The 53172-nt window shown below is 40.0% G+C and carries 49 protein-coding genes and 1 tRNA gene; 26 read left to right on the top strand and 24 right to left on the bottom strand.

Annotation, left to right across the window (positions count from 1 at the left end; translation table 11 throughout):
* Positions 1-51 precede the first annotated feature (51 nt).
* The 6 genes from M2132_RS08580 to M2132_RS08555 all read left to right on the top strand — a co-directional run bounded on the left by M2132_RS08580 (position 52) and on the right by M2132_RS08555 (position 8785).
* Entirely contained in the window at positions 52-918 is an 867-nt protein-coding gene (locus M2132_RS08580; protein ID WP_280672948.1) for an acyltransferase, read from the top strand.
* A 178-nt stretch (positions 919-1096) separates the two neighbouring features.
* Positions 1097-2479: a tyrosine phenol-lyase gene (locus M2132_RS08575; RefSeq protein WP_280672947.1), complete on the top strand. Its 1383-nt coding sequence runs from the start codon at positions 1097-1099 to the stop codon at positions 2477-2479.
* 426 nt (positions 2480-2905) lie between these two features.
* Positions 2906-4057 (top strand): GDP-mannose 4,6-dehydratase, encoded by a 1152-nt coding sequence (gene gmd / locus M2132_RS08570; protein ID WP_280672946.1) that lies wholly within the window; start codon positions 2906-2908, stop codon positions 4055-4057.
* 11 nt (positions 4058-4068) lie between these two features.
* The gene (locus M2132_RS08565; RefSeq protein WP_280672949.1) at positions 4069-5166 is read left to right on the top strand and encodes a GDP-L-fucose synthase; all 1098 of its coding nucleotides are present in this window, start codon (positions 4069-4071) and stop codon (positions 5164-5166) included.
* Between the two features lie 27 nt (positions 5167-5193).
* On the top strand, positions 5194-6363 hold the full coding sequence (locus tag M2132_RS08560; protein WP_280672945.1) for an OmpA family protein: 1170 nt from the start codon (positions 5194-5196) through the stop codon (positions 6361-6363).
* A gap of 190 nt (positions 6364-6553) precedes the next feature.
* Positions 6554-8785: a bifunctional (p)ppGpp synthetase/guanosine-3',5'-bis(diphosphate) 3'-pyrophosphohydrolase gene (locus tag M2132_RS08555; RefSeq protein WP_280672944.1), complete on the top strand. Its 2232-nt coding sequence runs from the start codon at positions 6554-6556 to the stop codon at positions 8783-8785.
* A 296-nt stretch (positions 8786-9081) separates the two neighbouring features.
* Here M2132_RS08555 and M2132_RS08550 read toward each other — a convergent pair whose 3' ends face one another.
* From M2132_RS08550 to prfA, 3 genes are all read right to left on the bottom strand, one after another.
* A complete protein-coding gene (locus M2132_RS08550; protein ID WP_280672943.1) occupies positions 9082-10998 on the bottom strand; it encodes an Omp28-related outer membrane protein in 1917 nt (638 codons plus the stop codon).
* Between the two features lie 182 nt (positions 10999-11180).
* Positions 11181-12002: an orotidine-5'-phosphate decarboxylase gene (gene pyrF / locus M2132_RS08545; protein ID WP_280672942.1), complete on the bottom strand. Its 822-nt coding sequence runs from the start codon at positions 12000-12002 to the stop codon at positions 11181-11183.
* A 19-nt stretch (positions 12003-12021) separates the two neighbouring features.
* A complete protein-coding gene (gene prfA, locus M2132_RS08540; protein ID WP_280672941.1) occupies positions 12022-13101 on the bottom strand; it encodes a peptide chain release factor 1 in 1080 nt (359 codons plus the stop codon).
* Positions 13102-13273: 172 nt separating this feature from the next.
* Here prfA and M2132_RS08535 point away from each other — a divergent pair, with 172 nt between their 5' ends.
* The gene (locus tag M2132_RS08535) at positions 13274-14299 is read left to right on the top strand and encodes an AI-2E family transporter (protein ID WP_280672940.1); all 1026 of its coding nucleotides are present in this window, start codon (positions 13274-13276) and stop codon (positions 14297-14299) included.
* Positions 14300-14335: 36 nt separating this feature from the next.
* Here M2132_RS08535 and M2132_RS08530 read toward each other — a convergent pair whose 3' ends face one another.
* A complete protein-coding gene (locus tag M2132_RS08530) occupies positions 14336-15952 on the bottom strand; it encodes an ABC-F family ATP-binding cassette domain-containing protein (protein WP_280672939.1) in 1617 nt (538 codons plus the stop codon).
* 165 nt (positions 15953-16117) lie between these two features.
* Positions 16118-16675, bottom strand: a complete 558-nt coding sequence (locus M2132_RS08525) for a cupin domain-containing protein (RefSeq protein WP_280672938.1) — start codon at positions 16673-16675, stop codon at positions 16118-16120.
* 275 nt (positions 16676-16950) lie between these two features.
* On the opposite strand from M2132_RS08525, the gene M2132_RS08520 reads away from it, so the two are divergent.
* The 5 genes from M2132_RS08520 (at position 16951) to M2132_RS08500 (ending at position 20906) form a co-directional block, all read left to right on the top strand.
* Positions 16951-17358 carry a VanZ family protein gene (locus tag M2132_RS08520; protein ID WP_280672937.1) on the top strand — a complete coding sequence of 136 codons (408 nt, stop codon included), beginning with the start codon at positions 16951-16953 and terminating at the stop codon, positions 17356-17358.
* Complete coding sequence (locus M2132_RS08515) at positions 17355-17876, top strand: TlpA disulfide reductase family protein (RefSeq protein WP_280672936.1); 522 nt, start codon at positions 17355-17357, stop codon at positions 17874-17876. The genes M2132_RS08520 and M2132_RS08515 overlap by 4 nt, the downstream gene beginning before the upstream one ends.
* Positions 17877-17956: 80 nt before the next feature.
* Complete coding sequence (locus M2132_RS08510) at positions 17957-18643, top strand: cell division ATP-binding protein FtsE (RefSeq protein ID WP_280672935.1); 687 nt, start codon at positions 17957-17959, stop codon at positions 18641-18643.
* A 21-nt stretch (positions 18644-18664) separates the two neighbouring features.
* Positions 18665-19198: a GNAT family N-acetyltransferase gene (locus M2132_RS08505; RefSeq protein ID WP_280672934.1), complete on the top strand. Its 534-nt coding sequence runs from the start codon at positions 18665-18667 to the stop codon at positions 19196-19198.
* 70 nt (positions 19199-19268) lie between these two features.
* A complete protein-coding gene (locus M2132_RS08500; protein WP_280672933.1) occupies positions 19269-20906 on the top strand; it encodes a fumarate hydratase in 1638 nt (545 codons plus the stop codon).
* A 276-nt stretch (positions 20907-21182) separates the two neighbouring features.
* On the opposite strand, the gene M2132_RS08495 is transcribed toward M2132_RS08500, so the two are convergent.
* Both M2132_RS08495 and M2132_RS08490 read right to left on the bottom strand, forming a co-directional pair.
* On the bottom strand, positions 21183-21887 hold the full coding sequence (locus M2132_RS08495) for a NigD-like protein (protein ID WP_280672932.1): 705 nt from the start codon (positions 21885-21887) through the stop codon (positions 21183-21185).
* 88 nt (positions 21888-21975) lie between these two features.
* Positions 21976-23856 (bottom strand): hypothetical protein, encoded by a 1881-nt coding sequence (locus tag M2132_RS08490; protein ID WP_280672931.1) that lies wholly within the window; start codon positions 23854-23856, stop codon positions 21976-21978.
* 233 nt (positions 23857-24089) lie between these two features.
* On the opposite strand from M2132_RS08490, the gene M2132_RS08485 reads away from it, so the two are divergent.
* From M2132_RS08485 to cydB, 6 genes are all read left to right on the top strand, one after another.
* Positions 24090-24506, top strand: coding sequence for a YbaN family protein (locus M2132_RS08485; RefSeq protein WP_280672930.1), 417 nt, complete (start codon positions 24090-24092; stop codon positions 24504-24506).
* Positions 24507-24972: 466 nt separating this feature from the next.
* Positions 24973-25278, top strand: a complete 306-nt coding sequence (locus tag M2132_RS08480) for a DUF3467 domain-containing protein (protein ID WP_280672929.1) — start codon at positions 24973-24975, stop codon at positions 25276-25278.
* 57 nt (positions 25279-25335) lie between these two features.
* A complete protein-coding gene (ald, locus tag M2132_RS08475; RefSeq protein WP_280672928.1) occupies positions 25336-26442 on the top strand; it encodes an alanine dehydrogenase in 1107 nt (368 codons plus the stop codon).
* 76 nt (positions 26443-26518) lie between these two features.
* Positions 26519-26764: a DUF4492 domain-containing protein gene (locus M2132_RS08470; RefSeq protein WP_280672927.1), complete on the top strand. Its 246-nt coding sequence runs from the start codon at positions 26519-26521 to the stop codon at positions 26762-26764.
* A gap of 24 nt (positions 26765-26788) precedes the next feature.
* On the top strand, positions 26789-28339 hold the full coding sequence (locus M2132_RS08465) for a cytochrome ubiquinol oxidase subunit I (protein WP_280672926.1): 1551 nt from the start codon (positions 26789-26791) through the stop codon (positions 28337-28339).
* 58 nt (positions 28340-28397) lie between these two features.
* Positions 28398-29543: a cytochrome d ubiquinol oxidase subunit II gene (cydB, locus tag M2132_RS08460; RefSeq protein ID WP_280672925.1), complete on the top strand. Its 1146-nt coding sequence runs from the start codon at positions 28398-28400 to the stop codon at positions 29541-29543.
* 110 nt (positions 29544-29653) lie between these two features.
* Here the strand turns inward: cydB and M2132_RS08455 are convergent, their stop codons facing one another.
* Positions 29654-31327: a S8 family peptidase gene (locus M2132_RS08455; RefSeq protein WP_280672924.1), complete on the bottom strand. Its 1674-nt coding sequence runs from the start codon at positions 31325-31327 to the stop codon at positions 29654-29656.
* Between the two features lie 247 nt (positions 31328-31574).
* On the bottom strand, positions 31575-31778 hold the full coding sequence (locus tag M2132_RS08450) for a hypothetical protein (RefSeq protein ID WP_280672923.1): 204 nt from the start codon (positions 31776-31778) through the stop codon (positions 31575-31577).
* A 361-nt stretch (positions 31779-32139) separates the two neighbouring features.
* Between M2132_RS08450 and M2132_RS08445 the strand changes: the two genes are divergently transcribed.
* Together M2132_RS08445 and M2132_RS08440 are read left to right on the top strand one after the other, a co-directional pair.
* A complete protein-coding gene (locus M2132_RS08445) occupies positions 32140-32802 on the top strand; it encodes a B3/4 domain-containing protein (RefSeq protein WP_280672922.1) in 663 nt (220 codons plus the stop codon).
* A gap of 27 nt (positions 32803-32829) precedes the next feature.
* Positions 32830-34320 (top strand): NAD(P)H-hydrate dehydratase, encoded by a 1491-nt coding sequence (locus M2132_RS08440; protein ID WP_280672921.1) that lies wholly within the window; start codon positions 32830-32832, stop codon positions 34318-34320.
* Between the two features lie 30 nt (positions 34321-34350).
* On the opposite strand, the gene M2132_RS08435 is transcribed toward M2132_RS08440, so the two are convergent.
* The 5 genes from M2132_RS08435 to metK form a co-directional block, all read right to left on the bottom strand.
* Positions 34351-35589: an MFS transporter gene (locus tag M2132_RS08435; protein ID WP_280672920.1), complete on the bottom strand. Its 1239-nt coding sequence runs from the start codon at positions 35587-35589 to the stop codon at positions 34351-34353.
* A gap of 48 nt (positions 35590-35637) precedes the next feature.
* Positions 35638-36345 carry a M48 family metallopeptidase gene (locus M2132_RS08430; protein WP_280672919.1) on the bottom strand — a complete coding sequence of 236 codons (708 nt, stop codon included), beginning with the start codon at positions 36343-36345 and terminating at the stop codon, positions 35638-35640.
* Between the two features lie 86 nt (positions 36346-36431).
* Positions 36432-37190, bottom strand: a complete 759-nt coding sequence (locus M2132_RS08425) for a uroporphyrinogen-III synthase (RefSeq protein WP_280672918.1) — start codon at positions 37188-37190, stop codon at positions 36432-36434.
* A complete protein-coding gene (locus tag M2132_RS08420; protein WP_280672917.1) occupies positions 37187-38125 on the bottom strand; it encodes a DUF4271 domain-containing protein in 939 nt (312 codons plus the stop codon). Before M2132_RS08420 ends, M2132_RS08425 begins: the two co-directional genes overlap by 4 nt.
* Positions 38126-38216: 91 nt before the next feature.
* Positions 38217-39485 carry a methionine adenosyltransferase gene (gene metK, locus M2132_RS08415; protein WP_280672916.1) on the bottom strand — a complete coding sequence of 423 codons (1269 nt, stop codon included), beginning with the start codon at positions 39483-39485 and terminating at the stop codon, positions 38217-38219.
* A gap of 324 nt (positions 39486-39809) precedes the next feature.
* Here metK and M2132_RS08410 point away from each other — a divergent pair, with 324 nt between their 5' ends.
* From M2132_RS08410 to M2132_RS08395, 4 genes are all read left to right on the top strand, one after another.
* Positions 39810-40316 carry an RNA polymerase sigma factor gene (locus tag M2132_RS08410; RefSeq protein WP_280672915.1) on the top strand — a complete coding sequence of 169 codons (507 nt, stop codon included), beginning with the start codon at positions 39810-39812 and terminating at the stop codon, positions 40314-40316.
* Positions 40317-40318: 2 nt separating this feature from the next.
* Positions 40319-40783 carry a hypothetical protein gene (locus M2132_RS08405; protein ID WP_280672914.1) on the top strand — a complete coding sequence of 155 codons (465 nt, stop codon included), beginning with the start codon at positions 40319-40321 and terminating at the stop codon, positions 40781-40783.
* 88 nt (positions 40784-40871) lie between these two features.
* Positions 40872-41285 carry a hypothetical protein gene (locus M2132_RS08400; protein ID WP_280698261.1) on the top strand — a complete coding sequence of 138 codons (414 nt, stop codon included), beginning with the start codon at positions 40872-40874 and terminating at the stop codon, positions 41283-41285.
* 25 nt (positions 41286-41310) lie between these two features.
* Complete coding sequence (locus tag M2132_RS08395; protein ID WP_280672912.1) at positions 41311-42105, top strand: outer membrane beta-barrel protein; 795 nt, start codon at positions 41311-41313, stop codon at positions 42103-42105.
* A 150-nt stretch (positions 42106-42255) separates the two neighbouring features.
* Here the strand turns inward: M2132_RS08395 and M2132_RS08390 are convergent.
* From M2132_RS08390 to M2132_RS08345, 10 genes are all read right to left on the bottom strand, one after another.
* A tRNA-Lys gene (locus M2132_RS08390) sits at positions 42256-42331 on the bottom strand.
* A 180-nt stretch (positions 42332-42511) separates the two neighbouring features.
* A complete protein-coding gene (locus tag M2132_RS08385; protein WP_280672911.1) occupies positions 42512-42973 on the bottom strand; it encodes an RpiB/LacA/LacB family sugar-phosphate isomerase in 462 nt (153 codons plus the stop codon).
* Between the two features lie 8 nt (positions 42974-42981).
* Positions 42982-45012, bottom strand: coding sequence for a transketolase (locus M2132_RS08380; protein ID WP_280672910.1), 2031 nt, complete (start codon positions 45010-45012; stop codon positions 42982-42984).
* Between the two features lie 130 nt (positions 45013-45142).
* Positions 45143-47470: an ATP-dependent helicase gene (locus M2132_RS08375; RefSeq protein WP_280672909.1), complete on the bottom strand. Its 2328-nt coding sequence runs from the start codon at positions 47468-47470 to the stop codon at positions 45143-45145.
* Positions 47471-47610: 140 nt separating this feature from the next.
* Positions 47611-48087, bottom strand: coding sequence for a single-stranded DNA-binding protein (locus tag M2132_RS08370; RefSeq protein ID WP_280672908.1), 477 nt, complete (start codon positions 48085-48087; stop codon positions 47611-47613).
* 86 nt (positions 48088-48173) lie between these two features.
* On the bottom strand, positions 48174-48596 hold the full coding sequence (locus M2132_RS08365; RefSeq protein ID WP_280672907.1) for a SufE family protein: 423 nt from the start codon (positions 48594-48596) through the stop codon (positions 48174-48176).
* A gap of 7 nt (positions 48597-48603) precedes the next feature.
* Positions 48604-49605 carry a M28 family peptidase gene (locus tag M2132_RS08360; RefSeq protein WP_280672906.1) on the bottom strand — a complete coding sequence of 334 codons (1002 nt, stop codon included), beginning with the start codon at positions 49603-49605 and terminating at the stop codon, positions 48604-48606.
* 50 nt (positions 49606-49655) lie between these two features.
* Entirely contained in the window at positions 49656-49868 is a 213-nt protein-coding gene (locus tag M2132_RS08355; protein ID WP_280672905.1) for a helix-turn-helix transcriptional regulator, read from the bottom strand.
* A 19-nt stretch (positions 49869-49887) separates the two neighbouring features.
* Positions 49888-50550: a DUF2975 domain-containing protein gene (locus M2132_RS08350; protein WP_280672904.1), complete on the bottom strand. Its 663-nt coding sequence runs from the start codon at positions 50548-50550 to the stop codon at positions 49888-49890.
* A 294-nt stretch (positions 50551-50844) separates the two neighbouring features.
* Positions 50845-51759 carry an LD-carboxypeptidase gene (locus M2132_RS08345; protein WP_280672903.1) on the bottom strand — a complete coding sequence of 305 codons (915 nt, stop codon included), beginning with the start codon at positions 51757-51759 and terminating at the stop codon, positions 50845-50847.
* 194 nt (positions 51760-51953) lie between these two features.
* Here M2132_RS08345 and M2132_RS08340 point away from each other — a divergent pair, with 194 nt between their 5' ends.
* Positions 51954-52118 carry a transposase gene (locus tag M2132_RS08340; protein ID WP_280672902.1) on the top strand — a complete coding sequence of 55 codons (165 nt, stop codon included), beginning with the start codon at positions 51954-51956 and terminating at the stop codon, positions 52116-52118.
* Positions 52119-52297: 179 nt separating this feature from the next.
* Entirely contained in the window at positions 52298-53053 is a 756-nt protein-coding gene (locus tag M2132_RS08335) for an IS5 family transposase (RefSeq protein ID WP_280672901.1), read from the top strand.
* Positions 53054-53172: the final 119 nt, after the last annotated feature.

The following is a 53172-nucleotide window of genomic DNA, read 5'->3' as shown; positions in this document are numbered from 1 at the left end:
AGGCGTGGGAGATATTAAGTTCTTTATGTACAGACTGGCGATGCTATATTCGTGATATGTGACAAGGTTTATCAACCGGGAAAATCCGCTGACCCGTTTTTCAGACATCGTAGCAAACAGCTGCTGATTCCTTATGTTTGTTTTTTCTTGGTGTTTTATGCTTTTTGGTTAGTTGCCGGACGAAAAATAGGGGATGGTCTTGATGTTAACATACCGTTTTATGAGCCGATACTGGAATATTTGTATGGACGTCCATACCATGTTTGTTGGCCTTTGTGGTTTGTTCCTTGTTTGTTTTTGATGCAATGCCTGTTTTATGCTTTAAATAAATGGGTGAAAAATAAATCTGGCTTAACTTTATTGTTGTTGGTTTTCCCTTTTGTACCTTATATTATAGATTTATCGGGTACTCCATTCATGTTCAACTTGGTTTGCTCATATATTCCTTTTTATGGTGTAGCGTTTCTTTATAGGGATTATTTACTCCGTTTTTTAGAAGGCAGAAAACGTTATATCCTTGCTTTAGGCTTCTTTATTTTATACCTCTTTTTGGTTTGGACGTATATTGAGGTTGACGACTCCTATCTGAAAATAGCGATTAAGACTTTGGCCTGCTTTTCGGTTATTGTACCTTTATTTGTCTTGCTGAAGGCTCTTTCGTCTGTATTTGGACGTGTGAAGATTGTAGAATATATAACAACGAACGCCATAGTGGTGCTGGCTTGCCATACATACCTTATTCGTATATTCCAGCTTTTGATTGTTCATTTTATAGGAAAAGAGTATTGGGCTGATAGCTATTGGTTGAAGTTTGGTATTGTTATAGCTATCCTGTTCTTAATGCTTATACCGATATGGGGCATAAACCGGTATTTGCCTTTTATGCTGGGGAAGGGACGTTTATTTGAAAAGAAATAAAACAATAAAACAGTTTTTTGTAAAAGAATAATGCAAAAATATAAGCTGTGAGCTATGTTAAATGCGTTTTTGTTTTACAATTTGCTATACAACATGTTTTTGTTAATTCCTAATCACTTTTTTTTTTGCAAATTTGTGAAAATTCAGTATTAACTTTTAATAAAAAAATAAACTAAGTATGGATTTCACTAAAAAACCTTGGGCTGAGCCTTACCGTATCAAAATGGTTGAACCATTGAAAGTAACTACTCGCGAATATCGTTTGCAAAAAATTAAAGAAGCAGGATGGAATACTTTTCTGTTGCATTCGGACGATGTGTATATCGACCTGCTTACCGATAGTGGTACAAACGCGATGAGCGATAATCAATGGGCAGGAATGATGATTGGTGACGAAGCTTATGCCGGAAGTAGAAGTTACTATAAATTGGACGAAGTTTGTAAAAAATATTATGGATACAAATTTGTTTTGCCTACCCACCAAGGTCGTGGAGCCGAAAACTTATTGAGTAAATGTACAATAAAACCCGGACAATATGTTGCCGGAAATATGTATTTTACTACAACACGCCAACACCAGGAAATTGCCGGAGGTACATTCGTTGACGTTATTATTGACGAAGCACACAAGAGCCAATCGGATCATCCTTTCAAAGGAAATATTGATGTGGCCAAATTCGAGAAACTAATTAAAGAAAAAGGTGCTGAGAATATTGCTTATATTACCGTAGGTGCCCCTGTTAATATGGCAGGTGGACAGCCGGTTAGTATGGCTAACATGAAAGAATTGTCAACTTTGGCGCACAAACATGGTATTAAAGTTGTTTTGGATGCTACACGTAACATCGAAAATGCTTATTTCATCCAACAACGTGAAAAAGGCTATGAAAACAAATCGGTAGCCGAAATTAACCGTGAATTCTGTTCGTATAGCGATGCTGCAACAGTCAGTGCCAAGAAAGACCTTATCGTGAACATCGGAGGTTTGGTGATGTGTAATGACGAAGATTTGTTTGACGAACTTCGTAGTTTGACAGTAGTTTACGAAGGTATGCCTACTTACGGAGGTCTTGCCGGACGCGATATGGAAGCTATGGCTCGCGGTCTTGAAGAAGCTATACAAGACGAAACCATTGCGGCTCGTATAAAACAAGTTGAATACTTTGGAAATCTCTTGCTCGAAGCCGGAGTTCCTATCGTGACTCCTATCGGTGGGCATGGTATCTTTATTGATGCTAAAAAATTCTATCCTCATATACCACAAGACCAATTCACTGCGCAAAAACTTGCGGGCGATATCTATGTTGAGTGTGGCTTGCGGGCGATGGAAAGAGGTATCGTATCGGCAGGACGTAACAAAGAGACAGGCGACCATTATTACCCAGAATTGGAGCTTGTACGCCTTACTATTCCTCGTCGTGTTTATACGCAATCGCACTTCGATTTGGTAGCTTATAACCTTGCCGAAATGTATAAAAACAGACATAATGCAAGAGGTTTGAAAATGGTTTATGAGCCTAAATTCTTGCGTTTCTTCCAAGCCAGATTTGAAGAGCTGTAATTTTGCGAGAAGCTTTAGTTTAAACAAAATGTTTTAAAATAGATAACCTCTCCGTCACCAGGCGGAGAGGTTTTTCGTTTTCATATCATAAATAAAGCCAGTTCTTTTATTCTTTCAAGAAGCATAGTTTGTTGGGGTTATAGGCTCTTTTATTGAAACAGCAGCTTATATATATAAAAATAAAGTGAAAGAAAGATAGTGGGAGAGTATTGTGTTTAATCATTGATTTTTAATTAAGTACAAATTTTCACAAAAAAAGGTTTAACGGGATGTAATATTGATGATGTCTTTTTTTACGACTTATTTTTGTCTCTTTCGGTTTTATTTATACATTTGCGTTTTGAAAAGTGTGTGTCCGATAACGGATATTGCATGTTTCATTGAATAAATTTTAAATAAAACGAACTTATATTGTTCGAACACAAAATGGGTAAAATTGCACTTATAACAGGTATTACAGGTCAGGACGGAGCTTATTTGGCTGAGTTCTTGATAAAAAAAGGATATACTGTTCACGGAATAAAAAGAAGATCGTCACTTTTTAACACGGATCGTATTGACCATTTGTATCAAGATCCGCATATAGAGCACCGGAATCTGATTCTCCATTATGGAGATATGACCGATAGTATGAATCTTACCCGGATAATTGGGGATGTACGGCCAGACGAAATTTATAATCTGGCGGCAATGAGCCATGTGAAAGTGAGTTTTGATACTCCTGAATATACAGCAAATGCAGATGGTATCGGGACATTACGCATCCTTGAAGCTGTTCGTTTGTTGAAAATGGTTGATAAAACTCGTATCTATCAGGCTTCTACATCCGAATTGTATGGATTGGTGCAGGAAATACCGCAAAAAGAAACAACACCGTTCTATCCACGTAGTCCGTATGCCGTAGCAAAGATGTATGCTTATTGGATTACGGTGAATTACAGGGAGGCTTATGGAATACATGCAAGTAATGGTATTTTGTTTAACCATGAGTCGCCATTGCGAGGCGAAACTTTTGTAACAAGAAAAGTAACAAGGGCTGTATCCAGAATAGTTTTGGGCTTGCAACAGGACGTTTATATGGGAAACCTGTCGAGCAAACGCGATTGGGGACATGCCAAAGATTATATAAAGGCAATGTATCTTATCCTGCAGCAGGATACGCCCGATGATTATGTGATATCGACGGGAGTAACAACCACTATACGGGATTTTATAAAGATGTCGTTCCTTGAAGTTGGTGTTACAGTTTCTTTTAAAGGCGAAGGCGCTGACGAAGAAGGATATATTGATTCGGTTAACGATGCGAAGTTTACAGAAACCGTTGGTGCCGAATATTTAGATGGTTTTAAAGCCAGAATAGGGCAAGCTGTTGTAAAAGTAGATCCGGCATATTTTAGACCTACCGAGGTTGACCTTCTTATAGGAGATAATACAAAGGCTCGGACAAAATTAGGTTGGGAGCCAACATACAACCTTGAAGCATTGTGCAACGATATGATGGTACATGATGTTGCATTAATGAAAAAAGAAGATTTTCTTAAAAACGGAGGCTACCGGATCAACAACTATTTTGAGTAAATAGAATAATGATTGACAAGAGTTCGAAAATATATATTGCCGGGCATAGAGGTTTAGTTGGTTCTGCAATATTAAAGAATTTGCAGGATAAAGGATATTCTAATTTTGTATTGAGGAGTCATTCAGAATTAGATCTTACTGACCAAAGAGCAGTTGCTGATTTCTTTAAAGAAGAAAAACCGGAATATGTTATCTTAGCAGCGGCTAAGGTTGGAGGAATTGTTGCCAATAATACATACAGAGCCGACTTTATATACGAAAATACGATGATTCAGAATAATGTGATTCATCAGTCGTACCTCAATGGAGTGAAAAAACTTGTGTTTTTGGGTAGTACATGTATATACCCTAAAGAAGCACCTCAGCCAATGGCTGAAGACACTTTGCTCACATCGCCTTTGGAGTACACAAACGAACCGTATGCCATAGCTAAAATAGCCGGAATAAAAATGTGCGAAAGCTATAACATCCAATACGGGACAAATTTTGTATCGGTGATGCCCACAAATTTGTATGGGCCAAATGATAACTTTAACTTAGAGACATCGCATGTATTGCCGGCAATGATAAGGAAAATACATTTGAGCAAGTGTCTTGAAAACAACGATTGGGATAGTATACGCGAAGATTTGAACATTCGCCCTATCGAAAACGTTAATGGTGAATGTGAACAATCTGTAATATTGTCTGTTTTTAATAAGTACGGTATAGACGTAAATAAAGACGGCAGAATTGAACTAAAACTATGGGGCACAGGAAAGCCTATGAGAGAGTTTCTCTGGAGCGAAGATATGGCTGATGCAACGGTGTTTGTGATGGAGACTGTGAACTTTTTAGATTTAGTAAATGTTATAAACAGTAAAGAAATAAGAAATACTCACATAAATATTGGAACAGGTAAAGAAATATCTATTTATGATGCGGCGTTTCTTATAAAAAGAATAATAGGGTTTTCGGGTGAAATTAGTTTTGATTCTTCAAAACCGGATGGAACAATGCGAAAACTTACCGATGTATCGAAACTCAATTCATTAGGGTGGAAATATAGTGTCGGTCTTGAAAGTGGAATAGAGAAATTATATAATTGGTATTTAAATAAAAACTATTAAATTGTTTAACTATAATTTGAATTGATTATGAAAAAAGTAGGTTTACTTTTAATTTTATGTTTAGCTACGCTAACTGCTTCTGCTCAAGAAAGTGGTATAAGTGCTGAAGCTGGAAGAAAAACTACATTCGTTAAGAATGGTTTTTGGGATAACTGGTTCTTAGGTGCTGGTGCGAGTGCTTCTATCTATGTTGGTCCTGGCGATCAGCATGCGGATATCCTTAACAGACTGACAGTGACTCCAACTTTATTTGTTGGTAAATGGTTCAATCCTTATTGGGGTGGACGTTTGACACTTCAATCGGGTTCTATCCATACATTCAGTGGAGGTGATGCTCAGGTTATGCACTCAATGAAAGAAATTGGTGCTCACGTAGACGTAATGTTTAATGTTACAAATTATCTTTGTAATTACAACAGCAAACGTTTCTACAACTTCATTCTTAATGGTGGTGTTGGGGTAACACAGGTAAGAAACGGTGGTTATGATGCTTCTATTTCTTCATACCCTGTTACATTCCACTTCGGTTTGCTTAACACATTCAGACTCTCTGACAGAGTTTCGGCTTTTGTTGAGTTAGGTGGTGACTTAGTTGAGAAAAAATTCGATACAAATCACGCAAACGAAGTGATTAAAGATCAACCTCATGGATGGAGACCAATCGGTCGTGCAACAGCAGGTCTTACTCTTAAATTGGGTGGAAAAGACTTCACTGAAGCAGTTCTTGCAGACCAAGCTCAAATTGATGGTTTGAACGCTGAAATCAACCGTCTAAGAGCTGAAAATGCAGAATTGAGCAAACGTCCAAAATCTTGCCCAGAGCAAAAACCATGTCCTCAAGTTAAAACTCCTGCTCCAGTTGAAACTAGCAGCACTTATGTTCCTAATGTAGTATTCTTCCGTATTGGTAGCGCAGCTATTGACAAAAATCAAGAAGTTAGCATATTCAATACTGCTGAATATTTGAAAGCTAACCCAAGTTCTAAAGTTAAAGTTGTAGGTTATGCTGACAAGAAAACAGGTACAGCTAAGTTCAATGACAAACTTTCTGAAAAACGTGCTAAAACAGTAGCTAAAACTCTTGTTGACAAATACGGAATCAGCAACGATCGCGTATCTGTTGAGTGGAAAGGTTCTGCTGAACAACCTTACAAAGTTAACGAATGGAACCGTGTAGCAATTTTCTTTGCTGACTAATCAAGAAGGTTTCTTAAACAATAATAAAAGGTCACGGGGTCAAGACTCCGTGACCTTTTTTGTTTATCACCACGTTCTTGGTAAATATATTCTGTTCGTATATTTTAGCTTTTGTTGGTAGTGTAATCTGGTTATAATGTTTTAATTTTATGGTGAGATTCGAGTTTAATTTATTAGTCAGATTAATATAATGGAAAGAAAGCAAAAAGCAGATAAAGGGGAAGTTTATCCTAAAATTCCTGTATCCGTTTATAAACATCTTCATGAGATATTAAACAACAATCTGCAGGAGGCTGAAATTCGTGATTTGAAGAATATACTATTCCGGACTTTGAGAAGCTCTGCTCCGAAAGACCGGTCAAGCATTTATGGAACAGACCTCATACTGGCAACAATAAATACAGTTTTCGTAATTGTGCAGGAATTGGGGTTGAAGCATACATCTATATTGGCGGCTCTGTTGTATCGCCCTGTTCAGCAAAAAGTTGTATCGCTATACGAAGTAGAAAAACTTTTTGGAAAGGATGTAGGCAATATTGTACAAGGTTTAATAAAGGTGAGTGAACTGGATACCAACCAGTCAACGCTTGGCTCTGACAATTTTTTGAAATTGCTGCTTTCGTTTGCCGAAGATATGAGGGTTATACTCATTATGATTGCAAATAGATTGTATCTGATGAGGTATGCCAGGTATATGGACGAAAAAGCACGCTTCAGGCTTACCATCGAAGTGTTTTCCCTATATATTCCCCTGTCTCATAAATTGGGTTTGTATAAGGTGAAGTCGGAGATGGAAGACCTCTACTTGAAATATACCGATAGGGAAGCATACGATTTTATCTCACATAAAATTAATGAAAGTAAAGCCTCGCGCGATAAATATATAGCCCGATTTATAGCTCCAATAAACGAAAAACTGAAGTCTACAGGTTTGCAGTACGATATAAAAGGGCGGACAAAATCTATTTATTCGATAAATAATAAGCTAAAAAAACAGCAGATAGACTTTGAATCTATTTACGACCTTTTTGCCATTCGCATAGTCTTGGATTCGGATTTGGAAAAAGAAAAATCGGAATGCTGGCAAACTTATTCCATCGTCACAGATTTATATGTGCCTAATCCGAAAAGGTTGAAAGACTGGCTCTCCATACCTAAAAGTAATGGCTATGAATCTTTGCATACAACGGTTATGGGACCAGAGTCGCGTTGGGTTGAAGTACAAATCAGAACTCGCCGGATGGATGAGATTGCCGAACGGGGACTTGCTGCCCATTGGAAGTACAAAGGGGTGAAAAGTCAATCGAATGTCGACGATTGGTTGACTAACCTGCGCGAAACACTTGAAAACCGAAGCCTTGACCTTCAGGAAAAGATGGAGGACTTCAAGCTTGATATTTATGACGACGAAGTATATGTGTTTACCCCTAAAGGTGACTTGCACAAGCTACCGCAAGGGGCTACTGTTCTGGATTTTGCTTTCTCGATACACTCAAAGTTAGGATGTTCTTGTGTATCGGGCAAGGTAAACGGACGGAATGTGCCTATTCGTTATAAACTAAAAAGTGGAGATCAGGTAGAGATAATTACCTCCGTAAACCAGACCCCGAAACAAGATTGGTTAAACTTTGTGACCACAACAAAGGCACGGAATAAAATACGGCAGAGCTTGAAGGAAGAATCGAGCAAACAGGTTGACGATGCAAAGGAGCTGCTCAGACGCAGGTTTAAAAACCGGAAAATAGAAGAAGACGATGCAACCTTGATGCGGCTCATAAAAAAACTGGGCTTTAAGAATGTTACCGATTTTTACGTGAAAATAGCTGAAAAATCGTTGGACGTTAACCATGTTATAGATCGGTATCTTGAGTTAGAAAACAAAGATTCGGAGTTAAGAGAAAAGCACGGACCTGTCAGCGCCGAGGAATATATTGTACATAGCGAAGAATCGCTGGAAGGGCATCACTATGGCAGCGACGAACTGATAATAGATAAGAATCTGACGGGGATCGAATATCAACTGGCTAAATGTTGCAACCCTATTTACGGGGACGAAATATTTGGGTTCATTTCATCGCATGGAATAAAGATACACCGCAAAAACTGCCCTAATGCTCGCGATATGTTCACACGGTTTGCTTACCGGGTTTTGGCGGCTCGCTGGTCGGGCAAGTTTGGAGCGGCATATACGGTTACCTTGCGGGTGATTGGGCATGACGATATTGGTATAATAACCAATCTGACGTCAATCATATCGAAAGAGGATGGAGTCGTTTTGCGCTCTATCAATATAGATTCGGACGATGGTATTTTTCAGGGAAACCTGTCTGTTACACTTAGCAACACGCAAGTTTTGGATGGACTCATCAAAAAACTGAAAACCGTAAAAGGCGTTAAGCAAATTTCAAGGCTCAACGGTTAAGTTGTATTTTGGTTGTTTCAATACCGAACACGCTTTGAATTTTCAAAGCGGAAAACTCCTCTTCGCTCTTTCTGAACCGATACTCTTTAAAACTTTATGACGACCTCCCGATTTGCTGATAATCTGGATGTTGACGCTATTGGGCTTGTTGCACCTTTGATGGATAAATATGCGCAATTTTATGAAAATAATTGACTGGAAATAAATGAGTAAAAAAATAAAGGTGTTGTTGAAAACAAGAGAGGCTATCCACTTTTAGGACAGCCTCTTTCTGTATAAAATGTAGATTTGATTGTTTATCGAACAATAACTTTTTCGGTAAATTGTTTGTTACCGTTTGTTACCTTAACGATGTATAGGCCACTGTTTGCGGAAACAGAATTTGTTGTATTGTTTATGCTCTTAATAAGTCTTCCCATAGCATCGTAAATCTGAGCTGATGTGAATTCACCGTCAATAACGATTGATGAGCCTTCTGCATGAACATAAGCTGTTTTTTCGTCAACTTGAGGATCTGAAATACTCATTTTTTCTTCGATATAAACAGATTCTGCATTATAAACTTTACAACCGTTAGGCTCAGAATCGTAGGCAGATAAGAAGGCGGCAATCGACATCTGATTAACATCCATATTTGCAGGAATATTGAAGCTATATGTTGCGCTATAAGTATCTCCATCGAAAGAAACAGCATCACCCCAAACGCCACTCAAAACGGCTCTTACAACGTGGTTGTGGTAATAAGCTCCAGAAACTCCACTTTGTGTTCCTTTTATGCTGTCTTCTACTAAGTAGACAGTTAGGTTAAGGTCTTTGTTTATTTCCGATACGAACCGAGATTCGCCAGATACAGTTACATTAAGCTTTCTGTTTGCCGGATTATAATTTTTGTCAATGTTTACAGACGCAAAAGCATAGTTATCACTAAGCGAGTCTGTAAATAGAGCTAATTGTTCCAGAGTACGAACAGCAAATACCGGACCTTCGGCTGGTTTATTACTGCTGTTTATGGCACCTAAAGAAGAAAGGTTGGTTCTGTCTAACATCGAAGCCGGAGCATAAACCGCAGGAGAGTTATAAAACCACAAGTAGCTATTATGCGCATCGATAGTCATTTCATCACTTTGATAACCAGAATGATGAGCAACCATGATGACATTTGGACGTGTTTCCAATACACTTTCCCATTTCAGGTGAGCAGGATAACAGTTTGGACATGGCGACGTTGTGAAATGCTCTAAAAGAACACGCTTGTTATAAAAATCGCCAAAGCGGATTTCGTTCGCTAATGTGTTATCAGTGATATCATCTTCTTTCACACCTCCATTTATGTTCGAGATAGTAACTTCGATAGGCAGTGTGCTTTCTTCGGCAACAGTTACATTATCTATCACGAAGTCTTTGGCAAAACGGTTGTATACATTGATGTTTTCAACAGGAACAGTGATAGGGTCGTTATCACCTACTTTATAAACCACATCAAAGCTATTGATGGTTGTCGCAGCTGTATTATATACTGTTCCTTTAATAGAAAATCCCGTATTGGTTTTTTGAAGTGAAGGAACACTCATAGAAGTGAAGTCAACATTACAAGTTGTGTAATCGTCTCTTTCAACAGAACCTAAAATAGCAGTATTACTATTGTGGCTTGAAAGATTTGCCCAACTATACATGCTGGTAGACCCCGCGTTTCTATAAGCTATCCAACAGTTATTTGTGCCTTCGCTCCCGGAAACAACACCAAACTGTGTACGTGCCACGGCAGTCCCTTTGTAGCAAATGGCAAGGTTGTCATCTTCAATTGTAAAAGGTTCATCCAAAACAATTTCATTCCACCCGCCACTCTTAAGAGTAATGTCTTGTGTGTATAACGGTGTTCCGCCTTTTGTTTTGGCAATGTAAAGTTGGGTGTTAGTTACCTCGTTATCAACACCAATGAATACTTTGGTTAATTTGCCACCAACAAAATCGCTTATTTGATCGGCTGGAATAACCATTGCTAATATAAAATCAGAATCGAAAGCCAAACCAACTCCGGTAAACCCTTTTGTTGTTGGATCAGCATACCCTAATGTTTTTGCCTGCGTGCTACTGGCCACAGCCGATGGGTAGATTTCAGGTTTTGTTGTTGATGCCGACCGTATGAGGCCTTGAGCACAAACCCCTCCTATCAAAAATTGAGTGAGGAGTAAAAACAGTAAACTTCTTTTCATTTTAATCTTTTTACTTTAGTTTGAATGAAACAATTAGAAAATTTTTAAGTGTTTGACATAGTAATTTAATATATCTATCGCAAAAGTAATTTATTTCTATATAGTTGAAAGAATTTTAAAAGCTAAAAACTCATAATATAGATTTCTGATATTTTATGCTTAAGAACATGATTCTTTTGGTTTTATAAACTCTGTAAGTGTTTAGCCATTTCTTCTTGTAGTTTCCGTGCTTCTTCTTTTGCGGCATGGGCAAATTTTGCGGTTTTGTCGGCATAAATAATGCTGCGTGAGGAGTTAACCAAAAGCCCGCATTGGCTATTCATTCCATATTTCACCACTTCGGCAAGGCTTCCGCCCTGTGCGCCCACACCGGGAACAAGCAGGAAGTGATCAGGAACATGTTTGCGTATCTGGGCAAACATTGAGCCTTGTGTTGCACCTACTACATACATCATTTGTTGGTCCGTACCCCATTTTTGCGATTTTTTCAGAACGGTTTCGAACAAACACTCTCCGTTTCTGTCTTCTATCAACTGAAAGTCGGAAGACCCTTTGTTTGATGTCAATGCCAACAGGATGACCCATTTGCCTTCATATGCGAGGAAAGGCGTCACACTATCTTCGCCCATGTAAGGGGCTACCGTAACGGCGTTTGCTTTTAGATGATTGAATGCCGATGCGGCGTACATGTCGGAGGTGTTGCCTATATCCCCACGTTTGGCATCGAGAATGATGAACTGGTCGGGATATTTTGTCCGGATATATTCTATTGTTTTTTCGAGTGCATAAATACCTTTTATACCAATGCTTTCGTAAAAAGCCGTGTTTGGCTTGTAGGCCACACAATAGGGAGCTGTTGCATCTATTATTGCTTTGTTAAAAGCATAGATAGGATCTTCTTCCTGAAGCAGGTGTTCGGGTATTTTTTTTATATCAGTATCTAAGCCAACACAAAGAAAAGACTGTTTTTTCTTTATGTTTTCAAAAAGTTCTTGCTTTGTCATTATTCTTTATTTTTGATTCTTATAATTCACTTTCTTTCATTCGCTCTGCGTTTTCGGCTATAATAAGCTGGTCTATTATCGACTGTATGTCGCCGTCCATTATTGCCGAAAGGTTGTAGAGAGTCAGGTTGATACGGTGGTCGGTAACACGCCCTTGCGGATAGTTGTATGTGCGGATTTTAGCCGAACGGTCGCCGGTCGATACCATCGTTTTGCGTTTTGATGCTATTTCGGACTGGTATTTGTTTAGTTCAATGTCGTACAGGCGGGTTCTGAGCATTTGTAAAGCCGTTTCGCGGTTAGCAAGCTGCGAACGGGCTTGCTGGCATTGTATCATTATGCCTGTCGGTTTGTGTGTTAGCTGCACCTTGGTTTCCACCTTATTTACATTCTGCCCGCCAGCACCGCTCGAACGGGCTGTTTGCCACTCCAAATCGGCGGGATTGATTTCTATGTCTACCTCTTCGGCTTCGGGCAATACGGCAACTGTTGCAGCCGATGTATGTACACGCCCTTGCGTTTCGGTGGCAGGGACACGTTGCACACGATGCACCCCCGATTCGTATTTCATAGTGCCATAAACGCCTTCGCCGGTAACGGTAAAGACAATCTCTTTAAATCCACCCGAAGTTCCCTCGGTAAGGCTTGTTATTTCGGTTCTCCATCCTTTGTTTTCGCAATACTTTGTGTACATGCGATAAAGGTCGCCGGCAAAGATTGCGGCTTCGTCTCCCCCTGTTCCACCTCTTATTTCCACGATGGCGTCTTTTGCGTCTTCGGGGTCGGAGGGGATGAGCAGTAGTTTTATTTCTTCTTCCAGAATGGGTAAACGCTGGGTGCAAGTGTCGAGTTCTTCTTTTGCTATTTCCCTGAGTTCGGCATCATTTTCCGAATCCAATATTTTTTTGGCTTCATCTATACTCGTAAGCACTTGCTCGTATTCATTACGGGCAGCAACAATTTTTTCGAGATCCCTGTATTCTTTATTAAGTTTTACATAACGCTTCATGTCTGCAATGACCGAAGGGTCTGTTATGAGTGTACTGATTTCCTGAAAGCGAACAACCAAAGTGTTCAGTTTTTCTAATAGTTGAGACATTTATCCGAAGGTTGTAATCTGTTTATAATTTTTGGAATACAAATATAACAGAAATTGCGGGAAGAATGAATTATTTGAATCGACTCGGATTTTTAAATTACAAAGCCCAAACGAAACAATAGTACATCAAATCTTGTTTATTAAAATATCGAACCGAGTAAACCAAACAAAAATGAATATGCAAGAAAAAAACTGGAAAATATCATTGATTGTTCTTATACTATGTTTGGGAATCATCATTTTCGCAAAACTGACACCATATATAAGCAGTTTTTTGGGAGCCTTTGCCATTTATGTGCTTGTACGTAATCAGGCTAATAACCTTGTCAATAAGAAAAAAATCAGGCGTAGTGTTGCTGCCATAATAATTCTTGTGGAGGTTGTGCTTTGTTTTATTATTCCGGTATCGGCCATCGTTTGGTTGTTTGTAGATAAACTGCAAATGGTAAACCTCGACCCGCAACAGCTCATAAATGAGATCCAGCTTTTGGTGACAACCATTCAAGACAAAACCGGTTATGACCTGCTAAGCTCAGACAACATAGCTGCCGTGACAGGCAAAGCAACCATGTATTTACAGAAAATAATAGATGGAATATCGTCTTTCTTTATTAATGCCGTTTTCATGATCTTTATACTTTATTTTCTGCTTATCGGGGGAACTCGTTTGGAAACTTATATAGCATCCTTACTTCCGTTCGAGAACAGTAATAAGAAAGAAATATTAAACGAAATTAAAACAATGACAAAGGCTAATGCCATTGGCATACCCTTATTGGCTATGATTCAGGGTGTAGTTGCATTTATCGGATACTTAGTGTCTGGGGCTCCGTTCCCTCTTGTGTTGGGTATTCTCACTTGTTTTTCTACTATTTTACCTTTGGTTGGTACTACTATCGTTTGGCTTCCGGCTGCCGTTTATTTGGCAATAACGGGCAATTGGCCTGCGGCCATAGGCTTGGCTATATACGGAGCTGTTATTATATCGGGAGTTGATAACTTGGCAAGGTTTTTATTGCAAAAGTCGATAGCCGATACCCATCCTTTGGTAACGATATTCGGTGTAATAATCGGGCTTTCTTTATTCGGGTTTTGGGGTGTGATTTTTGGCCCTTTGTTGCTGTCTATGTTTCTGCTTTGTATAGATATTTATAAAAGGGAGTATGTGGATATGGACAATAAAAAACCGGAGCGGTAAATTCTACTCCGGCTCTCGCTATTGTATTTCGTTTTTTTAAGAACTCAGTGTTTTCTTTTTTGCCAAGAATTCTTTTATACCACCTATATGTTCGCGTACTTTTTTGTTCGAAAATTCATATACTTTGGTTACTAATCCGTCAAGGAAATCACGGTCGTGCGAAACCAGTATAACCGTTCCGTCGTAGTCGAGGAGGGCATTTTTCAGCACTTCTTTTGTTTTTAGGTCCAGATGGTTGGTGGGTTCGTCCAGAATAAGTAGGTTGACAGGCTCGAGCAATAGTTTTATCATGGCAAGGCGGGTTCTTTCGCCTCCCGACAGAACTCGCACTTTCTTGTCCGAGTCGTCACGGTTGAACATGAAAGCTCCCAGTATATTGCGGATATGTGTGCGGATATCACCTTCGGCAACACGGTCTATCGTTTCAAAAACCGTGAGGTCTTCGTCCAGTAAATCGGCTTGATTTTGGGCAAAGTATCCTACTTTCACATTATGGCCAAGCATTATATTGCCTGTGTAGGGTGTTTCGCCCATCACACATTTCACGAAAGTAGATTTACCTTCACCGTTTTTTCCTGCGAGGGCAATTTTTTCGCCACGCGATATCATAAAGTTGGCATTCTCGAAAACCAAATAGTCGTCATATAGTTTCGTTACCATTTCTACCGTAAGCGGATAATTTCCGGAACGGACAGCTGGTTGAAACCTGATGCGGACAGACGATTTGTCTTCTTCGTCTATTTCAACACGCTCCATTTTTTCCAACTGACGTACACGGCTTTGTACCAAAACAGCCTTTGCCGCTTGCGCACGGAAACGCTCTATGAACTCTTCTATTTCCTGTATCTGTTTTTGTTGTGCTTCCCAAGCATGTATCTGCTGTTGGCGGCGTTCCTGACGCAGTTCCAAATACTTTGTGTAATTAACCTTGTAGTCGTATATTTTGCCCAAAGTTAGTTCTATGGTGCGGTTTGTTACGGCATCAATAAATGCGCGGTCGTGCGAAATCAGTACAACGGCATTCGCTTTTGTCTGTATAAATTCTTCCAGCCAACCGATAGACTCGATATCCAGATGGTTGGTAGGCTCGTCGAGCAACATTATGTCGGGGCTACTCAGTAGTAGTTTGGCAAGTTCTATACGCATCCGCCATCCACCGCTGAATTCGCTGGTAGGACGGTCCAGGTCGGAACGCTTAAAACCAAGCCCGAGCAAAGTTTTTTCTACTTCGCCTTCAAAATTTGTATCCTCTATGCGTGCTAAGCGTTCGTGAGCATGGGTAAAATCGTCAATCAACCGTGCGTAGCTATCCGATTCGTAGTCGGTACGGGTTTCCAGTTGCTTGTTCATTTCCTCTATCTGGTCTTGCAACTCAAAAATATGAGAGAATGCGAGCGAAGCCTCTTCTCTCACTGTGCGCTCGTCCGAAACCATCATTACCTGTGGCAGATATCCCACCGTTGTTCCGTCGGGCATCGATATAGTACCTTTATAATTCTTGTTTACTCCTGCCAGAATCTTGAGCATGGTACTTTTGCCAGCTCCATTTTTTCCGACAAGGGCAATGCGGTCTTTATCGTTTATGATAAAATTTATATTGTCAAAAAGAATCCGCCCCGATAGCTCTACTTTTAAGCTTTCTACAATTAACATCTGTGAAAATAATCTGTTTTTTTTATGAGCGGCAAAGGTACACAAATAGTTGTTGTAATACCAATCGGACGGGTAATAATACAACAACAAAGGTATTCCCGAATCGAGAATACCTTATATTTTAGCTATTGTAAAGTCAGATAAACGATCTGAAGATATTAAACTTTAATGATGGTGCTCGGCCTCCATGGCTTCCTGTTGGGTTTTATGCACCGTGCTGTGGGGATGTTCGGCCGGGGCATAGATAGAATAAAGCTTCAGTGGTTCGTCGCCAATATTGACAATGTTGTGCCACTTGCCTGCCGGAACAAGTATTGCAAAGTCTTCGCCCGCCAATTCTTCAAAACTTAGGGAGTCTTTGGTGTCGCCCATTAATACACGGGCTTTTCCGTCTTCTATTCTCAAAAACTGATCGAGGTTGCTGTGTTGTTCCAATCCTACTTCACCACCAACGGGTATCGACATCAATGTTACCTGAAGGTTTTTGCCTGTCCACAAGGAGGTTCTGAAATTGGTGTTTGCCGATGTATAGTCTTCTATATTCAGCACAAGGGGTTCTGCACCGTAATCTTTCAGTAATACATCGCGATGTTTAGTGCCGTTATCGGCAGTTTCTTTTTGAGTAGGGTTATCATCGTTTTTTTTATTGCAGGAGCTAAAAACCAGCCCTAAACCCATTAACGCGGAAAAAAGGAAAATTGATTTTGTTTTCAGAGTATTCATATACATAACTTTTTTGGTGATACTTAGTGTTGTTAAACTTAATTTAAAATTGCTACCGTATTTTTGTCATTCTTGACCATTCAGTAAACATCTCCTATAAACAGAAGAAATGGCATGCAACAGTTTTTAGATTATCTTAATCTAATAAATTAAACAATGAACAACATGTATTTGTTCTTTTCTTACTGTTTTATCGTTCTAACAATGTTATCTTTGCAGGGTTTAAGCCTCTTATAAAAGAGATACTATTTGGTGTTTTTATCTAATTCAAAACTATGTTTCTGAACTTATTGAAATATACATATGTTCCCTTACTGATAGCTGCGCTTATTTTTTACTTGTGTTGCCTCATCACGGTAAGTGATATTCCGGATGTGGAAATTGATTTTTTTATACCTTTCGATAAAGTGGCGCACTTCTTTATGTATTTTGGTTTTTCGGGGGCAACGGCATTGAATTATATTTATCTGAAAAAAGGAGATATTGATGTTTCGCGACTGCTTATCTGGGCGTTCCTTATGCCTATATTGTACGGCGCACTGATAGAAGTATTGCAAGATCGCTATTTCCCGCCAAGGGCAGCCGATTGGTACGACTTTTTGGCCGATGGGTTGGGGGCGTTAACGGCTTTGCCTATCGCAATTGTATTCAGAAACTATATATTAAAACAAACAACAAAATGAAACGTATATTATTGGTATTGATGTTTATATGTATGGCATCGGGTATGCCGGCACAGGAAAACGATAGGGGATATGTAATAAAGGTTGGCGACATGGCTCCCGATTTTGAAATGTATATGCCCGATGGCACGACGATGAAACTTTCGGAACTTCGTGGCAAGGTTGTGATGCTGCAATTCACCGCCAGTTGGTGCGGAGTTTGCCGTAAGGAGATGCCGTTTATAGAAAAAGATATCTGGCAAAAGCATAAAACAAACCCCGGTTTTGCCCTCTACGGAATAGATTTGGACGAGCCGGCCGAAAAGGTGATTGCGTTTGCTCAAAAAACAGGGGTGACCTATCCGTTGGGCTTGGATATAGGAGGTAGGATATTCGGCCTGTATGCCGAAAAAGGTGCGGGCGTTACACGCAATGTTATAATAGACAAAGACGGTAAGATTGTTATGCTTACCCGCCTTTATGACCCCGAAGAATTTGCCAAAATGGTGTCTCTCTTAGACCGGCTTTTGGCTCAATAAAGACATCGGTAGAAACAGGAGAACGAAATTGGAATTCATAATTTAAAACTGTACCTTCGCATAACGAAATTTGAATCTGTATGGAGAAAGAAAACATCGTTCTCGATTACGAGAATGTAACTTTGAGCAGAAAAGGAAATACCATTCTTCAGAACATAAATATAAAATTCGCGAAAGGCGATTTTGTATATCTGATAGGTAAGGTAGGTTCCGGAAAAAGCACTTTCCTGAAAAGCCTGTATAGCGAAATACCGATAGCGGGCGGCGAAGGCGAAGTGTTGGGCTTCCGACTCCAAAACATAAAAAGAAAACAAATACCTTATCTCAGGCGGAAGGTTGGAATAGTATTTCAGGATTTTCAGCTGTTGATAGACCGTACGGCCGAAAAGAACTTAGAGTTCGTTTTACGGGCAACGGGATGGAAGAATAAAGATTTGATAGATATACGCATAAAAGAAGTGCTAACACAGGTGGGTATGCAAAATAAAGGCTACAAAATGCCTCACGAGTTGTCGGGTGGGGAGCAGCAGCGAATAGTTATTGCACGCGCCTTATTAAACTCGCCCGAAATTATACTGGCCGATGAGCCTACGGGAAACCTCGACCCCGAAACCGGTAACCAGATTGTTGAACTCTTACACGATATATCGAAAAACGGAACAACGGTTATCATGTCGACACACAACTATGCTATTGTACAAAAGTACCCCGGGCATATAATAAAATGCGAAGATGGTGCTATATCGGAAATGAAAATATCGCGTTAAACACTAAAATCTTACTCTATTATGCATTTAAGGACAATAGAAATAAATAAAAAATCGGATCTGGATTTTGTAGAAAGGCTTTACATAGAGTCTTTTCCTAATAATGAGCGTAGGCCGGTAAAAGAGTTTCTTCGTTTGATGGAAAAAGAAAAAGATTTCGTAGTCTTGCTTGTTGTTAATAATGACGGAGAACACATAGGTTTTTTGACCTGTTGGAATTTTGAGACATTTGTTTTTGGCGAGCATTTTGCTGTCAGCGCAGAGTTTCGTGATGAAGGTTTTGGCGGGAAGGCTTTGAACGCTTTTATAAAAAAGGCCGGAAAACCAATCGTTATAGAAGTGGAACTCCCCGAAACCGATATAGCCAAACGCCGTATAGGCTTCTATATGAGGCATAATTTTAATTTGTGGGATGTGGAGTATGCACAGCCTCCGTACATGAAAGGCGGCGAACCTGTACCCATGCGCTTGATGACCTACGGGGATATCAATCTGAATAAAGATTTTGAATATATAAAGCAGGCAATCAATGAGAAAGTGTATTCTTTGTCGTAATTGATTTTTCGGCTTCCCCCCTTTCAAAAGATTATATTGTGAAATCAACTAAAATAATTTAATACAAATCATGGCAACACCTCCATTTAAGTATCAGGAAATGTTTCCTTTAGGAAAGGATACTACCGAGTATCATTTGTTATCGAAAGATTATGTTTCTACTTCGATGTTCGAAGGACAAGAAATGCTTAAAATTCAACCCGAAGCATTAACCCTGTTGGCTCAGCATGCTTTTCATGATGTTGAGTTTCTGTTACGCCCCGAGCATCAGGAGCAAGTAGCAAAGATATTAAGCGACCCGGAAGCGAGCGATAACGACAAGTTTGTGGCTCTAACATTTTTGCGCAACTCCGAAATATCGGCAAAAGGAGTTCTTCCTTTCTGTCAGGACACGGGTACGGCAATTATCATGGGTAAGAAAGGTCAAAATGTATGGACGGGCGGTAATGACGAAGAAGCTTTGTCGAAAGGTGTTTATAATACCTTCACCGAAGACAATCTCCGTTACTCGCAAAATGCGCCTCTCGATATGTATAAAGAGGTAAATACCGGCTGCAACCTGCCTGCTCAGATAGACCTATATGCCATAGAAGGTAACGAATATAAGTTCTTGTTTGTGGCCAAAGGTGGAGGCTCGGCCAATAAAACTTATCTGTATCAGGAAACAAAAGCATTGCTTACCCCCGGAAAGCTCGAATCGTTCTTGATCGAAAAAATGAAATCGTTGGGTACGGCAGCTTGCCCTCCTTATCACATTGCGTTTGTGATTGGCGGAACATCGGCCGAAACTAACTTGAAGACAGTGAAGTTAGCTTCAACAAAATACTACGACCAACTACCAACCTCAGGCAACGAAGGTGGACGCGCATTCCGCGACCTTGATATGGAAGCCCGTTTGCTGAAAGCTGCTCACGAGTTGGGATTGGGTGCTCAATTTGGCGGTAAATTCTTTGCGCATGATGTGCGTGTAATTCGTTTGCCTCGTCACGGAGCTTCTTGTCCTGTGGGTATGGGTGTATCTTGCTCGGCCGACCGTAACATCAAAGGTAAAATCAATAAGGATGGTATCTGGCTCGAAAAAATGGAGGATAACCCAACTCGCCTTATACCCGAAAACATGCGTCAGGTAGGCGAAGGCGGAGGAGTTAAGATTAACCTTAACCGTCCAATGAAAGAGATTCTTGCCGAACTCACAAAATATCCTGTATCAACACGTTTGTCTCTTACAGGTACTATTATTGTGGGGCGTGATATTGCTCATGCAAAATTGCAGGAACGTTTGGATAGGGGAGAAGACCTGCCTCAATACATAAAAGATCATCCTATCTATTATGCCGGACCTGCAAAAACACCACAAGGGTATGCCTGTGGGTCGATGGGGCCAACAACAGCAGGACGTATGGACTCGTATGTGGATGCCTTCCAGTCGCACGGTGGCAGCCTCATCATGATAGCCAAAGGAAACCGTAGCCAACAGGTAACGGATGCTTGCCACAAATATGGCGGCTTCTACTTAGGTAGTATTGGTGGCCCGGCAGCTATTCTTGCCCAAACCAATATTAAGAGTTTGGAATGTGTAGAATATCCGGAATTGGGAATGGAGGCTATCTGGAAAATAGAAGTTGAAGACTTCCCCGCATTTATATTGGTCGATGATAAAGGAAACGATTTCTTTAAACAACTAAAACCAATAAGCTGTGCCCATTAAGGAATTGCTTTAGTACAACAATATACAATAAGATAAGGCTGCATTCATCGGAGAGTGCAGCCTTGTTGTTTTTATAAGAACATCAGCTTTTTAATTGAATAGTGGGTATAAAAGCAAAACGGAGCCTTTTCACAAAGACCCCGTTTCCATAGGAAAATCAAAAAGTAATAATCAAAATGTAATTCTCAACATAATTAACCGTAGGTTTTGAAGTATAGAAGAAATAGTCATGTTTTAAACCAAACGGTTATGTTGGAAGTATTTTATCTTTTATAGTTAATCATTATCGTAAGTAGTTTCAAAAGTTTGTGTTTTACCATCGAAGCCAATTGCTGTAACAATAAACTTCACTGGTTTTATTTCGGTTTCGAGGTAAGGACGCAAATTGAATGCTGCCATAGTTTTTACTTTGTAGTTGGCAGGATCGTTTTTTGCATTGTGCCTTAGCTCTAAATGTATTTTTCCGTCGGTTGCTGAACGGGTATTTTTATTGTTCAACAAGCAAATGGAGTGGGTTTGCGTTTCGCCATACCCGAAAGTAAATCTTATATTCAGATAACTATCGCCAATCCACAAGGATGATATTTCGACCGGATCGTTGCCAAACTGGTTAAGGTCGGCATCAGATTCGGGCTCAACAACGTTAGCAGTCAGTATATCCTGTATCGAATATATCTTAATAGCTTTGTCGTATGCCCCTACGATTGGTACATCCAGATATTCAAAATTTATTAGAACTCTTTGCTGATTGGGTTTCACGGTGTACTCTCTATCGCTTTGCGCAGGAAAGAGTGTTGTTCCGTTGTCCATTACCAGATAATAACCACCATCATCTGTTTTTTGCACACTGGCCAGTTCACTGATGTAAGACGGCACTTTATAGTCGTCCGAACTACATGATGCAAATGCCAGAATTATTACAGATATGATAACAGAAAACACGCTTGTTTTCAGATTTGCTGTATTTTTTTTATGGTTCATAATCTTTCAGCTATTAAGAAGATGCAGTTTTGAATTTGATGTTGCATCATGTATTGTTAATAAAAGTTAAGCATTTGTTATGGGTGATTTATTCTAACAAAATTTCTTTGGGATATGTAGGCACGAGATTGGGCGAAACTGTTGGTACAGAAGATCCTATATCAAAAAAACGGTCAAAGCCATTTTGATCCATCCGTGGATAAAATCCGAGTTTAATATCAAGGGTATTAAATACAAGCATATCATTTTTTATACGAATACCTATCCCCGTACCCCAATAGAGGTTATCTTTTTTGAATAGGCTTTCGTTTCTGGGGCTTAGCCAGCACATATCGAAAAAGTGGTAAAAGAGAAAACGGAAGCCCGCAATTTCGTATCTGGAATATAAGTCGCTTTCGGTTTTGACCAGAAATTGCTCTGTTCCGTTTGCCATTTTTGTATATTCGTTTATACCCAGATTGGTTTTAGAGCCAAAGTAAATGCGGTCTCCAAAATATTTGTCGGGCGATAAAAGTTTTGTATAGTTTACCGTCAGGAATTGGCGCAATCGGCCAAAAGGAAGGCTTATGAGCGGCGAGTAGTAGTTCGACTCGAATTTAAGTACGCTTTCGTATGCTTCGCCTTTGTTGAAGAACGACGAAATGGCCGCCTCGCCGTATAGGTTACCGGGCACGATTTTGCTACTGCTGGCCGCTGCCTTGAAAGAGGTGTACATGCCACTCTTAAAATGCCGGAAAGTGCTGTAACCAAGTTGCAGGGATAGGTTGTAGCCCTGTGCAATGTTTTCGGTTGTCCCGAAATTATTAATCAGATACTCCCTTATGTAAGTGTTTTTATAGAGGCTGAATTGTGCGAGCCATATTTTGTTTTCAACATATTTGTATGGCAGCATAATGTCTTTTACATGTTCCTGATAAAGAGAGTTTTTGTATTTAGGCGATTTTTGTCTGAAACTTGTGCTTATAACGAAACGCTTCACGGCATCGTCCGAAGGCAAGGTGAATGCCCGCCCCAGCGAAATGCAAAACTGTTGGTGATAGTCGGGTGATAAGGAGTCCCATGCTGCAATATCGGTGCGAATTATCTGTCGGGAATAGCTCATTTCGCCAAAGTAATTGAGTTTGGGTTGTAAGTTGCGTTTGGCAGATGCTGAGAACTGGTAGTTTTTAATCTTATCCAGATATTCGCCCTGCAAATCAATGAGCGAACCGAAAAGATTTTTATATAAATAGTTGCCCCCGAATCCGAAATTACGTGAGTAATCGGACTCGTATATAAATCTCAGACCGGCACGGCTTCCGGAGCCTAATATATTTTTGTCGAATAGTTCTGTATCGAGCCCTGTTGTAGTCACTTTGTGCACATAAGCACCTATTGTCCATTTATCTCTGACTACGATGTCGACGTCGACCGAGTCATTAACTTCTACTATGGGAATAATGTTTATCCGTGCATCGGCAATATATCCGCTGGAGCGCAGAAAGGCTTCCGACTCGGAAATGGTTCCCGATTTTACCGGATCTCCCGATTGAAACTGAAGGTTGCGAAGGATTGCAGGCTTTTTTGTTGGCTGATGCAGGTTGTTGAATGTGTCGAATTTTTCTATCCTCTCGTCCGGGTTTTCTACACTTGTCCCGAAAGGGGGGAGTACGGTGATGTTTATATTACGGATAATTTTTCCATGATAGGGTTTGTACTCGTTTACTAACGATTTTTTTTCGTCTGCCCTGTTAGGTAGCTTTGGTTTGCGTATCAGAGTAGAGAATATTGTTTTAGTCCATCTGTTTTTGCCTGTTTTTTCTTTTAAGTCTTGGTACGATTCGTTTAGTTTGATTGCCGACAGCGAATCTTCGTGCTGTATGTTGGATTGTATGGAGTCCGATACATAGTCGTACCCCCTTGCATATCCGGAGTGAGAAGTGCAGAAAAAAAACAAACAAAAGATGGTTATGTACAGAAAACGAGTCAACAGAGAAATTTTTTGTAATCGTAAAGATACATAATATTAAAGAAACCGTTCCAATTCTTTAATAACATGATTCCTGAAAAAATAATAACAAGTTGTGGTGTCATTCTGTTCTGAGGGGTTTCTTGTTAACTTTCTTGAAACTATCGCCTGTTAAACGTTGTTATATGTAAAATATTTGCTTCCTTTGCTTCTGTAACGTATTGATGTTTATAGATATAGACTATCGCATATAGATGAAATATATTTTTATAATATTAGGTTCCATTTCTTTGATGTTAGGTTTACTGGGGATAATTACTCCGGGATTGCCCACAACGCCTTTTATTCTGCTGACGGGAATACTGTACACAAAAGGATCGCCAAGGTTGTACAAGATGTTGGAAGAAAACCGGTTGACAGGCTATTATCTGAAAAGGCTTGACAGTGGCTTTGGGTGGAAAGCCATATTCCTCTCGGTATTATTGATGTGGTGCATGGTTTGCTTTTCGGCATTTGTAGTGTTCCGCGGAAGCACTATGCAGTATGTGATGCTGGGTTTAGGAGCTGTAGGAACAATTTTCCAGATTTTAACCTTATGCAAAAAAAGAAAAGCCAAGTCCGGAATATTGACCGAAGTTTTGCCGAATAATGAAAACGAAACCAACTTATAGAATTTATATATAGTTTAACTCGTAGTTTATTTAGAAAATAAAAGCTAATTCTCTGAAAAATAGTATTATCCATTTTGTCATCCTTCGTTTCACTCAAGAGTCCCAAAAATCGATTGATAGTATCAAATTAATACTCTCTGTTGTCATGTTGAACGATAGTGAAACATCTCTTCCCTCAAAAGAGATTCTTCCCTACGGTCAGAATGATAAAAAGAAATCAAAAATTACTTTTAGGCCACTCTCTTTATCGTGATTTTTCAGAAAACGAGCTTTTATTTTCTAAATACACTACGGGTATAGTTTAATTTATTGTCGAACCAAAAAGAATCTTGTTTATGTTTAAAAATACAATAAAATGACATTATCTTTGTAATGCTTTTTTCTTCCTTTGTGCAAGAGAAAGTGTGTTAAAGCAAGTGTCTTACAGTAGTGTTTTTGAACATTATAACTACAACAAAAAAATTACATGGAAAAACAAGAACAACAAAACCAAATTCAGATTGAATTGAATGACGAAATTGCCCAAGGCACTTATTCTAATTTGGCAATAATAGCGCATTCCAGTTCGGAATTTATTATTGATTTTGTACGGGTAATGCCCGGTGTGCCCAAAGCTAAGGTTAAGTCGAGAATTATACTTACCCCCGAGCATGCCAAACGCTTATTGTTTGCCTTGAACGACAATATTGTGAAGTACGAAAATCAGAACGGAACGATAAAAGTAGATAACGGTTCGTCGTTTACCCCTCCCGTAGTGGGTGGGCAGGCTTAGAACCGCCGATACTAAAATAACTATATTATAAATTCAATAACAAAAACAAAAAAAATTATGAAAATTGGTGTTCCAAAGGAAATTAAACCCAGTGAAAACAGAGTTGCGGTAACTCCCGCAGGTGTAATGGAGTTCGTAAGAGCAGGTCATGAAGTTTATGTTCAGACAAGTGCTGGTGTTGGTAGCGGGTTTCAGGATTCTGACTATGTAGGAGCAGGAGCTAAAATCCTTAATACCATCGAAGAAACTTATGCAATCGCCGATATGATTGTAAAAGTAAAAGAACCTATCAAACCAGAATACGATTTGATTAAAGAAAACCAAATCTTGTTCACATATTTCCACTTTGCATCGAGCCTTGAACTTACAGAGGCTATGATCAGACGCAAAGCTGTTTGTCTTGCTTACGAAACTGTAACCCTTCCGGACAGAAGCCTTCCGCTATTGACTCCTATGAGTGAAGTTGCAGGCCGTATGGCAACTCAAGAAGGTGCGCGTTTCCTTGAACAACCACAAGGCGGTAAAGGCCTTCTTTTGGGTGGCGTTCCTGGAACAAGACCAGCTAACGTTCTTGTATTAGGTGGTGGTGTAGTAGGTACACAATCGGCAAGAATGGCTGCCGGATTAGGTGCGCGTGTTACTATCTTGGATAAAAATATTTCTCGTTTGCGTTATTTGGCAGATGTTATGCCAGCTAACGTTGTTACAAGATATTCTGACGAATATACTATTCGCGAGCTTATCAAAGATGCCGATCTTATTATCGGTTCGGTACTTGTGGCCGGAGCAAAAGCACCTCGCCTTATAACAAGAGATATGCTTAAAGATATGAAACCCGGAACAGTGCTTGTTGACGTTGCTATTGACCAAGGCGGATGTTTCGAAACATCTAAACCAACAACACACAGCGACCCTGTTTACACTATCGACGGTGTTCTTCACTATTCGGTTGCAAATATGCCGGGTGCTGTGCCAATGACATCGACAATGGCTCTTACAAACGCTACCCTTCCTTACGCTTGCCAGATAGCAAACCTTGGATGGGAAGAAGCTTGTAAACGTTTTGCCGATTTGCGTCAGGGCTTGAACATTATTAACGGTACAATTGTTCACAAAGGTGTAGCCGATGCTTTTGGTTTTGATTATGTAGAATACAAAGCATAATTAAAAATAAATACCTGTCTCAGCGTATACTTAGCTATGGGTATACGCTGAGATTTTTTTTTAATATAAAGGAACGATGGACAGTAAAACCGGAAAATTCAATTTCTTTGCCATGTTTTGGGACGGAATAAAAAACATGGGAACGCTGGGCAAAACCTTATGGATTTTGGTAATAATAAAACTGTGCATAATGTTCCTTATACTACGTCCCATATTCTTCCCTAATTTCTTGAGCTCTAAATCCGATTCGGCTGAAGGCAAGGCCGATTACGTACGACAGGAACTGATAGAAAGAGCTACCTCTAATGACAGTATAAAATAAGATCACTTTTTAAAACTTATTTATATGGAATTTGAAATATTAAACTCATCGTTGGTCGACTGGTCGAGGGCGCAATTTGCTTTGACGGCCATGTTTCACTGGGTCTTTGTTCCGCTAACGTTAGGTTTGGGTATAATCATGTCTATCATGGAAACCGCCTATGTAAGAACCGGAAAAGAGCAATGGAAAAGAACAGCTAAATTCTGGCAACTGATTTTTGGGATAAACTTTGCCATTGGTGTGGCAACGGGGCTTATCCTTGAGTTTCAGTTCGGTACAAACTGGTCGAACTACAGTTTGTTTGTAGGCGACATCTTCGGAGCACCATTAGCCATTGAGGCAATTGTAGCATTCTTTATGGAAGCAACCTTTATCTCTATCATGTTTTTCGGGTGGGATAGGGTAAGCAAAAAAGCACACTTGGCTGCAACATGGCTCACCATATTGGGCGCAACCATATCGGCGCTGTGGATTCTGGTTGCTAACGGATGGATGCAATATCCTGTGGGAATGGAATTTAATCCGGATACCGTTCGTAACGAGATGGTCGATTTCTGGGCGATAGTATTCTCCCCGATAGCCATAAACAAATTTTTCCACACGGTTATCTCTTCGTGGATATTAGGTGCTGTTTTTGTTGTGGGTGTTGCCGCTTGGTACATGGTTAAGGGACGCAACAAAGAGTTTGCGGTACAAAGCATGAAGGTAGCAACCGTTTTTGGGCTTGTAGCTTCTTTACTGACGGCTTATACAGGCGATGGGTCGGCCTATCAGGTGGCTCAGAAACAACCCATGAAGCTTGCTGCCATGGAAGGATTGTACGAAGGCGAAAACGGAGCCGGACTGATTGCCGTAGCCTTGCCCAATCCCGATAAAAAGACATACAATGATGGTGTAGAGCCATACATCTTTAAAATTGAAATTCCTAAAGCCCTTGCTCTATTGGGCTATCGAGATATGGATGCCTTTGTTCCCGGAATAAAGGATATCATTGAGGGCGGATATGATACACCTCAAGGTAAAGCTTTGTCGTTTGCCGAAAAACAAGCCAAAGGCAAACTTGCCATTGGAGCTTTGACCGACTATCAAATAGCGAAAAAGAAAGGCGACGAAATAGCCGCTGCCGACTATAAGGCAAAGCTAAAAGAGAATTATGCGTATTTTGGATATGGATATCTTAAAAGCGCAGACGATCTTGTTCCGAATATTCCTGTTGTATTTTGGTCTTTCCACATTATGGTATATCTGGGTGGTTATTTTGTTCTTCTGTTTGTTGTTCTGATGTTTTTTCAGTACCGCAAAAAACTTGAAGGTATGAAGTGGCTGCTTTGGATATGCGTATGGTCGATACCGTTGGGATACATTGCCAGTCAGGCCGGATGGATCACAGCCGAATTTGGTCGCCAACCTTGGGCTATACAAGATGTTATGCCTTTGCAGGCAGCAATATCGGCTCTGTCGGTCGATTCTGTCCAGATTACATTCTTCTTATTCTTGGTATTATTTACTGCACTATCTATTGCAGAAGTTCGTATAATGTTGAACCAAATTAAGAAAGGCCCGCAAGAAGATTAGTTGTTGTCAGCTATTCTTTCAGAAAGGTTTTATTCTTAATTTTAAAAATATAAAGATTATGGATTACGGATTCTTACAACATTATTGGTGGTTCCTGATAAGCCTCATAGCCGGAATTTTTGCATTTCTTCTCTTCGTTCAGGGTGGGCAGTCAATGCTGTTTTCGTTGGCTAAAACCGAGCAACAACGATATCTTCTTGTAAATGCTCTTGGCCGAAAGTGGGAGTACACGTTTACTACACTGGTTACTTTTGGAGGTGCGTTTTTTGCTTCTTTCCCTTTGTTTTATTCTACAAGCTTTGGAGGTGCATATTGGGTATGGATGGCTATTTTGTTTTGTTTCATTATACAGGCCGTGTCGTACGAATACCAGTCGAAGCCCGGCAATACATGGGGTAAAAACACATACCGTTGGTTCTTGTTTATCAACGGCTTGTTTGGTACTTTCCTCATAGGGGTTGCCATAGCTACATTTTTTACAGGTTCGGAATTTGGCGTAAATAAAGCGAATTTAACCAATCCGTTGGCTCCTGTCATCAGTCAGTGGCTCAACCCTTGGCACGGATTGGAAGCATTGCTCAATGTCCGCAATTTGTGTTTGGGCTTGGCTGTGTTTTTCCTTGCCCGCACGTTGGCTTGTTTATTCTTCATAAACCGTATGGCGGATGAAGAATTAGTGAAGCGGTCGCGTAAGTTTTTATTATATAACAGCTTGCCGTTTGTTGTGTTCTTCCTTGTATTTTTGATTTGGACACTCCTGTCGGTAGGGTATGCGGTAGACCCTGCAACCAAGGTTGTTACGCTCGAAGAATATAAATATTTCACTAACCTGATAGAAATGCCTGTGGTATTCGCTGTATTTGCTGTCGGGGTGTTGTTGGTTCTGTATGGAATAATCCGCTCTTTACTCTCCGATAAGTTTCAGGCGGGCATTTGGTTTAGTGGATTGGGTACTGTTTTGACGGTATGCTGTCTGTTACTTATAGCAGGGTGGAACAACACGGCTTATTATCCTTCGTCGGTCGATTTGCAATCGTCGCTTACCATCGAGAATTCAAGCTCCAGTCAGTTTACACTCACGGTGATGACTTATGTGTCGTTCCTTGTTCCGTTTGTACTCGGATACATTATTTATGCATGGAGAGCGCTCGAACGCAAAAAGTTTGATGGCAAAGACCTGAAAAATGATGGGCACATTTATTAGTAACTTCATTGCTTTTGAAGTTATTATACAACCGATATAATTATAAACAACAGAGGCTGAACCTATTTTTGTGGGTTCAGCCTCTCTATTTTGATTAAAGGACGAGCTGTTTATTTTTTCACTATTTTGGCTGTTGTGGAATTATATTTTCCTGATATTCTCACCAAATATACTCCTTTTGTTAAGGTAGAAGTGTCAACAATACCATCTTTGCATACAGGCGAACAAGAAAGTTTTCCGTCAGGGGTATATATATCAATCAGAATTACATCGTTTTCTGCTTGTCCGGAAACAATATTCAGATGATCGGTTACAAGGGTTGGATAGACAGCAAAAGATTCTTTCTTTTCGGCCTCTTCTATACTTGCTAAACGTTCCATTTGTATTATTGCTTGCTCTAAATTGGGGAAAGGCCCGATGTGCCCGTCCACATCTTCTTGCCTTTGCGGAAGGCCGGTTTCAATTAATAGTTCTCTCATCTGAGGCGATGTCATATAGTTTCCGGTTAAGCTATGGTAGTACGATTGCAAAATGGCAGCGCATCCACCTACAATAGGTGTGGCGGAACTTGTACCCGAAAACATTGTATATTTTTGGTTTATATCATCACCTGGCATCATGTAGTCTCCGTATCCGATAGATAATACATCCATACCCCAACCCTGAACATCAACACGAGAGCCATATGTGCTGAAGTACAGTTTGTTATGCCTTGTGCTGGGGTGACCTGCCCCTACAATAATAGCACCACTATTGCCCCGGGCGTTATATTCTTCAAATAAAGGATCGTCTAAGTTCATACCCCCGTTGCCTGCTGCTGCAATTACTACTACTCCGGCATCAGTTGCAGCTTTCGTTAAATCCCATACCACGTTGTTATATTCAGCTGGTACATAGTCTTCGGTTGTTTGCACATATATTTGCATTTCATACAAGATTATATCGCCTGGTTCTGCATCCATAATGGCCCGTGTAACAGCTTTTATACGGTTATAGCCGGAAGATGTATATTCCGGATAAAGTATAAATCGGTCAATATTATGCGCTATACCGGTAATGCCATAACCATTATTTCCTGCGCACATAATTCCGGCAACGGCTGTTCCGTGGTCTAAGCTCATAGAAGATTGTATATCCATATTTTGAGCTATCGAAACGTTTACTTCGTTCAAGTCTTCATGATCGGGGTTAAGGCCATATTCTATGTCGTGTACGCGCACACCTTCTCCGGTGAGTCCTCTTTCCCAAGCATAATATGCGTTCACTCCGGGGTTAGACCTTAAATATGTTTGCGAAGACTCCATATTAGGCGTTACAGGAGGTATATCGTAAGGTGGTTTTATGGGTACACAGGGAGTCAAGCAGGCATATTCAACCTCGTCCATGGCTTCCAGTTTAGTTGCTATTTTAAGCAAATCATCCTTGCTTAACTTGTCTGAAACAACCTTGTATATACGGTTTAACTTGTCTATGCTATTTGTATTTGCTCCCCTCAAGGATGCCGATTTACGTATCTTTTGTAGATTAATATCGGGGATATCTATTCCTTTCTCGAACTGGAAAGAGTATTCTTCTTTCAGGTTTTTTAATTTTTTATTCAGAACAGATGCCGTTTTCAGACACAACGTATCGTTGTTCATCACAATATTGTTTGGGTAGAAAGATACATAAAGTTCATATTGGCTTACAGAAGGATTTAAACGAAGCCCCCCCTTTCTGTTTTGTGCAACTATACAGGTTGTTGCAAGAAGAAAAGCGAAGATGAAAAATAAACGTGTTTTCATAGCAATTAGATTGTTTTGATTATTATATCTTATAAAGGAACGGAAAAATATAAAAAAACACAACCTGTCTTACAGCATATCTTATTTGGATTTTATCTTATAACCACGAACTATTTTTCTGTTTACAAGTTGGTTAAGGTTGTGATGTAGGGTGAATTTTTAAATACACAGAAGGTCTTTATTTTCTCAATTCCGAAAAAAGGGTTCAGTATGATTTATTGTAAAAAATAAAATTTATTGGCAACTCTTATTTATATCTCAATTGGTAGCCATCAACAATTTTTCTATTTACAAGTTCCTGCAATATATTGAATTCGTTGTATGTTTTAGCCTTTCTTCCATGAGCTAATGCATATACATGGTATGGATACACTTTAAATATTTTAGCAAGCTCTTTGTATGTGTTTTTATTTTGACTAAATAGATAGCCTATTAAGTGTTTTACTATCATAGTACTATAACATTAATTGGGTGTTATTTTTGATTTTGCATTTTGATGTATTTTGTAACTAAAATAAACGATTTTAGTTTTTTTGTTAGAGTAAGTCGTTAATTAATTATTATTTATTTAAGTCTTTCCTTTGTTTGAAGTATGAACCATTGTTTGGTAAAAATATATTATTTTAGTGAAATCGCAAGCAAAAAGAGTGGGTTAAATCATGTATTGTTATATTTTAATGTTTGTTTTAACAAATACCTGTCAATATGTAAGTGATAGTAGGCATTGTTTAGATAATGAATGTTATTATATTTTCATGAAAACATTTTTTATAGTTAACTTTAAATTTCCATTCTGATATATTAGTTAAAATATGATATCAATAAATGTTTCGGGCGAGTTTAAGAGTTTATGCCCCGATTTTGCAGGAGCAGCCATTTTAGCCAAAGTAGTAAATACACCTTATTGCGAACCCCTCTGGAGGGAAATAAACTCCATTTCGGAGCAGTATAAGCAAACAGGTGTGATAGAAGAAATAAAAAAACATCCGGCTATTGAAGCTACACGCATGGCATACAAAAGGTTTGGGAAAGATCCTAACCGTTACCGACCCTCGGCCGAGGCTCTCTGCCGACGCATTTTAAGGGATATCCCCTTATACCAGATTGATACGCTTGTCGATATAATAAATCTGGTTTCTATAAAAACCGGATATTCGATAGGAGGCTTCGATGTTGATAAAATCTCGGGAAATGTATTAACTTTGGGTGTCGGTACAACCGGCGAACCATATGAAGGAATAGGCAAAGGTTTACTTAATATTGAGGGACTTCCTGTTTATAGAGACAAAGTGGGCGGCATTGGTACTCCTACCAGCGATAATGAGCGAACAAAGATAAGTGTTGAAACAAAATACCTGTTGGCTATTATTAATGGTTATGATGGACCCGAAGGTTTGCCCGGGGCAGTACAGTATATGCAATCGTTATTGCAACAGTATGCATCGTCCGATGGTGGAGATGTATTTTATTTTTAGTTTTTCTTAATACTTAAACAAAACAACATGAAGATATTGACAGGTACGCAAATAAAAGCAGCCGATAATTATACAATCGAAAACGAACAGATAAACTCGTTCGACCTGATGGAGCGTGCGGCTAACGTAATAGCTGATTGGTTTAAGGATAATATCGGCAAAGATATTCCCCTGTTTTTTTTCATAGGCAAAGGCAATAATGGTGGCGACGGACTGGCTGTTGCCCGTATCCTCTATAATACCGGATATAAATGTTCGGTCTATACAGCTTACAGCAAATCGGATATGACCGAAGAGTGCAACCACAATATGAACCTGTTGCCCTATGGTGTTGACATAATAGAAGGAGGACAGATTGAAATCTCTAAAAAAACGATAATCGTTGATGCTTTACTTGGTTCAGGGCTTGTGGGGGAAGTAAAAGAACCTTTACGGTCTATAATAAATATCATAAATTCTTTGCCTAACCGGATTGTTTCGATAGATATACCGTCGGGGATGATTTGCGAGTTTGGAAACGCATCTCAAACTATTGTAAATGCCAATCAGACATTAACTCTGGAATTTCCTAAACTTGCCGCTCTATTGCCCGAAGCCGGCGAGTGTTGTGGCGAGATGATTATCCTACCCATAGGTCTCAGCAAAGATTTTATGCAGCAAACCGAGTCGCCTTATTTCTTTATAGTAGAGTCTACCATACAGAAATTACTGCGTCCCCGGCTTAAATTTGCACATAAGGGCACTTATGGGCATGCGCTTCTGCTTTGTGGTTCGGAAGGGATGGCCGGTGCGGCTGTGCTGGCTACGGGTGCGGCTCTGCGTTCGGGTTGTGGTTTGGTAACCACGCACATGCCGGAACAAGAGCGTATGGCCGTTCAAGTGAATTACCCATCCGCCATATTGAGCCTCGATAAAAACACAAGCCTGTCTTCCCTGACACAAGATCTGACACAATACAGCGCCATAGGTATTGGCTGTGGGGTGGGGCAGTCAGCGCAAACTACCGGCGTTTTGGAGCAGTTGCTTAAAAGCGATACCGGGTTGCCTATGGTTTTTGATGCCGATGCCATAAACATACTGGCACAGAACAAAGAATTGTTGCAATATATACCCAAAGGGTCTGTTTTTACACCTCACCTTGGAGAGTTGAAACGCCTTATTGGCAATTGGGACGATGAAGCACACAAACTGAAGCTTGTCCTTGAATATGCCAAAGATTTGGATTCGGTATTTGTTGTAAAGGGAGCGCATACTTTAGTCTGTATGCCCGATGGACAATACTTTTTTAATTCGACCGGAAATAGCGGAATGGCAAAAGGCGGATGCGGAGATGTTCTGACAGGATACCTTACGGGGCTTATGGCTCGCGGTTACTCAAATACACATGCCGCCCTGATAGGCGTGTACCTGCATGGTTTGGCAGGCGATATGGCTGCTCAGGAATACGGGCAGGAAGCGATGAACAGTAAAGATATAATTGACTATCTGGCAAAAGCCATGAAAGTGGTAACAGAATAAGTTTCGGTGTAGAAAACCGCCCTCCGGTTGTTATAAGATTTGATTGCCCCGCCGTTTGGTTTCGCGCCCCAGTTCCCTGACCGAGGGAATGAAAAGCATAGTACAACCTACTATACAGATAGAGATGCCCGTGTACAGGAAAGCCGAGTTAAGACCTATATATTCGGCAATGAAACCGGTTGCCAATAAGCCGGGTATGGCCGGAATAAGGTTGAGGCTACCCATGATTGAGAATACCCGCCCAAGAGTGCTTGTGTCTATCATTGTTTGCAGTATTACGGTGAAAGCACTCCAGAATATGGCTCCGCATATACCTCCGATACCGGAAAGAATAACAAAGACCACAAACCCCGATGCGGGCAGTATCCCGGAAAAAAGGAATGTAAGACCCAACACTATGAGGGTTGTAATAATAAGCAAGGCTTTATTGGTGCTTTTCATTATTTTCAGACCAAGAAAAGCTCCTCCTATCAGCATTCCCACTCCCCAAGCGGTTTCTACGATGCTCATACTGAAAGTGTCGCCCATAAAATATTTAACGGTCATCAAGGGGAATAATGCCGAAGCAGGCATCAACAAGGCTATTGCTATTATATCGAAAACGAAAAGCCATGTCAGCCCTTTTACCGACGATATGGCTTTCAGTCCGTCTTTAATTTCTTTCAGCACATTTATTTTCTCGGTGGCATCTTCTCTTTCGGGGTTTGGTATTTTCACACAGAGCAAAGCAACGCAGGCTATGATAGCACCCGCAACATCGAGCAGCAATATAAAAGTCATGTCCATCACCACAATCAACAAGGCAGCCAAGGCCGGCCCGGCTATACTACTCAGTGATACTATTATCTGATTGACGCCAGCCACTCGCATCAACTGCGATTCGGGCGCAATAAGCGGAATGGATGCTTGCATGGCAGGTGTATAGAACGCGTTACCAACAGACCTGAAAGCCAGTAGTATGTAAATCTGCCATACTTCAATTTTCCCGTAATGGAACATAATGCACAGAATAAGGGTGGTAATGGCAATGAACGAGTCAGAGAAAATCATTGTCCATTTACGGCTCCATCGGTCTATCAAAACGCCAGTGAATAGCCCTATCAATATCTGTGGAAGCATGGATGCTATGGTGGCAAAAGCCAATACTTCGGCCGAGCCAGTTTCGAGGCTTAACCAAAAAATAACGGCATACCCTACAACCGAACTGGTTAGGGTAGACACAAGCTCGCCCGACCAAATGAGTGCAAATTTTTTCTTCCAATTTTCCATAAAAGCGAGCATAAAGATAGTATGATTGTTGTCATCCAACACCGACTTTTACCGCCAAAAAGGTATTTTTATCTTTTTCAGTTCTTCGGTTAATTTTTTTGCTTGTTTATCGGTTACGCTATCCAAAAGATTCCAAAATCTGGGGCTGTGATTCATTTCCACAGTATGGCAGAGTTCGTGCAGAATAACAAAACCGCATAGATGCCGGGGCAACAACATACACATATAAGAAAGGTTAATGTTTTTCCCCGACGAACAACTGCCCCATCGGCTACGGCTTTTGTTTATTTTCACGTCAGTAAAAGTAAAACCGTGTTCCTGAGCCAAAGAAGATACCAATGCGGGGAATATTCTTTTGGCCTCGTTGCGCATCACCTTTTCTACAATATCACGGATAGTATTTTGTGTATCAATCGATTCACATACACAATTGTGAGGGCATACAATGGTTAAAACATAGTTTTGAAGAGAAAAATAAAAGTTGTTGAGATTTTCGCTTTTTTCTATTTTAATGCTGAAACTGAGAGTCTTGAAATCAGCATCGGGCAAAAATATATGGTTTGGTCTGCCCTTCAGCGACGAAAGCTTTGGCCGTAACTCCTCTAAGGCTGCAAATGCCTGCTGTGCGGAAAAGTATACGGGTATTGTTATCTGGATACCATCGGGCACACGGCGTGCGATAACCCGTTTTGCCCGTCTGTTGGCGATAAAGAATATCCGACCTAATTCGCTGTCTGTATATTCTGCCTTATCCATTTAACTGTGTGATATATGAAACAAGCTTAGATCCCGAAAAAGATCTAAGCTTGCTGTTATACTTTATTATCGAGTAATTGTATTAGTTATTTTTTCTTGTTTTTCTCTTTCACAAAAGCCTCAAGAGCAGCAGTCATAGAAGGGAATCCGGGCTGGGGAGCTTCGCAATCTAAACGTAAACCGGCTTCTCTCACAGCTTTAGCAGTGGCAGCTCCGAAGCATGCTATATATATGTCTCCCTGTTCAAAGTCGGGATCATTTTTAAATAAAGACACGATACCTAACGGGCTGAAGAAAATGATAAGGTCGAACGACTTTATGTAATCTTTCTCTATCTCCGTACTTACCGTCCGGTACATAATGGCTTTGGTGTAATCTACTTTTTTCTCGTCCAGAATGGCTGTGATATCATCGTTATGCACATCCGATACGGGAACAAGAAATTTTTCTTTATTGTGCTTGGTCAGAGAGTTAGCCAATCCGTCCATTTTGCCCGTCTGGCTAAAGAAAATCTTACGCTTACGGTATATTATATATTTTTGCAGATAAAGAGCCACAGACTCGGATATACAAAAATACTTCATGGTTTCGGGCATAGTTATCCGCAGTTCTTCGCAAAGCGAAAAGAAATGGTCTATGGCCACCTTTGCCGTAAATACGATTGCCGAATAATCGGGGATAGAAATTTTTTGTTGTCTGAACTCCTTGGCATCTAAGCCTTCTACTTTAATAAATTGACGAAAATCCAGAGTCAGATTATATTTTTCTGCGATATCAAAATAAGGAGATTTTTCGGTGGCTGGTTTTGGTTGTGATATTAAAACTCTCTTAATTTTTGTACTCATAGAATATTAATTATATCCGTTTCAAATAAAAAATTCAGACCAAAATATAAGGATATATATGGCAAAATTTCGACACTGCAAAGGTAGGTAATCAAAAATAAAAAGTTAACTTTTTGTTGTAAAAAAAAGGAAATTGTTCGATAGAAAATAACTAAGCGTGTCAGTATAAATAAAATAAAAGACAATAAGAATGCTAAGAAATGAAAATGATCGGCATAAATCAGTACCAATGTTGGCAGGAAGATGCATATTCCGAAGATGTTAATGAGCGAAACATAATCTTTTTTCCATGTATTTATCAGTCCTTGTACATCGAACAGATATCCCATAAACTTATAGAACACATACTTTATGCCAACAAAAATAAATAAGGTAACAACAAATAATATTACTGTTATAAAACTACTTGTGGTACTGGTTATATAAGTGCTGGTTTCGAAAAACAAATCGTATAGCACGATGCTTGAAAGGAGTATTGCCTGAAAAAACAAAAGCCCATTTCCCCATGCGTCGGCTGCCGTTGTTTCTTTAAACGAAACCCTTTCAGACCGATCTGAAAGTAAGGAAAGCAAGCCCCGCCTGTCGAACAAAGATATTCCTCTTTTATACACAAAGGCAAGGAGCATGAAGCTGAGCAATAGGAGAGCAAAAATTCCGTCTTCGCCTTTAAGGCTGGGTAAACGGTCTTTCCCTTTATGACCGACTGCCGTATATGCCTTTACCGGAGCAACAGTATCTATTAGCGATTCGTTGGCAAGGGTATCAGTTGCCTGATTTATGGAATAAGTTGTGGTATCTTGCTTCGAAAAGTTGAGCAACCTTGGATTTGTGGATACAGAGTCGGGTTTGATTATACCGGTATGTGTACCTTGTGTTGCGGGAAGTAGACCCACATCCGGTAATGCTGTTGTTATAGAATCCTGCTCGATTTCCACCTTTATCTAATTCGTTTATATCCATAAATAAAACAGGCTGCAAAATTACAAATTCTTTTGCAGCCCGGTATTATTTTATTGGTCAAAAAAATTACAGGTTAAATTCCTTTTTTATTGTATCAACAAAATCAAGTTTTTCCCAAGTAAATAATTCTATTGTTTTTTTAATAGGTTCTTGGGTATATCTTGATGTAAATACCTTTGTTACGGTTTCGGGAGTGCGTCCCATATGTCCGTAAGCTGCTGTTTCTGAGTAAATAGGATTTCTCAGTTTCAGTCTTTCTTCTATGGCTTTAGGACGCATATCGAAGATAGCCTCAACTTTTTTGGCTATTTGCCCATCGGTCAGTGAAATATTGCTCTTTCCGTAAGTGTTGATGTAAATGTTCATAGGTTTGGCAACACCGATAGCATACGAAACCTGCACTAAAACTTCGGGCGATACACCTGCCGCGACAAGGTTTTTGGCAATGTGGCGCGAAGCATACGCAGCCGAACGGTCTACCTTCGAAGGGTCTTTGCCCGAGAATGCACCACCTCCGTGAGCACCTTTGCCGCCATAAGTATCTACAATGATTTTACGGCCTGTGAGGCCTGTATCTCCGTGAGGCCCACCGATAACAAATTTTCCGGTAGGATTTACGTGATAAATAATGTTGTCGTTAAACAGACGGGTGATATCTTCCCTGAATTTATAATTCTCCTTGACACGCGGAATCAGTATGTTTATCACATCTTCCCTGATTTTATCCTGCATCGCTTGGTCGGGACCAAACTCGTCGTGTTGTGTAGAGATTACAATTGTGTCGATACGCAACGGTGAACCATTATCGTCGTACTCGATTGTTACCTGCGATTTAGCATCTGGGCGCAAGTATGGCATCAAAGCAGTTTCGTTTTTGCGTATTTTGGCAAGTTCTATCAGCAAGGCGTGCGATAGGTCTAAAGCCAGTGGCATGTAATTATCGGTTTCGCTGGTTGCATATCCGAACATCATACCTTGGTCTCCTGCTCCTTGATCCATAGGATCGGCTTTTTGGTCAACTCCCCGGTTGATGTCGTCCGATTGCTCGTGAATGGCCGACAGAACACCGCACGATTTAGCTTCGAACTGATACTCGCTCTTTGTATAACCGATACGCTCTATTACTTTGCGGGCAGTTTCCTGAACGTCGATATACGCTTTCGATTTTACTTCGCCGGCAAGGACAACCTGTCCGGTTGTTACAAGTGTTTCGCAAGCCACTTTCGACTGAGGGTCGTGTGCCAGAAATTCGTCAAGTAGTGCATCCGAGATTTGATCGGCAACTTTATCGGGATGTCCTTCCGACACCGATTCCGATGTAAATAAATAGCTCATAATAATATAATTTTTTAAATATAAAATTAATGAGTGGTAGGTTTTGTCTGTGAGATGTTTGTACAAGTATTGTACAAAGAAGTAATAAAAGGCGGTTTTAGCATTTTTTACTGTGGTTGCAAGCAGACAAATCTTTCCACATTCTAAACTGAATGCAAAGTTATATCTTTATGCTAAAAAATAGAATTAAAAATATATAAAATCTTATATATTTAATCAACTAATTGATAGTCATTATTATGTGGCATTGGAGTGTGTCTTTAAAGAAAAATAAAACCAGTTATCATGTTATAAATATTGATGAGCTTCGTTATATAATGCAGGATGGAGATAAAACAGTTTAAATTGGTAGTAATGCCTCTGCGGGATAAAATGTATAATCTGGCAAGGAATATTTTGGCTACTAACAGTGATGCTGAAGATGCTGTGCAAGAAGCAATGCTGCGCTTGTGGAGTGTGAGGTCGCAACTACTTGTCCATCCAAACGTTCAGGGTTTTGCCATCCAAACCGTAAAGAATATTTGTATTGATAAATTAAGGAGTGGACGGTATAATGTTCCTATCGACGGTTTGCAGATAGCCGAAAGTTCTGAAACGCCTCACTTCCGAACAGAGTTGAATGATAGCGTTAGGCTAGTAAAAAAAATCATAGAAACATTGCCCGAATTGCAACGGCAGATTATACTGATGCGCGATGTTGAAGGATATGAATTGGCGGAGATTGCCGAAATTGTTGGAACACAAGTGTCTGCTGTGACAGTTAATTTATCAAGAGCCCGAAAAAGGGTGCGGGATAAATTTATCGACATAAACAAGATAATTAAAGAGTAAACATGAAGGATATAGGGGAAATAATAGACCGGTATTTTGAAGGTGAAACTTCTTTGAAAGAAGAGAAGCTTTTGCGCCAATATTTTAAACAAGGTGATATCGACGAACGGTATCGGATATATGCACCTATATTTTGTTTTTTCAGTGAAGAAAAAGCCGAAAAAGGGATAGATTCGGTTTCCGACTCCGGTAGCACAAATGTTAGTAGGGCTAAAAAGAAAAAACGCTTGCCAATATACCTTTATATAGGTATTGCCTCAAGTTTTTTACTCTTTTTTATAGGACGGGCTGTTTATCTTAACAACGATACCGAGACTTCAAAATCGATAGTCTATATTGACGGCAAAAAAATATCTGATAAAGAGATTGTCAGAACGCAAGCTATTGTATCAATCAACAATGTTTCGGACTTAGATGCTGATGCTATTGATTCTCAGATTTCTGTTTTAGAGTCATTTATCCAATAAACTAAACTATACGATGAAACTACTGAAAATAATAATACTATTCGTTATGAGTCAAATGCTATTTTTAACTGCATTTGGACAGGAGAATATGAAAATAAAAAACTGTTTTGATAAGTATGGCAAACAAAAAGGCTCGGTGATGGTTCAGCTTTCGTCCGACATCCTTTCGCAAGGCAGTAAGATTTCTTTCTATAAAAGTTTGGTTTTGGACGAAACTCCGGAAAAGCTTACAACCGTGCTTCAAGCCGTTCATACTGATATAGAAAAAGGCAGTAAGATTTCTGAACTGAAAAAAAACGGTAAAGTAGAATCGGGTACATATTTGGTAAGAGATGGTAAAAAAACACAAGCGTACGAATATATTCTATTTAAAAATAAATCGAAAAAAATAACACTGGTTTACCTGAAAGGAAGCTTTTCTCCCCAGCAATTAGATTATGAGTTGTCTAAACTGAAGGACTTGTTTATTTACGTGAACAACAAACGATTGAAGATTCAATAACTTAAATTTTATTAGATCAAATATTATGAAGAAACTATTTATTCTCTCCTTTTTTTGCTTGTCTGCAATGTTAATCTCGGCCAAAGAGCACCTAACCGATACGGTTTATCTGTCCAATAACGAGGTTACGTCGCATACGGAAACGATTGATACCCAAAACAGCAGTGTCTCTATTGATGGAGCGGATTATAATGTCAATTTTTTTTGGCAACGCAGACCTAAAAAATGGTTGTCTCCGAGGTCGGGCAGTGGGTTCGGATTCAGTTTTCTGAATTATGACGACTCCGACATCTCGGGCGGTAAACTTAAACAAAGCCAGTCATATATGTTTTCGGTGGGTATTTGCAACTATGGAATGCAAATAGCGAACTCTAACTGGATGTTTGTTTCGGGTATTAGCTTGGATTGGGCACGCTACCATTTTAGCGATAATGTTGCTTTGACCAAAGTTGATGGTATAACTCAATTTAAACCTGCTCCTGAGGGTATAGATTACAAATCGAGTAAATTATTGGCACACTATGTGTCTATACCTGTTTTGATGGAATATCAGTATAAGAAGTTTTTTGTTTCGGGTGGGGTAGTTGGTTTTTTCAAATACTATTCGAAGTCGCAAGTGAAGTATTATGACGATTTAGGTAAACATAAAAAAAATCAAGGGCGCGATTTGAATATGCGTACCGTAGACTTAAAATTGAGGCTGCAGGCAGGTATTGGCGATGTCAGTGTATTTGCTTATTATTCGCCTTTTTCAATGTTTAAAAATGATGAGAATCCCGATATAAAAACCTACTCTGTTGGAGTAATGATAGATTTTTGAATTTACTGATTATAAAATGAATGTAGAAAAACCTTCCGGTAGCGATTGGGCTATTTGGGAGGTTTTTTGTTTGATGTTGTCGGGTATGGCAAATAAAGATAAAAAACAAAAAAGCTAACTATCTTTTATATTGATAATTAGCTTTTCTTATGGTGACCCCGGAGAGGCTCGAACTCTCGACCCAATGATTAAGAGTCATTTGCTCTACCAACTGAGCTACGGAGTCGTATTTGTTTTTTATGGTGATGCAAAAGTATATAATTATTTCTTTTTTGAGAAACTTTCGAGGGTATAAAATTATACGTAAAAACGTTTTTCTATCTATATTCTAATTCTAAAAAAGATACCCTATCACATTTTTCTGCAACAGGGTATCCTTTATATTTTACTGAGTTGTGAGACTATATCACCGAACAGGAATCTTGTCTATTCTTTTTTGGTGACGTCCTCCTTCAAAGTCAGTTTCGAAGAATTTGTTAAGTATATCTATGGCTTCTTCTTCCGAAACAAACCGGGCTGGCATCACAATCACATTTGCATCATTATGCGCCCGCGCCAAACTTGCAATCTCGGCATTCCAGCACAAAGCAGAACGAATGCCCTGATGCTTATTTAGTGTCATATTTATTCCATTTCCACTACCGCAAATACCTATACCCGGATAGCATTCTTCTTTCTCTACGGCCACAGCCAAAGGATGTGCAAAATCGGCATAATCGCAACTGTCGGACGAATATGTGCCGAAGTCTTTGTATGCAATACCTTGAGCTTCGAATAAAGAAATTAAATACGCTTTCAACTCGTATCCGGCATGATCGCTGCATATGCCCACAGGCTTATCTGTTTTAGGTAATACCAAAGTAGCCATATCTTTTTCTATTTTAAAAAGTCTTTCACTTGATTATAAACATTCTCGGCAGTAAAGCCCAGTTTCTCGTCCAAAACCTTATATGGAGCAGAAAATCCGAACGACTCCAAGCCCCAAATACGTCCCGAATCGCCAACCAAACCTTGCAGATTTACAGGCAACCCTGCCGTTAGGCCAAATATCTTGGAGCCTTCGGGCAAAACAGATTTCTGATATTCTTTGTCTTGGCTTCTGAATAAGCCTTCGGATGGAACAGAAACAATGCGTGTACGCACACCATCGGCATTCAGTAGTTTGGCTCCCTCTATAAGGGTGGATACCTCCGAACCGGACGCCAACAGAATAACGTCAAACTCAGCATCATCAATAGCCACATAAGCTCCATATTCCGCTTGCTGTGCATCTGCATAGCGAGAATCTGTTATAGTAGGCAGATCTTTAATATTCTGACGAGATAGAATCAAGCCCGTAGGCGTGTCGGTATTTTCCATAGCCATTCGCCACGAAACAGTTGTTTCGGCAGCATCGGCAGGACGTAACACCAACATTGAATTCTGCCCGTGATGGTTTTTCAGTTTTTCCATCAAGCGTATTTGAGCTTCCTGTTCAACAGGCTCGTGTGTAGGTCCGTCTTCTCCTACCCGGAAAGCGTCGTGAGTCCAGATGAATTTAACAGGTTGACCCATCAATGCGGCCATACGGATGGCAGGTTTCATATAATCGGAGAATACAAAGAAAGTTGCACACGCCGGAATGATACCACCATGCAAACTCATACCGATACAAACACATGCCATTGTCAACTCACAAACTCCGGCCTGAAAAAATGCTCCCGAAAAATCACCCTTACGGAATGCTTGTGTATATTTAAGGAAACCATCGGTTTTGTCGGAGTTCGAAAGGTCGGCACTCGACACAATCATATTCTCCACATTCTGAGCCAACACACCAAGAACCGTAGCCGATGCTGCACGAGTTGCTATATCGTTTTTCTGCTCTATGGCCGCCCAATCGATGTTCGGTATTTTGCCTGAAAACCAAAGCTCTTTTTTCTTGGCCAAATCCGGATTTTGTTGCGCCCATGCTTTTTCGGCTGCATGCCTGTCGGCAACGATAGCTTCTAATTCCTTCAATCGGTTTGCATAAAACTCTGCTACTTCGGGGAAAATAACAAACGGATTTTCGGGATTTCCACCCAAATTCTCAATTGTTCGTTCAATAGAAGCTCCACCATCGCTTAAAGGCATACCATGCGAGGCTACTTTATTTTCGAAACTCGATCCATCTTCCTTGCGCGCGCCTTTACCCATAATGGTTTGTCCGATGATGAGCGTAGGCCGTTCTTTTTCGACTTTTGCTTCGGTCAAAGCGGCACGTATCTGTGCAACATCATTTCCGTCGATAGATATCACATGCCATCCCCATGCACGGTATTTAGCGGCAGTATCTTCAACTGTAACGTCTTTCGTTTCGGTAGAAAGTTGGATGCCGTTAGAATCGTAAAACATAATAAGATTGTCAAGCCCCAATGTTCCGGCAATGCGACCTGCTCCTTGCGATATTTCTTCCTGTATTCCACCGTCCGAAATAAAAGCATATATTGTTTGCCCCATTTGCTCGCCTAAACGGGCTTTCAGGAATTTAGCGGCAATAGCGGCACCAACGGCAAATACATGACCTTGCCCGAGTGGCCCTGAGGTATTTTCTATTCCCCGTTCTACGTCCAATTCGGGATGTCCGGGTGTTGCGCTGCCCCACTGACGGAATTGTTTAAGATCGTCGATCGAAAATTTGTTGATCAATGCCAGTTGAGAATATAGCATTGGCGACATATGCCCCGGATCGAGAAAAAAACGGTCGCGACCCGCCCATCTGGGATTTTGAGGGTCAAAAACCATAAATTCGGAGTACAAAACATTTATAAAGTCTGCGCCTCCCATAGCACCACCGGGATGGCCCGATTTAGCTTTCTCTACCATTGCAGCAGCCAATATGCGGATATTATCGGCAGCTCGGTTTAATACATTTATATTGTTCATTGCTCAAAAATTGGTTTTCCTATTAATCAGAGACAAAAGTATGAAATTAAAAAGCAAAAGGCAATAAACTTATCGTCAATAAACATTTTGGAGTATGAATTTTTCGGACGAAAGTTCAAAGTGTTGTTTGTTAAGTTATTATCTTAAATCGTGCAAACTTCAACAATAATTGTTTGGTTCCCGCATTCTGGAATTCAACAGTTGCTTTACGACTCTCGGCTGCTCCTTCAACCGAAAGAACTTTACCTATGCCAAAGCGCTCGTGTTCTATCATTGCTCCAACAGGTACATCTGCCACTCCCGTTTGTGCCGATAATTTAGGTGTGGCATGCCTTACACTCACCATTTTGGATGGTGGAGGCGTACTTACAGGTTTAGGGTTTGATTCGTAGTTTCTGATTGGAGTGCTGCTTTCCCTTTCTTCTCTTTGCCGGCGGACATTGTCCCAAAAACCATTGCCGTTTGCAGAACTGAAACCACCACTTAAAGCTCCTGCACTGATGTTAAGGAACGAAGTATCTATTTCGCGAAGAAAACGGCTGGGATTGCACGGATTGGTTTGTCCGTTGCGGAAACGGCTCTTAGCATAAGTCAGCATACAAAACTCCTTTGCCCGTGTTATTGCCACATAAAACAAGCGGCGCTCTTCCTCCAAGCCCCGTGTTTCCGATTTGGCCATTGACGAGGGAAAAAGGTCTTCTTCCAACCCAACAATAAATACGTTTTTAAACTCCAGCCCTTTTGATGCGTGAATGGTCATCATCGTCACTTTTTCGTGACCCGATTCTTTGTCCGTATCTTGGTCGGTCAGCAAAGATACTTCGGCCAAGAAATCCATCAAGCCTATCTGTTCTTCGCCTTCTTCGCGGCGGGTTTCACAAAATTCGTTGATACCACCAAGCAACTCTTGCAGGTTTTCCTGCCGACTCATTCCTTCGGGTGTATTATCCTGATAAGCCTCACGGGCTATTCCGCTTTGTTTGACGATAAGAGAGGCCATCTCGTAGGCCGACAGTTCTTGCAACTGTTGCATAAAGCTGTCTATCAGTTCACGGAAATCTGCTAATTTACGTCCCGTTCCTGCGTTTATATTCAGGTTGAAAGCCAAAGGGTTGGATACCACCTGCCAAAGGCTCGTGTTATGCAATCGGGCTGCTTCGGCCACCTTACTGAGTGTTGTTTGCCCAATGCCACGAGTAGGGAAATTTATGATACGCTTCAGCGCTTCTTCGTCGTTAGGATTGACTACCAGACGGAAATAGGCTATCACATCCTTTATTTCCTTACGCTGATAGAAAGACAAACCGCCATAAATCCGGTATGGGATATTGCGCTTGCGTAAAGACTCCTCAAAAATGCGTGATTGGGCATTTGTTCTGTACAGGATAACGAAATCGCTATACGGTTCTTGTTTTTGCCGCCTCAATTCTTGTATCTTATTGGCTACGATAAGGCCTTCTTCAAAGTCGGAAAAAGCACTGCTCAGCTCCAACTTTTCGCCTTCTTCGTTTTCAGAATAAATTTTTTTCCTTATTTGTTCCACATTACGGCTGATAAGGCTGCTTGCGGCATTAACTATGTTCTGTGTGGAACGATAGTTACGTTCCAGTTTAAACGTTTGTGCATTAGTATATTCGCCGCTAAACTGCAGAATGTTATCTATATTTGCTCCACGGAAAGCGTAAATACTTTGGGCATCGTCGCCCACCACACAAATACGGTGATGCAGGGCTGCAAGTTGGCTCACAATCTGATATTGCGAGCGGTTTGTGTCCTGATACTCATCTACCAAGATATATTGAAAACGCTCCTGATAAGTTTTCAAAACTTCCGGATTGTCCAGAAAAAGACGATTGGTGTAAAACAACAAATCGTCAAAATCCATCATGTTCGAAGCTTTTAGCCTCCGGTTATATTCACGATAGATGTCTTTTATCTGCGGAACTTTAGCCCGTGCGTCATGCTCCAACACTTCCTTGTTTTGGGCATACATGGCAGGCGATACCAAAGCGTTCTTTGCTCTCGACACCACAGCCTGTACCATACCCGGTTTGTAAAGTTTATCATCGAGTTGCATCTCCTTGATAATGGTCTTTATCAGATTGCGCGAATCGGCCGAATCGGTAATGGTATATGTAGCCCCGAAGCCTATCCTTTCGGCTTCGGCACGTAATATTCTCGAAAAAATGGAGTGAAACGTTCCCATCCACAACCGGCGGGCAACGTGTTCGCCAACCAACTGTCCTACACGCTCGCGCATTTCGCGTGCCGCTTTGTTGGTAAAGGTAAGAGCAAGAATGTTTTGCGGAGGTAAACCCAATTTCAATAAATAGGCTATCTTGTAGGTCAGTACACGTGTCTTGCCCGAGCCCGCACCCGCTATTACGAGCGAAGGTCCGTCACAAAACTCAACAGCAGCCCGTTGCGATTCATTCAGTTGTTGAAGTAAATCTTCCATCTACAAAAATGGTGTATAAAAAAAGGATTTGATGTTCCCTATCTAAAAAAGCCCCGGTTGTAATCTTGCCTTATACGATTACACCGATGGGCTTATATATCATTTATAATTTTACCTTGACAGGTAATTTTTTTTATTTCTTAAAACGGTAAATCGTCCGAGTCGTCTCCGCCAAAAGGTTCGGTGGATTGTTGAACGGGCTTAGGTGTGCTTACTGCGGAAGGCGAAGCGGTTTCGTTTCCGTAAGCAGGTTGTGCTATTGGTTGTTGGGTTGTTGTATCGCCACGGCGGCCCAGCAACTCCAAATTGTCGGCATAAATTTCGGTAACATAGCGTTTCACTCCGTTCTGATCGTCGTAGCTACGCGAACGTATCTTTCCTTCGATGTATACTTGCGTTCCTTTCCTCACAAACTGTTCGGCCACTTTAGCCAATCCACGCCAGCAAACAATATTATGCCACTCCGTACGGTCTGGAATCTGAGTGCCATTTGCGGCAGTATATCCACGTTCGGTTGTGGCCAAAGTGAAGTTAACAACAGCCGAACCATTGTCGAAGTATCTGACATCGGGGTCTTTGCCCACATTACCTATAAGTATTACTTTATTTACTGACATAATATTTCCCTTTTATTTCTATTTTTCTGGATACAATATACAAATATAAGTAAGAATATTTGTAAAAACCGAAACAAACCTTCCTTTTAATTTCCTTTGGCTTTATACGCCATTGCATAGAAGCGCATCTGCTTTACCATTGATAGCAGCCCGTTAGAACGGGTGGGAGAGAGGTGTTCGTTCAAGCCTATTTTTTCTATAAAATAAAGGTCTGTATTAATAATCTCGTCTGGTGTACGCCCCGATAAGACTTTGATGAGCAAGGCTATAATGCCTTTTACGATTACGGCATCGCTTTCGGCCCGGAAACAGACCTTACCGTCAACATATTCGGCATTCAGCCATACGCGGCTCTGGCAACCTACAATGAGGTTAGATTCCACCTTATATTTTTCGTCAAGCGGTTCGAGCGAATTGCCTAAGTCTATCAGCAAGGCATATTTGTCCATCCAATCGTCAAAGACCGAGAACTCTTCAATAATCTCGTCCTGTATTTCGTTTATAGTCATTCCTTTTTTATTTTTCTTTGTAAATAATCTCCATCACGGTTTGTCCCACAGCCTTGAGGGTTTCCCGATTGATGTTTTTCATATCATCGTTCATGGTATGCCAATACCACCCAAAACCAAGGCTCGAATTTGGGTCAAACTGTACGATGTTGGCACAGGGGATATTCCGGTTTTCGATAACAGGCACATGGTCGTCAATGATAGCCCCGCCTTTTTTGTTGATAAAGTACTTACCATATCCCAGACTATATGCCGTGCCCCATATTTTACGAACCACATCGGTAGCATATACATCCGAATATTGTTCCTTATAGAAAGTTGCACTGGGTGCGCCAACCATATCGAGTAAGATTCCGTAACGTGCCTTATAGTTTGGTGTATGCGGATTTTTTGACCAATATTGCGAACCTAAGCACCACCAGTTTTGGCTGTTATCGGTATCATCGTCGAAGGCGGGTGTTCCGTAATCTTCGGCGTCGAAAAAGATGATATCTATTCCCAAAGCGGGAGTTTTGAGTTGTATTTGGCGGGCAATTTCGAGCAGAACACCTATTCCACTGGCTCCATCATTGGCTCCCAGAATAGGTTTGCGGTGGTTTTCGGGATTCCCGTCACGGTCGGCAAAAGGGCGGGTATCCCAGTGTGCAAACAGGAGTATACGCTCCGCCTGGTCAACGTTGTACGACCCTATTATGTTGCGCATATTCAAAACCGTGCCATCGTAGGCTTTTACCTCCGCTTTCTGCTCAATTACTTCGGCTCCGAAGTGCTTGAGTTGGGCAACTAAATAATCGCCACATGCCACATGTTCGGGAGAGTTAGGTACACGATATCCAAAACCGACCTGATTGTCTATATACCTGTATGCGCTATCCTGATTAAATTCGGGCGATACTTTTTTGTAAACGCCCTGAGTGCTGTTTTCGTTTTTAGTAGTAGTCTTAGAGCTACAAGCTACAACGAGAAATAATACTGACACGAGGTATGTTCCTATCTTCAACTTAAGCATTTTTATTTTTTTACGTTTAAGGCACAAAGATAAAGAATCATATCCAAATTCTATTCATCATCGTCCTTAAACTCCAAGATATCGCCGGGCTGGCAGTCCAGCTCCTTGCAGATAGCCTCGAGCGTCGAAAAGCGTATAGCCTTAGCCTTTCCGGTCTTTAGTATAGATAAGTTGGCCGGCGTAATATCCACTTTTTCTGATAGTTCGTTCAGTGAGATCTTACGCTTAGCCATCATAACATCTAAATTTACAATTATTGCCATATTCAGATTTTAGGGTTAGTTATATAGTAAGATCCTGCTCTTCTTTCATCTTCAGAGCTTGTCGCAGAGCTTCTGATATTGCCAAAAGCGTTACGCCAAAAATCAAACCGAAATAATCGAGCGATCCGTAATAGGATACCGTATATCCATCGAACGATATGAGTTGAGAGAAAATAAACCTATCGGAAATTTTTGAAAAGGATTCAACAAGTCCTATAAAGATTACACAATATCCCAATCGGCGTATGCGAATCATATTTTCTCTTGTAAATATTTTATTTTTTCCTATCGAACTTAATGTCTTAAAGAACAGAATAGGAATATAGATGAGTACAATAATATTCATCAAAGAAAGGATTACTACCGACACCGATACTACCTTAGGCCAAACTGATAAATTATCACTTTCGCTCAGTGGAAAATAAACTGTTGAAATATCTTTTTCAACAAACACTTCTTTGCCTGTTCTATTATTTACTTTTTTTTCGGTTGTAGCATTCTTGTTCGATTCGGCTTTCAGGGGAGATGGAAAAGGAAAACCTTTTTCTCCATGTGCTTCTTCCTGATGTTTATGCGAATAGTAAGATATCATTTGTGGTATAACCTGCACCACATTATCAAAAATACTGTAAAGGTACAGTGCTATTAAAACGATTGAAAGAACTTTTAATTTACGATTCATTCTTTTAGTTTAGATAATAAAAGTTAGAAACTACAGAACTTTTTCTCTTAATGCAAAAATAAGTTGTTTTACATTACTGCATTTGCAAAGATAGAGACAAGAAACAAAACTATTGCTATCACGATACTCATAACTGTAAATATTAAATTTGTTATTCAATGTTTATTTATCGTTTTTCGATATACAAATGAAAACATAATTTTCCGGTAAAAAAAATATTTTTATTGTTTTTCGATAAAAATATTTTCATTTGCGATAAAATAGAATATTTACAAGGTCTCGCATTCCGTTATTTTAGCTGTTTAGGCATAGATTTGTTTCTTTTTCAGATACTTCAAAAAAATATTGTCCACCATGTACAAGCGGGTAATTTTCCCGTACATGGCCTACCGGAAAATCAAAACAAACAGGAATATTATATTCGCTAACCATTGCACGAATGTTCTCATATACAGTCATTGGCATCAAAGGGTCTTCTTCATAATCGGTGAATTGTCCAACAACGAGCCCTTTTATTTGTTTTAATATACCTGCCAACTTCAGATTCCACAAAATACGGTCAATCTGGTAAGGGCGTTCGCCAATATCTTCTATAAAAAGTATTCCATTCTTAGGCACTTGCGTATAAGGCGTACCAATCAATCCCGCCAAAACAGAAAGGTTCCCGCCAAACAAACAGCCTTCGGTATCTCCCTTGATATTTAATTCATGAAATGGCCGATTGTAATTAATAACCTTATTGTTCATTAAAATATCTTTTAAATATATAGAAGACTCATTGTCAGCATCCAAAGCCAGATGCTTTGCCATCGGGGCATGAATAGAGGCCAATCCGTTTTGCATAAACAAAAGATGAAGGGCTGTTATGTCGCTATATCCCACTAACCATTTAGGATTCTTTTTTATTTTCGTAAAATCAATAGACTCAAGCAAGTGTACAGCTCCATAGCCACCGCGCGAACAGAGAATCATTTTCACTTGTTCATCATCCATCGCATCTTGAATATCACAGAGGCGTTGCTCTGCTGTTCCGCCAAATCGGCCATACCGTCCTGCGGCATGGGGAGCAACTTCTACTTCGAGTCCCCACGTTTGTAAGGTGTGTTTAGCCCCTTCAATATATTGTTTGTCTATACTACCCGAAGGGGATATAATCCTGACTTTATCTCCCACAGATAAGGCAGGAGGATATATAATAGTGTGTTTCATTTTGTTCTGCTTTTTATCTTATCTACATTAACTTATAAGCAAATATACAACATTAATCCCTGGTGCATTTGGATGATACAAAAGAAGTTGATTATTATCAAACAAATTGCTTTATTTTAATTTATAATTCTGGGATGGGTGAAATCCCCCGCCTTTAGGCGGAGAATTTATATATTTGTAAAAATATAATTTTTATGCAAACATATAAAAGCGGTTCACACACCCGCTATGACATCAAATATCATATAGTTTGGATAACGAAATATCAGCCTCTGGTTCTCGAAGGTTCGGTTGCCGAACGAACCCGCGAGTTGATACGTCAAATATGTATGCAAAATGAAGTGGCAAGTTCACCGTAATTATGAAACAACTTTTGACGCAGCGGAAGAAATGGTCAAAATTGCTTCTATAAAATTATTGTTGAATAAAATTAAACAGGCTCTAAGAGTCTGTTTAAATTTGATTACTAAAAAATAATATAGGGCTTCGCAAAACAAGCTGGAAGATGTTTCTTTGAAGTGACCAAACTAAAAAAGAAATGTATCCTACCGATTTAACAGAAGCCCAGTGGCAATATATAGAAAAAGTTCTATTGCCCCAAGAAAGAAGACGAAAACATGACCTGAAAGAGATATGGAACGCCATATTTTACTTAGTGAGAAGTGGTTGCCAATGGCGCATGTTACCAAAAGATTACCCTAAATGGGAGTTGGTTTATTACTATTTCCGTAAATGGTCAGACCTGCAGGAATTTGATTTACTATTGAGTAACTTACGGGAATCTGTTCGATTTAAACGAAAGCAAAATAAGGAAGCCTCTTTAGGTATTATTGATAGCCAAAGTGTAAAATGGGGAAATAATAAAGCCTTGAAGGGTATTGACGGCAATAAAAAGATAAAGGGTATTAAACGTCATGTTGTAGTTGATAAAAATGGATTTTTAATAGCAGTTATGGTGACGGTAGCCAATATTCATGATAGCAAAGCTGCGAACCTATTGATGCGGGTACTTAAAGAATTATGTTCATCTGTAAAAACTATTATAGCTGATGGTGGATATAGGGGCGAATTGGCTGATAATATTAGAAATACATTTGGTTATGTATTACAAGTCATAATCAGTGGTTATCAAAAACATGGTTTTAGACCAATAGCGAAACGTTGGGTAATAGAACGTACATTTGCTTGGTTCGATTATAATCGAAGATTATGCCGTAACTATGAAACAACTTTTGACTCTGCAGAGGAAATGGTCAAAATTGCATCTATAAAATTATTGTTGAATAAAATTTAAACAGACTCTTATATTATAAATAAATTATTAATGCGAATCAGTAGTTGAAACAATTCGCTGATTTGTTTAGTTAAATTATTTATTATCAATGAAATAAGCGCGTTGAATATTTGCTCAAT

Origin of the sequence: Dysgonomonas sp. PH5-45 (assembly GCF_029893235.1) — a bacterium.
Classification (GTDB): Bacteria; Bacteroidota; Bacteroidia; order Bacteroidales; family Dysgonomonadaceae; genus UBA1309.
Note: the sequence above shows the minus strand (reverse complement) of the source record. Positions and strands in the feature narration are given on the sequence as shown.

Excerpts from the sequence above, each read along its gene's own strand:
- M2132_RS08575 (WP_280672947.1), top strand. The coding sequence starts at position 1,097 with ATGGATTTCACTAAAAAACCTTGGGCTGAGCCTTACCGTATCAAAATG.
- gmd (WP_280672946.1), top strand. The coding sequence starts at position 2,906 with ATGGGTAAAATTGCACTTATAACAGGTATTACAGGTCAGGACGGAGCT.
- M2132_RS08560 (WP_280672945.1), top strand. The coding sequence starts at position 5,194 with ATGAAAAAAGTAGGTTTACTTTTAATTTTATGTTTAGCTACGCTAACT.
- M2132_RS08555 (WP_280672944.1), top strand. The coding sequence starts at position 6,554 with ATGGAAAGAAAGCAAAAAGCAGATAAAGGGGAAGTTTATCCTAAAATT.
- M2132_RS08550 (WP_280672943.1), bottom strand. The coding sequence starts at position 10,998 with ATGAAAAGAAGTTTACTGTTTTTACTCCTCACTCAATTTTTGATAGGA.
- pyrF (WP_280672942.1), bottom strand. The coding sequence starts at position 12,002 with ATGACAAAGCAAGAACTTTTTGAAAACATAAAGAAAAAACAGTCTTTT.
- prfA (WP_280672941.1), bottom strand. The coding sequence starts at position 13,101 with ATGTCTCAACTATTAGAAAAACTGAACACTTTGGTTGTTCGCTTTCAG.
- M2132_RS08535 (WP_280672940.1), top strand. The coding sequence starts at position 13,274 with ATGAATATGCAAGAAAAAAACTGGAAAATATCATTGATTGTTCTTATA.
- M2132_RS08530 (WP_280672939.1), bottom strand. The coding sequence starts at position 15,952 with ATGTTAATTGTAGAAAGCTTAAAAGTAGAGCTATCGGGGCGGATTCTT.
- M2132_RS08525 (WP_280672938.1), bottom strand. The coding sequence starts at position 16,675 with ATGAATACTCTGAAAACAAAATCAATTTTCCTTTTTTCCGCGTTAATG.
- M2132_RS08520 (WP_280672937.1), top strand. The coding sequence starts at position 16,951 with ATGTTTCTGAACTTATTGAAATATACATATGTTCCCTTACTGATAGCT.
- M2132_RS08515 (WP_280672936.1), top strand. The coding sequence starts at position 17,355 with ATGAAACGTATATTATTGGTATTGATGTTTATATGTATGGCATCGGGT.
- M2132_RS08510 (WP_280672935.1), top strand. The coding sequence starts at position 17,957 with ATGGAGAAAGAAAACATCGTTCTCGATTACGAGAATGTAACTTTGAGC.
- M2132_RS08505 (WP_280672934.1), top strand. The coding sequence starts at position 18,665 with ATGCATTTAAGGACAATAGAAATAAATAAAAAATCGGATCTGGATTTT.
- M2132_RS08500 (WP_280672933.1), top strand. The coding sequence starts at position 19,269 with ATGGCAACACCTCCATTTAAGTATCAGGAAATGTTTCCTTTAGGAAAG.
- M2132_RS08495 (WP_280672932.1), bottom strand. The coding sequence starts at position 21,887 with ATGAACCATAAAAAAAATACAGCAAATCTGAAAACAAGCGTGTTTTCT.
- M2132_RS08485 (WP_280672930.1), top strand. The coding sequence starts at position 24,090 with ATGAAATATATTTTTATAATATTAGGTTCCATTTCTTTGATGTTAGGT.
- M2132_RS08480 (WP_280672929.1), top strand. The coding sequence starts at position 24,973 with ATGGAAAAACAAGAACAACAAAACCAAATTCAGATTGAATTGAATGAC.
- ald (WP_280672928.1), top strand. The coding sequence starts at position 25,336 with ATGAAAATTGGTGTTCCAAAGGAAATTAAACCCAGTGAAAACAGAGTT.
- M2132_RS08470 (WP_280672927.1), top strand. The coding sequence starts at position 26,519 with ATGGACAGTAAAACCGGAAAATTCAATTTCTTTGCCATGTTTTGGGAC.
- M2132_RS08465 (WP_280672926.1), top strand. The coding sequence starts at position 26,789 with ATGGAATTTGAAATATTAAACTCATCGTTGGTCGACTGGTCGAGGGCG.
- cydB (WP_280672925.1), top strand. The coding sequence starts at position 28,398 with ATGGATTACGGATTCTTACAACATTATTGGTGGTTCCTGATAAGCCTC.
- M2132_RS08455 (WP_280672924.1), bottom strand. The coding sequence starts at position 31,327 with ATGAAAACACGTTTATTTTTCATCTTCGCTTTTCTTCTTGCAACAACC.
- M2132_RS08450 (WP_280672923.1), bottom strand. The coding sequence starts at position 31,778 with ATGATAGTAAAACACTTAATAGGCTATCTATTTAGTCAAAATAAAAAC.
- M2132_RS08445 (WP_280672922.1), top strand. The coding sequence starts at position 32,140 with ATGATATCAATAAATGTTTCGGGCGAGTTTAAGAGTTTATGCCCCGAT.
- M2132_RS08440 (WP_280672921.1), top strand. The coding sequence starts at position 32,830 with ATGAAGATATTGACAGGTACGCAAATAAAAGCAGCCGATAATTATACA.
- M2132_RS08435 (WP_280672920.1), bottom strand. The coding sequence starts at position 35,589 with ATGGAAAATTGGAAGAAAAAATTTGCACTCATTTGGTCGGGCGAGCTT.
- M2132_RS08430 (WP_280672919.1), bottom strand. The coding sequence starts at position 36,345 with ATGGATAAGGCAGAATATACAGACAGCGAATTAGGTCGGATATTCTTT.
- M2132_RS08425 (WP_280672918.1), bottom strand. The coding sequence starts at position 37,190 with ATGAGTACAAAAATTAAGAGAGTTTTAATATCACAACCAAAACCAGCC.
- metK (WP_280672916.1), bottom strand. The coding sequence starts at position 39,485 with ATGAGCTATTTATTTACATCGGAATCGGTGTCGGAAGGACATCCCGAT.
- M2132_RS08410 (WP_280672915.1), top strand. The coding sequence starts at position 39,810 with ATGGAGATAAAACAGTTTAAATTGGTAGTAATGCCTCTGCGGGATAAA.
- M2132_RS08405 (WP_280672914.1), top strand. The coding sequence starts at position 40,319 with ATGAAGGATATAGGGGAAATAATAGACCGGTATTTTGAAGGTGAAACT.
- M2132_RS08400 (WP_280698261.1), top strand. The coding sequence starts at position 40,872 with ATGAAAATAAAAAACTGTTTTGATAAGTATGGCAAACAAAAAGGCTCG.
- M2132_RS08395 (WP_280672912.1), top strand. The coding sequence starts at position 41,311 with ATGAAGAAACTATTTATTCTCTCCTTTTTTTGCTTGTCTGCAATGTTA.
- M2132_RS08385 (WP_280672911.1), bottom strand. The coding sequence starts at position 42,973 with ATGGCTACTTTGGTATTACCTAAAACAGATAAGCCTGTGGGCATATGC.
- M2132_RS08380 (WP_280672910.1), bottom strand. The coding sequence starts at position 45,012 with ATGAACAATATAAATGTATTAAACCGAGCTGCCGATAATATCCGCATA.
- M2132_RS08375 (WP_280672909.1), bottom strand. The coding sequence starts at position 47,470 with ATGGAAGATTTACTTCAACAACTGAATGAATCGCAACGGGCTGCTGTT.
- M2132_RS08370 (WP_280672908.1), bottom strand. The coding sequence starts at position 48,087 with ATGTCAGTAAATAAAGTAATACTTATAGGTAATGTGGGCAAAGACCCC.
- M2132_RS08365 (WP_280672907.1), bottom strand. The coding sequence starts at position 48,596 with ATGACTATAAACGAAATACAGGACGAGATTATTGAAGAGTTCTCGGTC.
- M2132_RS08360 (WP_280672906.1), bottom strand. The coding sequence starts at position 49,605 with ATGCTTAAGTTGAAGATAGGAACATACCTCGTGTCAGTATTATTTCTC.
- M2132_RS08355 (WP_280672905.1), bottom strand. The coding sequence starts at position 49,868 with ATGGCAATAATTGTAAATTTAGATGTTATGATGGCTAAGCGTAAGATC.
- M2132_RS08350 (WP_280672904.1), bottom strand. The coding sequence starts at position 50,550 with ATGAATCGTAAATTAAAAGTTCTTTCAATCGTTTTAATAGCACTGTAC.
- M2132_RS08345 (WP_280672903.1), bottom strand. The coding sequence starts at position 51,759 with ATGAAACACACTATTATATATCCTCCTGCCTTATCTGTGGGAGATAAA.
- M2132_RS08340 (WP_280672902.1), top strand. The coding sequence starts at position 51,954 with ATGCAAACATATAAAAGCGGTTCACACACCCGCTATGACATCAAATAT.
- M2132_RS08335 (WP_280672901.1), top strand. The coding sequence starts at position 52,298 with ATGTATCCTACCGATTTAACAGAAGCCCAGTGGCAATATATAGAAAAA.